Below are 56193 nucleotides of genomic sequence, written 5' to 3' on the forward strand. Positions count from 1 at the left end.
TCACCCATAGAGTGCAAGTGGCTACGTTCCTGCAAATTGAGCATTTGCCCGCCTACGAGAATAGGGCGCTTAGCATAGCGGGCTGCTTGCAGGGCACGAAGGATTGAGTCAGGTTCGATGGCGATATCATCGTCCATATAGAGGATATAGGGGGATTTTTTTGCCCCTGCCGCGCCGTCGCCGAGGGCTTCGTACATAATGCGGGAATATCCGCCTGATCCGCCGAGGTTTCCCTGGCGGAATTCGAAGAAGCGGTCACCGAAGTGCTCCACCGCATCCTGATAGCCTGGTTCATCCGCTGGGTGCTTGGTACCTTGGTCGGGCATGATGACCGCATCGATCACACCATCAACCTCTGCATCACTAGCCAAAGCCTGTAGAGCTGCGACAGCGTCGGTGGGGCGGTTAAAAGTAGGAATACCGACAGTGACGCGGGCTTCGAAGGGGCCAACAGTGGTGCCGTCGGGGAGAATTTGGGCGCGTGGCGCATGCGGAGCGTACCAGCCTGCCTCATTAATGGTGACGTCGGTATCGGTAGTGATATCCCACCATAGCCAACCGCCAACTTCGAAGGGCGCGAGAGAGAGTTCGAATTCCGCGACATCATCGGTTACGAGCTTATTGCTGATGCTCAGCCGGGTTCCGTCGGGCTTTGAGCGGTAGATATTAATTCGGGCAGTGCCGGTGATATCCACTTTCAAAATGACGGTGTCGAGCTGTGACCATCGGCGCCAGTACGAGGCGGGGAAGGCGTTGAAATAAGTGAGGAAGCTAAGTTCGCTGGCGGCTGGAATAGTCAGTGAGCTGCGATCATGCCATCGAGGCTTCTCGAGATTATCCTCGTGTTCTAAGATATAAAGCTTGCGCACATCGCTAGGCTCCCCGATGTGGGGAAGCAGGAAGCGTTGCAGCTGGTTGTCCTTCATTGCTCAAAAACCTTTCGTTTCCGCCCCAGGGTGGTGCTCTAGGGGTATAGTTCCGCCACTTAAGGGTAGTCGCTTCGCCCCAGCCTCGCGGAGATAGCCACGCTCAGTTGCGCTAATCAGCTCACGAATGCGCGGAGAAATCGCCTGAAATGGTCAGTTCGGGCTCGCGATTTAGCACCAATAAACGCTGAAGGGTCAGCGCTTTTACTTATATCTATACTGGGACACGTTATAAGCAGCTATTGGGTACATACCTTCAAAATATTATTCCTCGGAGTGTTTTTCGGGGCGCGAAGACAGACGAGAAATTCCCAGTAGGCGTGCGATCAAGGCGCTAATGATGAGCCCTAGGATAATACCGCCAATAATATCGCTCATCCAGTGCACCCCGGTATAGAGCCTTGATATATACACGGCAATCGCCACGATATAAGTCCACCACGTCTTTTTCCAGCCCCATATTATTGTGGCCATACTCGCGCAGGCAGTGATTGCCGTAGCGTGTCCGGAAGGGAAGGCAAAGCTAGTGACTTCCACAAGGTGGCCGGCGATATCGGGGCGGGGTCGGGCAATAATCATCTTGATACCTTCTGCACTCAGACTGGCGAGCGCGACCGAAATAGGCAAGGCAAATATGACCCGAAGCGGACTTTTTAGCCTCGGCAAGCAGGACCAGAGTACCGCCATAATAAATAGAGAGATCGTGAGATATACCGGCCGCAGTGCGGTAGTAAAAGCGATAACGGCGGGGGTTAGTGGAGAATCGTTCAGCGCTAAAAAGCAGTTGTTGATGACGATATCCACACTATTTTCCTTGTACAGCTATAGAGAGCTAACAGGGTGCGGATTTTCGCGCACCCTGTCGGGGATTTTTTATGTACTTCTTAGGTACCTCTGTGGACTTTTATGCGCGCAGTGCCGGGCTGATCACATTATCAAATAGAGTTAGCGCCGAGGCAATAGCCATATGCATATCCAGGTACTGGTAGGTTCCCAGGCGTCCCCCGAAATAGACCTTATTCTCGGCGGTCTCTCGGGCGACGTGTTCGCGGTACTTTAACAGCATCTCGCGGTCTGCAGGGGTATTGATTGGATAATAAGGCTCGTCCCCGGCTTCCGCAAAGCGTGAATACTCGCGCATAATGACGGTTTTATCCTGAGGATACTGGTTGTCGCGCTCGGGATGGAAGTGGCGGAATTCGTGGATTCGGGTAAAGGGGAACTCAGCATCGTTGTAGTTCATGACGGGAGTTCCCTGGAAATCACCAGTTTCGAGAACTTCGGTCTCGAAATCAAGCGTGCGCCACCCTAGGGCTCCTTCGCGATAATCGAAATAACGATCAACGGGACCGGTATAGACCACGAGCGCCTTCGGGGAGGCGGCGCGCACCTCATCGCGAACCTCAAACCAATCAGTATTTAGACGCACGTCGATATTGGGGTGATCGGCCATTCGTTCTAGCCATGCGGCGTATCCGTCTGTAGGGAGGCCCTCGTAGGTATCGTTGAAATAACGGTTGTTGAAGTTATAGCGCACCGGCAGCCGGGTGATATTACCGGCTGGGAGATCCTTGGGATCCGTTTGCCACTGCTTCGCGGTGTAATCGCGAATAAAAGCTTCGTAGAGGGGACGGCCGATCAGAGAGATAGCCTTTTCTTCTAGGTTTTTAGCATCTTCGCTCTTGATCTCGGCAGCCTGCTCAGCGATGAGGGCGCGAGCTTCGTCTGGAGAGAAGTACTTTCCGAAGAACTGGCTAATAAGCCCGAGCCCCATGGGAAATTGGTAGGCCTGGCCTTTGTGCATGGCGAAGACGCGGTGCTGATAATTAGTGAAACTGGTGAATTGATTGACGTATTCCCAGACTCGCTTATTGGAGGTGTGGAAGAGATGGGCTCCGTATTTGTGGATTTCAATGCCGGTCTCTGGTTCGGCCTCGGAATAGGCGTTGCCGCCAATATGATCGCGGCGCTCAATAATGAGTACCTTCTTATTCAATTGGCTGGCTGCGCGCTCCGCTACGGTCAAACCGAAGAGTCCGGATCCAACAACGATTACATCAAAGTCAGTCATAGCTAAAACCCTAGCCATATAAGGTGCGTTTCGCTCTGCAGGACACACCGAGATATTCACTGATCCGACACGCCGGGAAAATAATTCTTATGCCCTTTACATGCACTTTCTTATTCACATGAGCAACATGCATCCCTTTTACCCCATAAATACACTACAGTTAAGCCCGATAGGTGGCACGACTGTGCCCATTTATCAATCACAATAAAGTTGGGAGATTAACGTGAAACAACGCCGCCGCCTTGGCATTACCTCGGCGCCCCCGATCACCGCAGCAGTGTTAGCAATGACCCTCATTGCTGGAACCGCTATTGGCGTGGGCACCACCTCAATACTGAAAACCGAATCTGATGGCATCGAACCCATCACTGCAACCACCAGCACCGAGAACTTCAACCTCGGCCAAAACGTGCTGGTCAACGATGCAGCCCTCGCCACTCAAAGTGACGAGGAGGGGCCCGTCGAACGCACGGTAAAACAATTTAACCGCGAGGAAGAATTCTCCATCTTCGCTATGACCTGGGCGGGAGAGAAAGATATCGCCGCCTTCGTCCGCAGCCAGCGCGCCGACGGTACCTGGACCGAATGGTTTGAATCCGAGGCCGTTGACGCTCGCGAAGTAGCTGACTACGAACGCCAAGGCACCGAACCCATCTATGTGGAACCGACTAAGTCTGTGCAGGTCTCCATCCTCGGTGTCGATCTCTTTAATCCTGAGGAAGCTGCAAAGCTCGACGCTGTCTTTATTGATGGTGGCGAATCCCCTATCGTCGATACCCAGATCACCTTGGCTAATGACGCGGTTGGCTTGCCGCGCGTGATTTCCCGTAAGGGCTGGGGCGCCGACGAATCGATTCGTTGCAAATCGCCAGAATACGCTGATGGGGTATCAGCGGTTGTCGTGCACCACACAGCTGGTTCCAATAACTACACCGAAGCCCAAGCTCCAGGCATCGTGCGTGGCATTTACCAGTATCATGCCCAGCAACTCGGCTGGTGCGATATCGGATACCACGCGCTCGCCGATAAATACGGAAACCTCTACGAAGGTCGCTACGGCGGACTAAACAAAGCCGTCATTGGTACCCACGCAGGCGGCTTTAACCAAAATACCTGGGCCATTTCAATGCTCGGCAACTACCAAACTGCTCAGCCCACTGCCGCAATGCTGAAATCAGTCGGCGAATTGGCTGGCTGGCGCGCTAAAGTTGCGGGTTTTAATCCGTCTGGCAATAATACCCACTATTCCGAGGGCACCAGCTATACCCAATACCCCTATGGTACCGCTGTGCAATTGCCCAATATCTTCGCCCACCGCGACGTTGGCCTCACCGAATGCCCCGGCGACTATGTATACAACAAGATGGGCACCATCCGTCAGATCGCTCAAGCTAAATATGATCTGCTTACTTCCAACGCTGTTCGACCTAACCCACAGCCAAAGAACACCATTCCACCGGTTGTTCCGCAAACACCGAACCGACCAATCCAACCGAGCCAACCAAGTGCAACCGGTAGCTCGTCCGAAGGAGCGGACCTTTTCACCAAGCTCTTAAGTTCCAATAATGGTGATGCAACTACGATTATTGTCTCGGCAGCCTCGCTCATCGTGCTCGGCATCGGTGTCGCTGGCGCTCTTGGTGTACTGCCTGAAGGCGGTATTGAGAGGATTGGCAATATCGAGGTAGTCAAAGGCTTGAAGCTGGAGAAGATCCCGGCGCTCATTAGTGCTTCAACTCAGCTGTCCTCCGACTCGGAGTTGAGTCGACTGTGGAACCAGCTCTCCCCAATCTTGGGCAAACTGCGCTCTGGTGCGATTACCTACAGTGGCGCCGATGGTCGCGATGTGACCTATCAGCTCTTCGACAACGGGATCATCGTCGATTCCGAGACCACTGGACCCCAGGCGCTGTGGGGTGTCATTGGTGACACCTGGGCTGCTCAGGGCTTCGACTTCGGGCCGCTAGGACTTCCCATTAATATGGAGCACCCCGATGACGGTAAGATCCGCGTCGATTTCGAACACGGCTATATCACTTTCGATCCTGCCACTGGAGCTGTTGATGCCCAGGCTTATGAGCCTGCTCCCGTAGCTCCTTAATAATCTTGGCGCGGGGATATTCTCCCAGATCCCCGCGCCATTTGCCGCCCCAAGCCACCACAGAAAGTGGTGGCTTTTCGCATTCGGGGCACGTCGAGAAAGAAAAACTGGTGCTGTATCTTTTCTCCCCGTAAAGGTAAGCGCTCACCTATATTACCGCCAGCCACAAAGACCGTAACGACAACGAGAGAGTATTAATCACCCTCGAGAGAAAGCACACTCCCTTCGACCTCTCTGAAAACCACGTCTGAAGGGCCGCCCGCAGTTTCGCCTTCTCTCTGGCGGTGGGGTATCGAGCGTTAATTTTACTCGCCAAAAACCCTCTCGAGAATCCGCGCGACACCGTCATCGTCATTGCTCGCGGTAACTTCATCAGCGCAAGCCCGCAGCTCTTGTTGGGCATTAGCCATGGCCACTCCGTGGCCCGCCCACTCGATCATTTCGCGATCATTGCGCATATCGCCAAAGGCGAGGACATCTTTAGCGGCGATTCCCATATCATCACAGAGCTCTTTCAAGGTCTGGGCTTTGGTAATATTCGGTGCGGATACTTCAAGTAAACCTTCATTAATGGAATAAGTGATGTGAACCAGATCGGTCGGGATCGCCGGGCGAATCAGGTCAAAAAGCTCCGGCGCTGTTAAGGCTTCATAACGCAGGAGTAGTTTCACTGCTGGTTCAGCAAGTGCGGAATCCAGATCCACGACGCTGTGTTCCGTAGAATCCCACGCGTGGGCATAATCCTCGGTCACCACATAACAGCCCTGGTTAATATCTAATACGGAGGTGCCACAGCGCTCTACAGCTACCCCAACGGGAAGGACTTCTCGCGCTTTACTCACCACAGCACGCAATACCTCCGCCTGAATACTGTGGTTTTTTATAATACGATCGCGAGCCGAATCATAGACAACAGCTCCGTTAGCGCAGATGCACACAGGTTTGAAGGGTAGTTGATTTACCAGTGGAATTACCCAGCGGGCAGGCCTACCAGTAGCTATGACAAAGTGATACCTGCCATTTGTGCACTCAAGTGCACGGTAGAGCCGAGGGCTAATCCGCTCGGCGCTGTTAATGAGCGTCCCATCCACATCGCTGGCGACCAACTTATATGTCATATCGTCTATCCTAGCGATCCCTTTCCGAGATGCGGACCGGCGATTTAGGAATCTTTCCACTTAAAGTAGATGACCTTGAGCTTCTCGAAGAAGGAAAGTTCCTTGGCTACAAGGAATTTTAATTCGCGTCTCTTTTCGCGGCGGTGCCGACGAGCCGCGCGACGCTCCCGCTTCGCAGCTTTCTTAGCCTCCTTTTCGGCGCGCTTGAGGCGTCGTTTTTCGCGGATCGCTCGAGTTTTAGCGGCAGCCTCTTCGCTGGTAGGAGCACCCCCACCGAGTGAGGCGGGTCGCCAATTCTCACCGCCTGGGAACGGTCCGTTGAACTCCTCGTATGCTGCGCGCACCTCGTCAAGAAGATTGCTAATCGCTTGCTCGAGGCGGCGGGTATCTTCATGGATATCGCCAGTTCTCACGACTGGTTCGCCCACCTTTAGCCACACAGGAAAATGGTTCCTACCTAAACGTTTAGGGAGGTCCTTGGCCCAGATCCGTTGAGAGCCCCACAGTGCCATGGGAATGAGCGGACAATCGGCTCGATTAGCAATCCTGGCCGCGCCCGTTTTAAACTCCTGTAATTCGAAGCTCGGAGACGTGGTTCCCTCGGGAAAAATTCCCACAAGGTTACCGTCCCTGAGACTCGCCACAGCTCGATCGAGAGCACTTCGGCCAGCGAAGCGATCTACCTCGATATGTTTCATTCGTGCTAAGAGCCGCCGCGCTCCTGGAATATCAAACAGCTCTTTCTTAGCCATAAAGCGCACCAATCGGCGGCCTCTGGAATAAGCGGAGCTACCCACGAATATGAAATCGTAATAGCCCATATGGTTACACGCCATGAGCGCCGGGCCCTGGGTTGGGATATTCTCAGCCCCAAAAATAGTGACCGTAATTCCTTGGGCCTTCAATAGGGCCTTCACCCCCACGATGATGCGATTATAAAAACTCTCGCGGCTATCGGGATGGAGGGGAACGTCCTCGACTGAATCCTCTACGAGGAAAATATCTTCAACGCGGTGAAAACCTGGGCGGCTCATGGCTTATAACCTCAGTTCTTAGTTTTTCGGTTCCAAGATATCCTTGCCCACAAAGGGCCTTAAGGCCTCAGGAACAACCACGGAACCATCAGCTTGCTGATTATTTTCCAAGATGGCAACCAACCACCGGGTTGTCGCTAGCGTGCCATTGAGCGTCGCGGCGATCTGTGGCTTGCCATTCTCGTCTCGATAGCGGGTGTGCAAGCGGCGGGCTTGGAAGGTCGTGCAGTTCGAGGTTGAGGTGAGTTCTCGGTACGTATGTTGGGTGGGCACCCACGCCTCGGTGTCGTATTTACGCGCCGCGGAGGACCCGAGGTCACCCCCAGCGACATCGATAATTCTATAAGGGACTTCGACGGCGGAGAGCATATCGCGCTCCATATCTAACAAAGCCTGGTGCTGGGCTGCGGCCTCCTCTGGTTTGCAATATACGAACATTTCCAATTTATCGAATTGGTGAACGCGCAAAATACCGCGTGTATCTTTGCCATAGGAGCCAGCCTCCCGGCGAAAGCACGACGACCAGCCGGCATATTTCTTCGGCCCCTGCGTGAGGTCAATAATTTCGTCTTGGTGATAACCAGCTAGCGCTACTTCGGAGGTGCCCACTAAATAGAGGTCGTCCCGTTCGAGGTAGTAAATCTCGTCGGAATGTTCCCCGAGAAAACCGGTACCGCGCATGACATCGGGGCGCACTAAAACTGGCGGGATCATTAATTCAAAGCCAGCGGCACGAGCCTTCTGGGCAGCTAATGTGAGCATACCTAGTTGCAAGAAGGCCCCATCACCAGTGAGGTAATAGAAACGGGCACCACCAACTTTAGTCCCACGTTTAACATCAAGAAGCCCTAAGGATTCGCCCAAGTCGAGGTGATCTTTAGGTTCGAAATCAAACGTTGTGGGTTCGCCTACATGCTCCAGCACGATAAAGTCGTCTTCGCCACCGGCCGGGGCACCCTCAACGATATTGCCCAATTGCATCTGCAAGGAGTTCACTGTCTCCTCTGCTGCCTTCTGGGCCTCCTCCGCTTCTTTAACCTTAGCTTTGAGCTGGTTGGAGCCAGCTAAAAGCTGAGGGCGCTCGCTAGGATCGGCTTGTCCGATCTTCCGCCCAAAGGTTTTTTGCTCGCTGCGCAGCTCGTCAGCTCTTTGGATTGCTTGTCGCCGGGCTTCGTCGGCTTCGATGAGAGCATCGACAAGCTCAGGTGACGCGCCGCGGGTGCGCTGGGATGCGCGGACGATATCAGGATTTTCGCGGAGGAATTTTAGATCAATCACGATCTTTAGCCTACCGCTAATCCTTGTAATACTTAAAGAATACGGGCCGAGAAAACGTAGTACGCTGGGGTCAACATAGCGATACGAGTACCTGAGGTTGAGATGGAGATAGAGTTTAGATCCGCCACGGCAACGCGGATTATATTAGTAGCCGCCCTCTCGGCATCATGTGCCATGGGTGCCTATCAATATCAGCGAGCCCAATTAAGTTCTCCACTCGTCACCCCCGTCGACATGACCACCAAGGTACCGGCCGCATCTACCGCTTCTTTTACCACCGCCGATGTCGGCTCGTGCGTGACGTGGACTGTTATCGACGGCACCGTTAGTAATTTTGAACAGGCAGATTGTGCCAGTCTGCACCGTTTTGAAGTCTCCTCCCGCGAAGATCTTGGCACCTACCCCAGCAGTGAATTTGGCCCTAGTGCGGCTATGCCTAACCAGACGCGGCAAGCGCAATTGCGAGAAGAACTATGCTTAGCGCCTACAATGCGCTACCTTGATGCGAAATTCGACCCCTTGGGCAAGTATTCCATCGCCTCAATCCTGCCACCCCAAGAGTCGTGGGATTTGGGCGATCGTACACTCTTGTGTGGGATTCAGGCCACGAATGAACTCGGCGAGGTCATTGAAACCAAAGGCAGAGTCCAAGATCAAGATCAGGCCCGCATCTCACCCGTAGGAACGTGCCTAGCTCTCGACGCCTCTAATTCCACGAAGCAGGTTGCCTGTGGAAAGCCGCATCAGATGGAGATCACCGCCGTTATTGATCTGCTCCCGGTTTTTCCGCAGTCGATCCCGTCGACCGAGGAGCAAGATAATCATCTCAGTCGTGTATGCACCCAAGCGGCCCGTGATTATCTCGGAGGCGATGATCCTCTGTATTTCTCCACCCTTAAGCCTTTTTGGACGACGATTGCCCCCAGCTCTTGGGATACTGGCTCCCACAGTGTGAATTGCTCGCTCGTCTTCCCCGTTGATAATCGCTTTGCGGTGCTCGAGGGCAGCGCCAAGGGCGACTTCACTATCAACGGGAACCCCCCTGAGCAGCGCCCCGAACGCGCCCCCATTATTAATCCCGAGGCTCTTGATGGTGTGGCTCCACCGCCACCACGCTAATCACTAGACTTGATATATGGTTGAGATTTCTGAAGCAGACTTTGCGGATCTAGTTGATGCAGCACTGGCTACAATTCCCCCCGAATTTCGGGATCATATGAGAAATATAGCCATATTGATTGAAGATCTGCACCCTTCAGGACCTGGAGTGCTCGGGCTGTATACGGGTATCCCACTTCCGGAGCGTCAATTTGGTAACGCCGGATACTTACCCGATACCATCACGATTTACCGTGAGGCATTAAAGCGTTTTTGTACCTCTAGGGAACAATTAGCAGAACAGGTGCGCATTACGGTGATTCACGAAGTGGGTCATTATTTTGGCTTCGACGATGAGGAGCTACACGCTCGCGGTTATTAGGGTCGCTCCTAGGGTACTGGTTGATCGGCAAAATACTTGCACGTCCAGGTACCGAAAGCGCCGCGGGGTTCGATGATACTCAAGGAGCCATTGGCGATATAGCTCTCGCGAACATAATCACCGTCAAGTGTTGTCGCATGCAGCCCAAGGATGCGGATAGCCGCCCCATGGATAACCATTAAGCTATCTTGGTTGGTGTCGTGGCAGCGTTGAGCAACCGCTTCTAGGATGGGGGTCGCTCGATTGAGATAATCCTGGGCGGTCTCTCCACCCGGCATTCCCGCATGTAGATCGCCCTCATTCCACCGCTTCAACGTCGCAATATAAGCATCGTGGGCTCGATCATCACTGCGCCCCTCGAGATCACCCGCTCCCAGTTCGTGGATGCCTGGCAGCACCGTCATAGTCATTTTTGGCTGGGCGATCTGAGGCACCTCACCCTCGTCCCCACAATATGCGGCCACCGCGAGGAGCATGGACTGCTGGGCCCGTAAAGCCTGGGAGCTCGCAGCGTAGCCTACGTTATCGCTAAGCGTGCGCAGCCTGCGTCCGGATTCGCGTACTTGGTGTCTGCCTATAACCGATAATTCCGCACCAGGTAGCTGAGTATCAAAAATTCCGCGAGCATTAGAATGCGTCCGGCCATGGCGCATCACAATAATTCGACCACTCATAGATTCCCCTCTTGTCTTACTCAGTTCATGGGTGCTGATCCACGAACATAGTCTAGCCCACTGGTGTGCCTTTCAATAAGGACTGAATCCACGACTGAGCACTCTGATAACGCGGCTCTTGGTCAACGCGGTCTATGGGGGCATCAATACGCGGCCATGAACCTAGAAAGATAAGATCAGTGGCGCGGCGGTACAGTGCCGCGAGGGCCTCTTGGATATCCGGGTCAGATATATGCCCATGAAGATCCACGTAGAAGCGGTAGCTACCCAATCCCTGATGCAGGGGGCGGGATTCAATACGGGTTAAGTCCACACCCCGTACCGCACATTCATTTAAAGCCCCTACCAGAGATCCCGGGGTATTCGGCAGCGTAAACGCTAAACCTGTACGATCGTGACCGGTCCGTGGGGTGGGGACTCCAGGGAGACCGACGAGAACAAATCGGGTCATGGCATGGGCCTGATCTGCCACGTGAGTGGCCTTAATCTCTAATTCGTAGATCTCGGCCGAGAGGGCTGGTGCGACTGCAATATCTGCCTCACCTCTAGCTACTGCTTGTGCGGCAGCAGCATTCGAGGATGCGGGGAGAAATTCGTGCTCACCAATATGATCTTTTATCCACACCTTCGTTTGCTGGTATGCCACCGGATGCGTGCTTAATATTGGGCGCTTGCCATAGCTGTGGTGAGGGCGAGTCATGAGGGCGAAAGAGATTTCTAGGTCGTACTCATAATAAATTTGCACCCCCCTCGTTAGCGCGTCAAAGGTGGCTGTAATGGGCCCATCAACCGAGTTTTCCAAGGCTACACATGCATAATCGGCCTGGCGATCAAGCACAGCGGAGATAGCCTCGCTGGGAGAGTCAGTAGGGAGGGAATTGCTTTGAACCCCAGAAAAATGCGCACGTCGAAATTCGGCGAGAGCCATCTCAGTGAAGGTCCCCGCTGGTCCAAGATAGGACATTGTCACTGGCTGGTTCACCGCGTACTCCCATATATGCTCATGATGCTCGATGCTACCGCAGCCTAGGCGGACTCGGTACGCTAATCCTATGGTTGTTTCTGCAGTCTCTCAGCTGGCAAGCCAGCTACAGGCACTCACCCCTAAGGATCATGGGTTTTCCTATTTTGACCCCCACGCCCGCGCGCATGCTCACGGGCGGCTAAGTGGTTGGATTATTCCTGCCAAAGACTTAAGCGATATAGCGGGCATGCCCACTACTTTGGGCAATATCAACCGCACCTATATGGCCACAGAAACGGATGCCTTCCTCGCCTCTATCCTCAGCCAAGGGGCTATCATCCCTGGCAAATCTCTCACGCCGGAAATGGGACTATCTGCCTATACCGAGCCGGTGGGGCAGGCGCGCCCCGATAACCCACTCTTGCCCGGTCACACGCCTGGCGGTTCCTCGGGCGGAGCGGCTGTTATGGTGGCTCGCGGGCTGGTACGAGCGGCCCATGCCTCTGACGGGGGCGGTTCGATTCGCGTTCCTGCAGCGGCGACGGGGTTGATAGGGTTTAAGCCAGCACATTCCACCGCGGGAGCAAATCCCGTGGTGCAAGGTTTCCTCACACGCACGCTTGCTGACGCCGCCTATGTGCATGCAATCAGGCCTGTGGCCCCACCTCCCCTGCGCATTGGGGTGCTCACCCAACCGCTCCACGCCGAGACCCCCGTGGCCGATATGATGCTTGAAGCAGTCGATAGCGCTGCGACGCAGCTAAGTCAGAAGGGTCATAAGATCTCGGTGCTTGCTCGGCCTTATGGCGATTCCCCTTTTGAGGCCTTTAGCACTATTTTGGCCTTGCGTGCTCGGCGTATTCCAGGCGCAGCCTCTCCATTGGTGGAGTGGCTGCGCGAGCGTGGAGCACGACTATCACAGGCCTCCAGACGGCAAGCGGTTGCGGAGTTTATGTCGGTGAAGGATCAAATCCTCCGCGCTTGGGAAGTTGATGTGGTGCTCAGTCCCACCTTGGCATTTTTGCCCCCAGTCCACGGCTATTTTTCCTCTTATTCCCCCGAGGAGGATTTTTATCGGCAGACCCAGTGGACTCCTTGGGCGACAACCTACAATATGGCGGGTCTCGCGGCTTTATCCTTGCCCCACCTGTCGCCCTTGAGTTCTATCCATCTCGGAGCATTACGAATCAGTGCGGCAGAACTTTTTGGCCTCGCCATGCAATTATCAACACCTGGAGGTTCCACATGAGCATATCTGCAACTCAGTCTGAGCAGCGTCCGTGGGAGCCTGGTCTAGGGGCAGAGATTGTGGTGGTGCTCCTTGCTACCTTTGGTACTTCGGGGCTGAGAGCACTGTTGAATTTGGCCCGCTCGTTACTCGACACCAAACCGCTGAATGCGCAGCAGGTCGCAATTGTTCCCTCGAGGGCACCATTGCCACTGATCGATATCGGTTTTCAGCTCACCTCCATCGCTCTGGTTTTTTCCTGGGGCTTCTTGTGCCTCTACCTCCTTAAGATTCGGCTATGGCCAGTAGCACACCTCGTCCATTCCGCACGTTTAGGGGTGGGCCTGGCCGCGCTTATTGGGATTCCGGGACTGCTTTTCTATCTAGGTGCCCTGCATCTAGGCCTGAGTAAGCAGGTTATACCGGTTCCAGCTGATAGCCCGTGGTGGCATATCGGATTAAGTGTGGGATTCGCTGCCGCAAACGCTTTTAGCGAGGAAGTAGTAGTGGTGCTGTGGTTGATGACGCGCCTGAAAAGCGCTGGGGTCTCGCAGGTAAAAGCGATAGCTTCTTCGGCTCTACTCCGCGGCTCTCATCACCTCTACCAGGGCATATCCGCTGGGGTGGGCAATATTATTATGGGGATAGTATTTGGGTATGTCTACCACAAAACGAATAGAGTGTGGCCGCTCATCTTCGCGCATTTCTTTATTGATCTCGTGGCATTTGTTGGATCTGTATATCTGAACCTTAAATAGTTTCAAGGCCTCAGCTGTTACTACTACTGTTAAAGCTATGACTAACCAGGGCAACCATTTCGAGTATCTGCGTGATGCTCAGGGCAGGATCGTCACTGATCGTTTCGGTCGCCCCGTTCGAGCGCGTCCTAGGATGCAGCCCCCACCACAGCGCCCGATCCAGCGACCTTCACGTACCGACCCGATAAGACCACGCCAAGAATTACCCGTTCAGCGTCCAGCTATAATTCCACAGCCGTCTCGTCGCTTAGCCCCGCGGCGCTCTCCGGCACGACGATTCTTCAAATCGTTGAGTCTGATTCTGGCCACCATTGTGGTGTTTTCCTTGGTGTCAGTGCTGTGGCTGGATATGAAGATCAATCGCACTCCTTTCGCCTCCGCGGCGCCCATCGCGTCTACGTCGGGAACGAATTGGCTATTGGTGGGTTCAGACTCTCGAGCTGGGCTTAGTGAAGAAGAAGCGAACCGTTTAGGTACGGGTGGTGATATTGGTTCCCGGCGCACAGATACCATTATGGTCATGCATATTCCGCTGCGTGGACAAGCCACCTTGGTCTCTATTCCGCGTGATTCCTATGTCAATATTCCAGGTTACGGGATGGATAAAATCAACGCCGCATTTACCTATGGATCCGCGCCGCTCCTTACCCAAACAGTGGAGGAATCAACAGGCTTAAGTATCGATCATTATGCGGAGATCGGAATGGGTGGCTTAGCCCATGTGGTGGATGCACTGGGGGGCATTGAGGTATGCCCCGATCAGCCCATTGAAGATCCGCTCGCGCAACTCAATATAGGGGCAGGTTGCCAACTTGTCGACGGTCCTACGGCCCTTGGTTATGTGCGCACCCGCCAAACAGCGATGGGTGATCTCGACCGCGTGCAGCGGCAGCGGGAATTCTTCTCGGCATTAGTTAATAAAACCACCGACTTAAGTATCATTTTCAACCCCTACCGTCTGATACGCACAATTCTTACAACCGTTGATAGTTTCACGGCGGGTTCGGGTGATCATCTATGGCATCTGCTCCGCGTGGCTTTTGCTATGCGCTCTGGGGTGCGAACTGAGACGGTACCAGTTGGTGGCTTCGCTGAATATGATGTGGGTAGCGTGGTGCTGTGGGATGAAGCGGGAGCAACGGCATTATTTGATTCTATGCGTTAACAAAAAAGTGGGCCTATATAGGCCCACTTTTTTCCTATTTAGACGCGAGTTGTGCGCTTTCGGGTGCGCTCTTCCCAGAAGTCTGCGTTTTTAATGCCAATAGCTGCGGGGTCAAATTGGGGATCCACTCCAGCTTTCTTCTGTCGTTGATAATCACGCAGTGCCTTGTGGGCTGGTATCTGCAGGATCAGAATAGCGATAATATTCAACCACGCTGTCATTCCCACTCCGATATCTCCAAGAGCCCATGCGGTACCTGGAGTAGTCATGCCACCAACAAGGACCGATATAATAATCAACGCACGCAGTGCCCACACCATGGTGCGACGGATGACGGGAGAGCCAATCCAGCGATTGAAGTAGGCGATATTGGTTTCAGCCATATAGTAGTAGGCCAGTACCGTGGTGAAGGCAAAGAGCATAATAGCCACGGCAACGAAACTTGGTCCAACGCCACCGGCGAAGCTGTTAAGACCAGCTTGAACAAATCCTGGACCTACCGGAATACCCTCGGCTAAGGATCCACTATAGATAACTGTTCCTTCATCGGAGCCGCCTTCAAAGACTTTGTACATATCGGTCGAGATGATAATAAAGGCAGTTGCCGAACAGACAAAGAGCGTATCAATATAGACGGCGAAAGCCTGAACGAAACCTTGCTTAGCGGGGTGGGATACTTCGGCCGCCGCTGCAGACTGGGGGCCGGTACCCTGTCCTGCTTCGTTGGAGTAGATTCCGCGTTTGACACCCCACATAATCGCTACGCCGAGCATACCCGCGAAGGTGGCGTCGAGACCGAAAGCAGATCGAATAATGACCATAAAGACATCATCGATTTGATCGTAATTGGCAAAGAGGATCGCAAGCGCAACGATGATGTAGATAACAGCCATAAACGGGACGACGAAGGAGGCGAAATTAGCTATGCGCTTGACGCCCCCGAAGACAATGATAGCCAAGGCTACAGCGAGGATAATCGAGGTGATCGTCACATCGGTACCCCATGCATTCTCGACCGCGGCGGCTACTCCGTTGGCTTGGATACCTGGGAGGAAATAGGAGGTAGCGAGCACCATGGACACAGCGAAAATAATGGCATAGATCTTCATAAAGGGCGCAGCTTTGGTTCCGCGATAGGCCTTTTCAATATAGTAGGCTGGCCCACCACGGTATTCGCCGGTATCGCGGTCTTGTTCTTTGTAAATCTGCGCGAGGGTACATTCTATAAAGGACGTGGCGGAGCCGAGCAGTGCGACGGTCCACATCCAAAAGACAGCACCCGGGCCACCAAAGGCGATGGCAGTGGCTACACCTGCAATATTACCTACGCCCACGCGACCTGCGAGTGAGATCATCAATGATTGGAATGAGGAAATACCGTTTTCGGATTTTTCTCCATCGCGTAATTGCTTAAGCATATCGGGAATACACCGGATCTGGAGAAAACCGGTGGCGATGGTGAAATAAACACCGGCGCCGAGGCATAAGAAGATAAGTGCCGGTGACCAAATAACCGACGTTAGAAAATTAATGAACGCTTCCATTTAGGGGTCCCTTCATATTGTTGACTCCACACTAGAAGGAAAGCTGTGATAACAATCACTTAAAATGAGGTTTGTTCCCAATTCTGCACGAGCCAGACCGCAATTGCCACTATGAAATTATGGGCACGGTTTTAAGTCGCGAATAAGAAAGTCTCAGAAACTAGGAGAAATCTGCAGCTAAGCGGCAGATTTACTAAACCAATACCTCTCGGTTACTACCCGCTTTTCCTACCCCCACCTACTGCCCCCTCTTTCGATCAACCTATAGAAAATAGATCCAAGCTCCCACTCGAAAGAGCGGGAGCAAGTGAATCTAGCGCAACGTGACTTGACGAGATTTAATATTCTCCAACTGACGGCGCTCATCAGCGCTCAGCGGAGCATCATTATCAATCTCGGCGCTAATCTTGGCATCCAAAGCCTCCAGATCTGCCGCATAGCTAGCAGACTCCCGATGCGGATCGAGATCCCACACCGGCACCACAATGCCATGAGTACGGAATGCGCCAGCGAATTTGGTCTCTGCACCCAATTTCAGCTCGCCACGCGCAGCAATACGAGCAAGAGCGTACAACACCTGATCCTCAGCCTCAGGGCGCACCCACCGAATGTGGGCCTTCGTCCCTGGATTAATCCACCACGCGGTGCCCGAAATCTTGGCCTCTACCTTAGCGCTCGGCAGAACACTCTCGTTAGCAGCCTCAATAGCCTGCAGATGCTGAGGGTCGGACTGGGCCGCCTCGGGGAGCCACCAATTGAAATTGTCATGCTCGTCAAAGACGATGTCTTGGGTGGGATCGAGGATCTCAGTCAAAGCCGGCTCAGTACCATCCGCATGGCCATTCTCCAAGGTTGCACCAGGGTGCGCGGACACAACCCACGCCAGCGCATAAGCAAGATCACGATTCGGGTTACGCGAAGGGGTGCGATGTTGGAGGGCTACCAGCGCCTCCCCATCCTCGCGCACAATTGCAGCCGCGCCACCAGGTAAAACTGTGCACAATAGCACCTTGCGGTCGGTTCCGGTAACAGAGATGGGAGCGAAAGCGGAAGGGACAAATTCCTGAACGGCGATAAGATCAGTTTCGTCCTTCACATCTCCGAAGGGACGAGGATCGCGCTCGAACTTAGCACGTTCTGCGGCGCGGGCCTGTAATTTCGCCTGCCGACGGCTCAATCCATCGGTTCGTTGGTTGTCATTCTTTTTCTTCTTAGCCATGCAGATCAATCTACCGCAGTCATCGCACGCGGGGGAAAATCAGTGGCTATGATCGTCACTTTATGGTCTCGACACCATATGAGATCTTCCACCTCATTGACCGTGAAGACATAGCTGGGCGGAACAATATAATCGGGTCGCAATTTAGCCCCGAGGATCGAAAGCCCCAAACCTTTAGGTTGAGACAATCCGAGTCTCGAGCTATCAAACCAACGTTCCCATTCGTGGCGTAAATAATAAGTGTCAAGATCAGGCACCCGAGCCCGTATACGGCGCAGAGCGGCGTGCGAAAAAGAAATGATATGGATACGATCGCACTGATCAAGGCCACGCTGCTGAAGGAGATCAACGAGATAGATATCGACTTTACGACGCGCGCATAACGGCTGTTTCGTCTCGATAAACAAGTGCTTATCAGTAGCGAGAACCAGATCGATGAGCTCCTCAAGCAGCATAATGCGCTGCGGCGGATATGGCGCGGTTGAGATATTGAGCTTGCTTAGCTCCTGGTAGGTCGAGCTTTCCACACGCAGCGGGCTGCCCGCCGTTCTGAGCATCGTAGGATCGTGGGTTAATACCAGACGGTTATCGAGAGTGAGCCGGACATCGCATTCCACACCAAAAAGACCAGGAAGCTCGAGTGCCTTTTGAAAAGCCAGGCGCGACATCTCCGGATACTGGCCGCTAAAACCGCGGTGGGCGACAATTTTTGGCGTGATATGTGCGCTCATTATTCCTAGCCTACAACGGAGAAAGCCCCACCCCAAGATAAGGGGCGGGGCTTTTTTAGCAGCATTAGTCTTGGAAGAACTTCTCCTGGATAGCGCGCAGCGTATCAGCAGAATGCTTGAAACGCTCGGCTTCATGGTCGTTCAGCTCCAGCTCAACAACGCGGCGAATACCCTTGCGATGGATGATCGCTGGGGTGCCGATATAGATATTTTCTTCGCCATACTCACCGTTGAGTAGCGCCGAAACAGGCAAGGCCACATCTTGGTTACGCAAAACAGCCTTTGCTATGCGGGCAAGACCCATGCCGATACCATAGGAGGTGGATCCCTTAGCATCAATAATCGTATAAGCGGCATCGCGGGTTTCTTCGAAGATCTTCTCTAGCTCCTCCTCCAGCCCCGGAGTCTTCTCCAGCTGCTTACGCATAGAGACACCTGCAACGGTAGCGGAGGAAAGAACAGGCAGCTCAGTGTCACCGTGCTCACCAATAATATAGGAGTGAATAGAGGTCGGAGCCACTTCATAGCGCTCACCGAGCATATAGCGGAAGCGAGCGGAGTCTAGCACAGTGCCGGAACCGATAACGCGGTGCCAGTCAAGACCGGAGTAGCGCCATGCAGCATAGGTGAGAATATCCACTGGGTTGGAGGCGATCAAGAATATGCCATCGAAGCCTGCACCCATCACGGAATCGACGATGGACTTCATGATCTTCATATTTTTATCCACAAGCTGCAGTCGAGTCTCGCCTGGCTTCTGGGGTGCGCCTGCGCAGATGACAACCATGGCTGCATCTTCGCAGTCAGCGTAGGTACCACGGGTGACCTTGGTGCGTGAAGGAGCCCACACCACGCCGTGGTTGAGGTCCATGACGTTGCCCTCAAGCTTCTTCTCATCAATATCAATGATGGCGAGGTGATCACAGGTACCCTGGTTGACGAGGGCATATGCAAAGGCGACTCCGACGTCGCCGGCACCAATGAGAACTACTTTATTTCCAACCGTTTGCTTCATAACGCAATGCGCCTTTCCCTTGAACCTTGAACTCTGGATAGAGTATGAGAAAATATTCGCGGTGCACCTCGTCTAAGCAGGCACTTTAGGCGCGGCGCCCCAGTATGTTGAATATGCTTTTAATTATGCCCGATAAGTTCCGATTTAGCCCGTTTTGCGGGAAATTTGTGGGGAATATCGCACCACGTTTCTCCTGTCCGATATCTAACGAGACATCTGTGACGGGTACATATTATAGGTTGCCCATCTGTGCTTGAGTGCTCGGCTGCAGAATACCTATTTCTGCCTGAGGTGGTCTCATTGGTATATGGGTGCGAACGCCAGCCCCCACCCATATATCGGACTACTTCTTCTTTGCACGTCCTGCTTTAACGACTCGTTTTGTCGTTTTCGCAGGCTTCTTCGTGGTCTTTTTAGTCCCAGAGCGCTTCTTTGGCTGAGCACCGCCATCAGCTAAGTCTTTGGCGCGGCGTTCGGAGATTAACTCATTCGCTCGCGCATCGGTCAGCGCTTGCGGATCGTCGCCGCGTCTTAAGGATGCATTCGTTTCCCCGTCGGTAACATACGGGCCAAAGCGGCCATCTCGGACAGTCATCGGCTTCTCTGAGACGTCGTTATTGCCCAGTTCCTTAATGATCGACTGCGAGGCAGCTCGACCGCGGCGCTTCGGCTCCGCATAAATCTTCACCGCTTGATCGAGCGTGATACTAAAGATTTGATCCTCACTTGAGAGCGAACGGGAATCCGTCCCCTTCTTCAGGTACGGGCCGTAGCGTCCATTTTGAGCAGTAATCACCTGATTATCTTCGGGATCGATACCCACTTCGCGCGGCAGAGAGATAAGTTTAAGAGCCTCTTCCAGGCCCACCGTGCTGGCCTCCATCGAAGAAAACAGCGAGGCGGTTTTAGGTTTGAGGGTCTCTTCAATAATCTGATTAATACGCTTCTCTTTAGCCGCCAAAGCAGTCTTGGTTTCCCAATTCTTCTGCCGCTTACCTTCGGCGGCGCGCTGCGCATCTTCGGCGGCGCGCTCCTCGGCGACGATTTCTTCTGCCTTGGCGGCTGCTTTCTCCTTCTCATCCTCACCCATGATCTCGGTGACATAGGGACCAAAACGTCCTTCCTTCACCACGATCGTGCGACCGTTATCGGGATTGCTACCCAATTCTCGTCCCGACTGAGGGGTAGCAAATAATTTCTCTGCAAATTCCAGCGTCAATTCATCTGGGGTGGTGCTATCCGAGAGATTGGCGCGCTGGTATTCCGGCTCACCGTCTTTTATCCCCACCTGTCGTTCGAGGTAGGGGCCGTACCTGCCCACGCGCACATATACTGGACGCCCTTCGGCATCATCGAAAAGCGGCAGAGAATTAACGGAGCGAGCATCGATTTGTTCTAAGTTATCTCCTACCAATGCTTTGAGCCCACCTTGGCGCGCAATGGAATCTGCCATCGCATCCGAAGCCTCGGCGTCGCCAAAATAAAAACCGCTCAGCCACTCACTGCCAATCTGGGTGCCAGTTGCGATATCGTCAAGCTCATCCTCCATCGAGGATGTGAAATCATAATCCACCAATGCCCCGAAGGATTGCTCCAAGAGCCCAACCACGGCGAAGGCAACCCACGAAGGCACCAGCGCATTGCCGCGGGAATACACATAGCCACGATCCTGAATGGTCTTGATAATGCTGGCGTAGGTAGACGGGCGACCGATACCGAGCTCTTCCATCTTCTTAACAAGGGATGCTTCCGTATAGCGCGCCGGCGGGTTTGTTGTGTGACCATCAGCAGCCAGTTGATCCGCCTGCACGGGGTCACCCTCGCTCAAACGTGGCAAATATTTCTCAGCATTATCTGCAAGATCGCGACCATCTGACAGTTTGGTGGACTCGACATAGGCGCGGAGGAAACCTTGGAAAGTAATCGTGCGCCCGGTAGCGGAGAATTCAACGGCTGTGCCATCATGGGCGTTACCGCCAAGGGTGACCTTCATCGAGGTGCCTTTGGCATCTGCCATTTGGGACGCGACGGTACGCTGCCAAATCAGCTCGTATAGGCGAAATTCTTCGGCATCCAGGCTTGACGCCAATTGACCTGGAGTAGCAAAACTCTCACCGGCGGGGCGGATGGCCTCGTGCGCCTCCTGAGAATTTTTCACCTTACGGTCATAGGTGCGCGGGCTGGGAGAAACATAATTCTCACCATAGAGCGCCAGAGCCTGCTCGCGAGCTGCCTGTAAGCCTTGCGCAGACAGTGCGGTGCTATCAGTACGCATATAGGTAATATGGCCGTTTTCATAGAGCCGCTGTGCGATACGCATGGTGCGCTCAGAAGTATAATGTAATTTTCGTCCAGCCTCTTGCTGCAAAGTGGAGGTCATAAACGGAGCATAGGGCTTACGTGTATAGGGTTTTTCCTCAACTCGAACAACAGCCATCTCAGTGCCCGTGAGGTCCTCGACGAGCTGTTCCGCACGTACCTGGTCGATCACATGTGCCTGCGATGTCAACTGTCCGCGGTCATTAAAATCGCGACCGGTTGCCACGCGCTGTCCGTCGACACTGGTGAGGCGGGCTTCAAAAGCACTCGGATTACCGTCGTTGAGGTTTTTGCCTGAATCAAATTCCCCTTTGATATCCCAGTAATCAGCGGAGATGAAGGCCATGCGCTCACGCTCACGCTCGACAATGACGCGCGTAGCCACTGACTGCACCCGCCCAGCCGAAAGCCTGGGCATGACTTTTTTCCACAGCACAGGAGATACCTCGTAGCCGTAGAGACGGTCGAGGATACGTCGGGTTTCTTGGGCATCGACCAGATTATTATCTAAATCGCGGGTATTTTCAGCGGCCTGCAGAATCGCTGGTTTTGTGATCTCGTTAAAAACCATGCGGCGCACGGGCACGGTAGGTTTGAGAGTTTCCAATAGGTGCCAAGCAATGGCTTCACCCTCGCGGTCGGGGTCGGTCGCAAGGAGAAGTTCGTCGACTTCCTTGAGTTTCTTTCTTAAGTCTGCGACCTTCTTTTTCTTATCGGCGCTGACCACATACAGCGGCTTGAAACCAGCATCAACATTAACACCAAGCCGTGCCCATGATTCTTTTTTATATTTGGCAGGAATATCAGCAGCACCCCGTGGTAAATCACGGATATGACCGACTGAGGCCTCCACAATATAATCATCACCAAGATATGGCGCGATCTTTTTCGCTTTCGTCTGGGACTCGACGATCACAAGTCGCTTTATTCCGCTGCTCTTGGCCATAAGACGAAGAAACCTCAATTTCTAATCAAACAAGTTTAACTGCTTACCCTATCAAGCATGTGCGCACTAAGGGTATATCACACGAAGGGAGAACGTTAAGCACACGGGTATTCATGCGAAAAAGCCGCCGATCCCTTTTCCTTAGCATTCATTCCACCATAGTGATGAGGAGAAAGCGGGAGACAAGGTTCCAGCGGCTTGAAGCTAGCTACCTAGTGGTAGCTATGAAGTTAGATCGCGCGAACGGAAAGAGCCTGTGGGCCCTTGGCGCCGTCGCCGATTTCAAACTCGACTTGTTGGTTTTCTTCGAGGGAACGGAAACCGTTTCCTTCAATTTCAGAGTAGTGAACGAAGACATCAGCAGAACCATCTTCTTGAGAGATGAAGCCGAAGCCCTTCTCAGCGTTGAACCACTTTACAGTGCCCTTAGCCATGTGTATATCCTTATTTCTTTAAAACTATATTGAACACCGCATCCCTCAGATACATGTGAGACGCAAGCATTTAGCAAGCGATCACCCGTAAGAGAACTAACAGACCCTGGTGTAAAAGAGCCCCGCGGTTGCCCCAGAATGAGGAAACCGTGTGAAACTAGCAAGCTAGAATCAGATACGTATGCTTGAACGAGAGTAGGTCAAGGAAACTCTTCATAGAAGAATCTCCAGTTTTTATGCCCAATGGCTCTAAGAAACAACATCCGCCCCGTAAGGACGTGAGGAAGGTTCACTACCGTTTTGCAAAAAATCATTAAAAACTTTAACGAAGACCTATCCCTAGTGTGTCACAGATCTAAGCCCATGCCAAGAGCTACCCCCAGGAGCGCTCATGAATCAGCCCGCCGGCTCCCCTAATGATCACCCTCGTGTCGGCGCCGAACTAGCTGCCATTCTTGCCGACGTACTGGAAGCGCCGAGTGCTTGCCACACCGAATATATACCCCCCCAGACTGCCCGCTACGGCTCGTGGCCCGACTGGGCTTACCCACCCCTTGTGGAGTATTTCTCCGAGCTTGGCATCACTCGCCCTTATGAGCATCAAATACTTGCGGCCGAGAGTATTTACCACGGTAAACACACCGTGATTGCGACGTCGACTAGCTCTGGAAAATCTCTCGGATATCTACTGCCATCTCTCAGCGTTTTGGCAGATGATAAAACGGCAACAGCCCTTTATCTCACACCCACAAAAGCCTTAGGCTCCGACCAATTACGCTCTCTTATGAAGCTTACGAGTAGCACTCCAGGCTTCGAATCGATCATTCCCGCGCCCTATGACGGTGACACTCCCATTGACGCTCGCGCGGATATTCGGGCTCGATCTCGCTTCATTTTTTCTACCCCCGATATGCTCCATAGTGGCATTCTGAGCAACCACCATAAGTGGCGTCATTTTTTGAGCAACCTTCGCTTTCTCATCATCGATGAAAGTCACGTGTATCGCGGGATCTTTGGAGCCCATATCGCCCTAACCTTACGGCGTCTGCTGCGCATAGCGCACCACTATCAAGCGCTCCCCACCGTGGTCCTTGCTTCCGCTACCCAAGCACAACCCGAACTCAGCGCAGCGGCACTGATCGGAGCCCCCGTACAGGCGATCAGCTCCGATACCGCACCTCATGGCGCACGCACCATACTATTATGGGAGCCAGGGATCAGCGACGAGGCAGGGAAAAATAAACGCCCTGCGCTGGGCGATTCTGCCTTGATGATGGCCACGCTTATCAAAGAGGGAGCCAGAACCTTAGGCTTCGTCCGTTCACGCGGCCAAGCTGAACGCTTAGCACTGCGAGGAAAAGAATTGCTTGCCAGCTGGGGTCGCTTTGATTTAACCGAGCGACTAAGTTCTTACCGCGCTGGCTACCTAGCTGAGGATCGTCGCGCATTAGAAGCCGCCCTCAGTAGTGGGGATCTTTTAGGTGTTGCCAGCACGAATGCCTTGGAATTAGGTATCGATATTGGCGGGATTGATGCGGTTATTACTACTGGGTTTCCCCGAACTATCTCAAGCTTCTGGCAACAAGCTGGACGCGCAGGGCGTCGCGGGCAATCGAGCTTAGTGATCTTTGTTGCCTACGATGACCCACTCGATACCTATCTGGTTAGGCACCCCGACAAGCTCCTATCCGCCCCCGTGGAACGCACCGTTTTTGATCCCTCCAATCCCTATATCCTCAGTGATCATCTACTCTGTGCCGCTAGCGAAAAACCCCTTGATGAACACGATATTGATTATTTCCAGGCGGGTGCAATCCTGCCGGCTCTAATCCACAAGGGTCTCTTACGCACACGCCCCTCCGGCTATTTTTTGGCTGCACAACCAGGGTCAGAAAGCCCCCATCAGAGGGTTTCCCTGCGCTCGACTGGCAGTCAGATCATGATCGTTGCAGATTCTCAGCTCTTGGGTACCGTGGGCTCAGCCCAGGCACCACGACAACTGCACCCAGGTGCCGTTTATGTTCACCAGGGCGAATACTACGTGGTGGATTCGCTTGATCTCGAGCGTCGGCTTGCTATCGTGCACCCGGAGAATCCGGATTACTATACGGTGGCCCGCAACCACACCGATATTATGATCACCGCTGAACCCCAGCAGCTCCAGCAGTTACACCCTGGGGTTTGGTTAAGCAGTGTGGAGGTCGAGGTAGTCAATCAAGTCACGGGCTATTCCACCTATAGTTTCGATAGGCAATTGATTAGTTCCCAGTCCCTTGATCTACCCTGCCAGCGTTTAATGACTAAAGCCTGTGCCTATACGGTAGATCCACTCGTGCTACGCGACCTGGGTATCAACAATATTCCTGGTACTCTTCACGCTGCCGAGCATGCTGCAATCGGGATGCTCCCGCTTATTGCCACCTGCGATCGCTCTGATATTGGTGGTGTGTCTATAGCACTGCACCCAGATACCGAGTTGCCCACGGTCTTCGTCTATGATGGAGCTCCCGGCGGGGCCGGTTTTGCCGACCAAGGCTATGAGCACTTCGCCCAGTGGATTCACGCCACCTACGAGACTGTGCGAGACTGCGCCTGTGATCAGGGCTGTCCGTCCTGTGTCCAGTCGCCCAAGTGTGGCAATGGTAATGACCCTCTCGATAAGGAGGGGGCCATGATCCTTTTGGAATTTTTAAGCCAAGTGGCTCATTCACACCCGCCCGGCGCGAGCGCGGGCTAACTGAGTACCCATTCGGACTTGAATATAAATATCACCATCGATCTCCCGACATCCACGTGGCTCGGCCTCGTGAAGCTGGACGATCTCCACCGCGCGGGGGCACCCAGGGTGCCCGGTGGCAAGCTCATAGGCCCCTGCGACCGCCGCGAGGTCGGCAGCATTGCGTGCCTGATGAGCCTCAACCATGATGGTGAATACGTGGGCTAAGATCCCCACGATGACAACGATCATTACGATCATTCCGGCACTCACGATGGTGGTGGAGCCTTCTTCATCATTCATAGCTACTTCCTTCAAGGGCGAAAATAGCCTGAGCCCGCATCGTACCGAAGAGACTAGGCACTTCAGCGGTGGCCGTAGCCAGTGTGCCGGAGGTAGTGATATGCACGTGCCCTCGAGCTGGTTGATAGTCCACCCCGATCACATAGCTACGAGCGGCAGCGCCAGCGATATCAATAGCGCTGAGATAGCTAGCTGCCGATAGGATTGCCCCCACTGCCACACCCAGTACCGTCATGAGGCTAGCTATCCCTATCGCCGTTTCAATCGTGGTGGATCCGTCTTCGGCGCCGAGGACGCGTCTAAGCGGGGACTTGATTGAGCGCATTGCCGATAATGGACTCGATACCCTCAGCAACGGCGCCAGAACTCGCCACCATATAGAGAGCGCCAGCTAAGGCAGCCGCGGCGAGAGCGCCCATGGCATATTCGATCGTAGTCATACCTTCGTCATCGGATAGCTGGAGAAAGAAGTTGGAAGACATAAGGATTGGTCCTTTTCTTGTGTTTAGAAGGGGAGGATGGTTTGTCCCAGACTCAGTACTAGGGGCACGAGGCCTAGCAGTATAAAGGCTGGGAGGAAACATAGGGACAAGGGCACGGCAATGGCCACTCCAGCTCGCTGAGCCCGCGCCTCTGCGCGATTGTCTATCTCGGCTGTGAGTCTGGCGCTGAGGCACTCTAGCTCAGGAGCTAGGCTGGCACCCGAATGCGCTGAATTTTTCAATGCGGAACCGATGTCGTCGAGTTCAGCCCACGCCCGCTCGGGGGCGACACCCAGATCGAGAAGATCTGCCGCACGCAGCCATTGCAAAGATCCACCGCTAGCACCTAAGGCCCTGGCAGCGGAACTGTGACTCAAGCCGGTACGAATTAGTGCTGCAAATAATTCCACATCTTGAGCCTGTGCACGCGCGTGCATATGCGTGCGACGATTTCCACGGCGGAAATATTTAGGCCCATCTCTAGGGTTGACGCCACTCATACCATTACTACCAAGGCGCGTTATGGACACAGGGTAGGGGTGGATGGCAAGTCCAATAAGTGCCAGGACTAATGCCAAAAGGATCCAACTCATTCTGCACCTCCTGTCATAATGCGATGAGTGAAGAAAATTCCCAGAGCTTGTGCAGTAATGCCAAGGAAAAAGACGAGCTGTCCTAAGCTATTGCTCACGTAAAAGGCGAGAGTATTAATGCCCATGGCACCACCCATGGCCACTCCAATGACGGGCAGGAAAGCGAGCATCCACCCAGAAAGTACGGGTCCTTGCATTGCGGCGTGGGCTCGCTCTGCGGATTGGTGCCTATCCTCGAGCATCTTTCGGATACGCGCGGTTATCTCGGTCAGTGCGATACCGTGGTGCAGCGATAAGGTCCACGCGGTGGCGAGAGTGATCAGAGCTGGATTCTGCGAGTCGGCTAACTCTTTGATCCCCTGATTAATATCCATGGCAGCTCTGGATGCTGCTAGTTCCAAGGTCATACGGAGCTGCTCGTCGCTAGGCTCCGCGGCACCCGCTGCCAGTGCTGCCGCTGGAGTAGCGCCTGCGGATAATTCCGCGGCGATAGTGCCCAGGACGTGGATAGTGGATTGTTCTGTCTGTTTGCGCAGAAATCTTAGGCGATAATCGTGGATTACCCATCCGAGGCTGAGGCTTATGATGACTAGAGCCGCCATGACTAGAAAATATCCTCGCGCGATGCTCATAGCCGCGCCCACTCCCCCGACAACAGCGAAGCATTTTGGGTGTATCAAAAAAGAAGTGTAGGAGCCCTGAGACGAGGCGATGCGCTCGATAGGTCGCATGAGGGGAAGAGAAAAGGCAATGAGTATTAGCCCTAGAGAGCTCACAGTGGTAGTCATCGCGGTTGCCACCCCGCTACACTCATAAGCTCTTCGGGAATCATGGCTCTCCTGTGGTCCCATAAAATATCTACCTGCGGCGGATGGGAATGAATCTGAGCAATCTGCGAGAGGATACGAAGACGGCCTTGGCGCGCAGTACACAAGATAACTGGTTGGGCGGCGGCGAGCTGGGAGTGCAATGCGCTGGTGTCAAGGCCACCCATTGCAGCTAACGCCTCCAGGCGAGCCGGCACTTCCTGGCTGGTATTGGCATGTAGGGTGCCGGCTGATCCCTCGTGCCCGGTATTTAGAGCGCTGAGCAAGTCGATTACTTCCTTGCCCCTAATTTCCCCGATCACTATACGATCGGGGCGCATTCTTAGAGCTTGTTGCAAGAGAGTGCACATACCAATTTCACCCCTGCCCTCGGTATTCTTCGCACGGGTGATGAGATGAACGGTATGAGGGTGGCGGGGTTTTAGCTCTGCAGTATCCTCGATGCAGATGATGCGTTCAGCCTGAGGAACCTGCTCTAAAAGGGCACCCAGGAGAGTAGTTTTGCCACTGCCCGTGCCACCAACGACAAGGAAGGACCGTCGGGCCACGATTAGGGCGTCGAAGACGCGGCGCATTTGAGGTGGGAAACTGCCGCTTTCTTCTAGGTGTCTGAGATTTGCGGTGGCACTGTTTAAAACCCGGATGGAGATGAGTGGACTTGTTTCCGCGGGTGGGGACAAAATGGCGTGGATACGCACATGAGTTCCATCCTCTCGGGCGATTTTTCCGTCCCCATAACTTTGGGCTCCGTCAAGGCGGCGACCGGCGACATGGAGAAGGCGGGTGGCAAGCCGACGTATATCGTCGTGGGTTGAAAAACTCACCGTGGCTTTTTCAAATCCAGCCCCGCGATCGAACCACACCTGATCGAGATCATTAACCACGATATCGGTGATCCCCCTCAGTGCGAGGAGAGGTTCGAGCACCCCCAGTCCCACGGTATCGTAACGCAGTTGGCGCATAATGGTGAGAACATCCACATCACTCACAACCCCCGAGGACTCTGCTCGGATGAGAGTAGCGATCTCCTGGGGAGTCAATCCTTGAGGGTGCTGGGCTATCTGGCGTTGGATAGTGGGGATGAGATCAGCGGCGACGTTGGAATTCATAGGTCGTCCCCCTGGGCTATCCGCATGGCTGCACGTCGGATCCCCCGCGGCAATTTCTGAAATGTTCCAGCGAAACCGGAGGTTTCCTGGCGTTTATTCATGCCAGGGTCCATGGGTACCTCTGCACTAAATGCCGGTTGAATCAGACGCTCCATTTCTTTTCGCGTCAGAGCTGACCACCCGCGGTGATTGATCACAGGGTGCGCCCGCACCGGAAAATTTCTTAACTCTTTGAGCAATTCACAGGCAGCAGCGAGCACGCGTACCTGTGGAGTCATGACTACAACGCAGTGGTCACTGCGCTCAAGTACTGCGTCAAAATAGGGGGCAGACCATGGGGTATCTATGACAATGGAATAATTGCTACGGACAATGTCAAGGACATTATTAAGCTGATTTTCTTTCTGTTGTGACCGCCCGACTCCACGTTGAGTGCTGATCACTCCCAGGCCTGATTCTGTATGAGGTAATGCTTGGTAGAGAGTAGGAGCTGGAGTGCTGCCATCGTCGAGGTTGATATCGGGCCATCGAATCCCGGCAGTATCTTCGAGCCCTAGAACGAGATCGAGTCCAGCCGAGAAGGGGTCGGCGTCGACAAGTAGCGCAGGATCATGATCGTGGAGGGCAAGCGCGAGAGCTGCAGCCACACTACTGGTGCCCACACCCCCAGCGGCCCCCGTAACGGCCCAGATGGGGTGAAATTTGGAGCGTGATTCTGCACTGCGAATATGCCCGAGATAGGTGAGAAGTTCTTGGGCTTGCGCTGGCAAAACATAGGCATCACGGATGGGGGTGCGGGCGACGAACTTCCAGTCTATATGCGCAATATCGGCACAGACTAGGTAAATCGGAACGGTGGGAGCTACCTGAATCACGTGCGCGGCGATGGTGGGATCGACAAGGATGCAGTGCGCCTTTTTAGCCCAGCGTATAATCGAACGCGGGTCGGTGGTATCGATAGTTTTTAATCCGGTTGCAGCTGCGACGGCGATAGCTTCAGGATGCACGACGGGATCCGCGACGGCTACGAGGATGGACGTGGAGTTCATATCCTCAGTGTGGGCGTGTTATGCAGCGGGCTCAACGGGTACGACGTCAGGCGAAGTAAATCTGTGGATAACGGATAATCAGCTGTCCGTAGAGTATAAAGCGGCAGCTCGCGCAAGGGGGGTAATGAGCGCGAGCTGCCTACCCGGCCATTAAAGGGGGGTTCGCTGGCCGGGGTGTGCCGGCCGCACTGTATATCGGGGCCTGGCTATTGCTATTATGACATATAATCCCAGTCCTGCCAATACTTAAGTGCCCAGCTTATTGCGCCCTTTGGCAGGTAGAATTGAGGGGTGAGATTGGCGTCCAAGCTACAGTTAAGAAATCATGAGAGTTCCCGATTCGTCCCCCAGTGCGGCAATCCCCAATGCCTTGGAGCAGGATGCGATGCACACCACCATAGGGGCTTTCTTCGATCTCGATAAAACCATCATCGCCACCTCTTCGGCCCACGCTTATGGTAAGGAATTTCTCTCCTCAGGTTTAATTTCGGTGCCGAAGGCGGCGCGCCTTTCTCTCCAAAAAGTACTTTATTTATGGGATGGTCTCTCCCGCGACCAACTACACCGCACTCGCAACCAGCTAGCCTCCATGATTAGCGGCTGGGAGGTGGGCGAGGTCGAGCGCATTGTTGAGGAGTCTTTTCATACGGTCTTGTGCCCCACGATCTATGCCGAGGCACGGGAGCTCATTCGATGGCACCGCAATCAGGGTCACCGTGTTGTCATCATTTCGGCAAGTGCGGATATCCTGGTGCGACCAATTGCCCACGAACTGGGAATCGACGATATTATTGCCACTCAATTAGCTCAAGAGAACGGGTGTTTTACCGGTGAGATTCTCTTTTTCTGTCAAGGCGAAGCCAAAGCCGACGCTCTTCACAGATGTGCTGAGCAATTCAGGCTGGATCTTTCTCAGTCCTTCGCATATTCAGATTCCTCCACCGATGTACCCATGTTGGAAAAAGTGGCTCATCCTGTAGCTGTCAACCCTGATAGGGCTTTACTAGCCACGGCACGTGATCGAGGGTGGACAATCCAGTATTTCTATCACCCCATCCCTTTAATCCCTCGCCCTTCCTTTAAGGAGCTTACGGTAGGGACCGGAGTGATTGCCGGGCTTGCGGCGGCTACTATAGGCGTGCGCTGGTGGTTAGGCAGACACAATTAGCCCTCGGCTACCATCCGAGCGATACCTTCTGCCTCAGCGGCCCCGGCCAGGCACGCCTGAAAATAAAATTCTGGCCACTGTGAACTATGCGCTGATATCAGATCGTGATACTCCCGCTTATGCCGGGAAAAATACACCTCAGGTACCCCTAGTCCAATGGGATCGAAGCCAGTCACCATGGCCGCGAGACGCGCGGCGATCGCCGCTATGAGATCGCTGCGTGCTCCGAAAAGCTGCGGGGCTGCGATCGCAAGAAAAGTGTGAGCCGGTACCAGTCCCATATGTGCGTGAGGATCGCGCAGCGCGCGCAGATGGGAAAGGGCTGGACCTGGCGCTCCGACGGGGCGACCACTGCCGCCCACAAGCGTATCAAGCCGCGCGAGAACCTGAGCCGGAGCCCTCTTGAAGAGGGCTGCCGTTTGTTCGCGTTGCTTTGGCCCCAGCATGCTAAAAGCACTCAATGCTTCCTCTATAGTGCACGCGTCGGAGCGAAGCTGATACATGAGCTTAGCGCCTCGAACTGCGGATTCGCTGGTGGTGACATTATTTTGGCGAAGATTAACCGGCCTGCGGTACACCCGCCGTAGTGCTTCTAGGGCTTGAGTGTAGGTGGGAAAATCTGCGACGGCGTCCATGAGGGTTATCAGTGTAGTCGGGGGTTGACCGAGCTTGAAAAAAATCTGACTCTACTCAGAAAAGTCCCGCTTATTCGGGGGGTTTCTTTCACACAGGTAGTCAAACTGTTAGGATTATGGGAAAGGTCAGCGTATTGCTTCATCCCAGTTTGGTCTGCACCGGAATGCCTGTCATTCCAGCGCTGTCTTAAATAAATGTGAAAGAGAAGAAAGAGGATAGGCACACGTGAAGAAAGAAAACGGGCTATTTACTGAAGGCCCTGAAACCTTCGAGCCACAGGTAAGCTCCATTCCCCTGGCGGCAGCTGATAGCGATATCGAAGGATCCTTCGGCAACTTGGTCAGTAATGCCACCGAACAAGTTTCGTCATTAGTGCGCTCCGAGATTGAGCTAGCCAAGACGGAGATTACTCACGAGGCCAAAAAAATTGCCTTCGGAGGTGGCCTTTTCGGCGTGGCCGGAGTTATCGCTCTGTATAGCTCCTTCTTCTTTTTCTTCTTCCTCGCGGAGCTGCTAAATATCTGGCTCGACCGCTGGGCATCTTTCCTCATTGTCTTCCTCGGCATGATTATCGTGGCCGCTATCTTGGCCCTTATCGGTTGGAAGAAGGTCAAGAGTCTCAAAAAGCCCAAGAAAACTATCGAGAGCGTGGGCGAGCTCAAGAATATAGTTCCGAAGAAGCAGTCACCGGCCGTTGAGCGTCGGCATTCCGGACTTTATAGTTAGCCCTTCGCACGGATCTTTTCAGCCCTCCTAATAGAGTTAGGAGGGCTGATAAATTTTTTACTCATAGAAAGACTTTCTTCAAGGATGCGCGCAGCAAGTCCCAGCACGGTGGCTCTTCACGGCCCGTTTACCCATCACGATCTTTATACGCGTGGGACGCGGCTCCATGCGGCCTGCGCTGGAGAGGCTAGCTCACCTCTAATTATCTTGATCCATGATTCTTTTAGCTGCTGGATCGACTTCGCTGAGGTGATACCCCTCCTTCATGAAGCGGGATTTCATGTTGCCGCTCTCGACCTGCGCGGCTACGGAATGTCAGATAAGCCGCCTCACGGCCATGACCTGAGAACCCTGTGCGGGGATCTTAATGGTGCCATCCAAACCTTAGGCCATAACTCCGCCCATCTGGTGGGAGTGGGTATCGGCGCCACCCTAGCTTGGGCACTTGCCACCTATGAGCCCAAAAGGGTCGAATCGATTAGCAGCTGCGGTTTTATCCATCCCACCGATATGCGGCGCTCCGTTATCCGCTACCCCTGGCTTTTTTTAAACCTCATCGCCTTTAAAGTCTTTCTCGCCCTTCCCTCAGGAGTGCTTAAGAGATTGTCTTTCTTGCTGCCTCGAATCACAGCCCATGATCTGAAGCGCACAACCGTGAAGGAATTTCACTCTTCTCCTGGTTTTATGCGCAATCTGACGCGCCGCTCGACCGCGCTCGCCATCAGTAATACCTTGCCGGCCGTGGTGAGGTCGTCACGTTTATCAGTAGTATCTACTCCGCTCGCGTGGGCGGACCGCACTATTACATGCCCTGTTCTCTTCCTGCCGGGGGAAAAACCCTCACGCCAGCAGCGGGTACTAGAAAGAGCGGCCCGAGAGCGCACCCTCGGTGCTATCCGCACGGTTCGGATCCCCCACACCAAGTACCGCCCACATATAGAAAACCCTGATGATTTTGTAAATACCGTAGTGAGATTTATTCGCGGACTGAGCTAACGTAAAACGCATTCTCCTGTACCTACTGGGGTACTAAGTACGCTGAGATCGCCAACAGCCTCGCGCACTTCCCGAGCACTGAGAACGTAGCCAATATCGGATTCGTCTGAGCTAGCGCCAAAGATCACCCCGATAACCTCGCCGCGCGTATTAATCATCGGCCCTCCGGAATAACCTTGGCGAATGGATCCTCGCACCGTATAGGCTTCGCGTTCCACGCGCTGGTCAGCATAGATATCGAATCCCGTTATAGTTAAGCGATTATTTACGCGCGCAGGCGCTGCCTCGAAGGGGCCGGACTCAGGAAAGCCCATGGAGATGGCATCGTCGCCACTTAAAGCGCTCTCTTCAGCCCATTTCAACGGCTCAATATTCATATCTGGGGATTCTAGAACCGCGATATCGAGTTGGGGGTTATAGTAGACCACCGTGGCTGGGTACGTACCCACAAGCGTATCGAGATTGACGCTATTAGCACCTGCAACAACATGGGCATTCGTGATCACGTGATTACTATCGACTACGAAACCCGAGCCCATGAGCCGTCGAGCGCAGGAATCGGCGGTGGAAGAAAGATGGACCACGCTGGGGCGCAGGGCCTCCACAAGAGCAGTATCTTCCACCAGAAGAGCTGGGGCCTCCACCGTGACGTTATCGGGATTGAGAAAGGGCGATACTAAAGGTGGCAGGCCCGATTCCGAGAGCATGGCGGACACTTTAGAAGGCAGCATGGCCAATTGCTGCGGGGCCCGGTGGTCCACCGCGCTCAAAATCTTGGAGTTACGTACCTGGTGGGCTATATTGCCGGGCAATGCCGTCACCAGAGGAATGGCGACCAACCAGGTAACGATTAAGACAGTGAAGGCTTGAAAGATGGCGCCAATCCCTGAATCAAGCCTTAAAGAGCTGCGCCAACGCATATGGGATCGCAATCGTGTTCCCAGTACCCCACCGGTGAGATTACCAATACCTACCAGCATGGCCATTGTTGCTAGGGCGAGGAGAAAGCGCAAAGCCACATGGTCGGTTAATTGCATGGCAAAGGGGGCCAGTGCTACTCCGCAGATGAGGCCAGCGACAACCCCGACGGTCGAGAGGATGGAGGCGAATGCTCCTTGACGCCAGCCAGTGTAGAGAGCAATGATGAGCACCACTACGATCGTGGCGTCGGCATAGAAACCCGGTGCGGGGTCAGCTAAGTAGTTCATGCTTCCTTATACTGCTGAGATATTTCGCTGTTTCTTGAGGCCCGCAGGGCGGCCTTGAGATCCAAGGTATGGGAGTGATCCCACGGCCGCTCCCACCCTGCACGATGGATAACGAGGTGCAGGATCTGGGCTGTGAACCCCCATATTATATAGTCACGAATGCGAAATGCCGGCCCTCGCCACTTTTCACCGGCTAAGTGGAGGCGGTTGCAGGGATCAATCAGTTCCTTGAAGGGCACCATAAAAACCTCATCGACTTCGACGGGGCTTGCCACTGTGACGTCTGGAGGCGTGGGGGCGTAGGCAAGAATAGTATGAACGGGGGCACCCGTTGCCCCAATAAAGGTGCGGCCGATATCAGCCAAGGGTGTGACCGCTGCAGCGTCAAGCCCCACCTCCTCACGAGCCTCTCTTAATGCAGCGGCCAGAGCATGGGAATCCTCCGGATCGATGCGTCCACCCGGAAATGCGATCTGCCCCGAGTGCTGGCGCATGGTGGGGGAACGATGAGTTAATAAAACTGCCGCGTCATCAGGGAGCCGGGAGCCAGTCTCTGCTCCTGTCACCAGCATGAGCACGGAGGCGGCCTTGCTATCGTCTATCGGGGCACGTTGGGCCACATCTTCGTGAAACTGTTGGCGCAGCTGCCCGCTGCGGGCAGCTGTAGTCACCGGTGCCAACCATCTAGGGCCAGGCCAAGATTCGAATTTGGGCGCCTGATATTCGTCCACCATTCCCCTATTCATACGATTATTCATACGATGTTAAGCAACTTTTTCTCTCTCAACCTCTTTGACGACGGCAGAGATAGCCGAGTCAAGATCTTGCTGAGAATCAAAGACCTGCGGAAATATCGCTATGCGCTGAGTCCCTGAAAATACCAGCGTAATCGGAACTACCTTGGGAAGGCCTAATTCAGCGGCAAATACGCCCTGGGTATCGCTGAGCGTGGGAAGCTCTAGACCCAATTCGTCGATAAATTTCGCTCCCGCTGCTGAGTTGGGATCTGCGTGGACACTCATCACACGCCACTGCGGGTGTTGGTGAGCGAGAGTGTCGAAATAAGGTAATTCCTTGCGGCATGGGGCACACCAGAAGGCCCAGATATTGACCACGGTAATCTGGTCGGAGTTTTCCTGGCCCACCTGTCCATGAAGGCAGGGGAGTTCAATGCCACCTACCTGTGCTGGCGGGCACATGGGTTTACTGGACTGCGGCCTATGAGCTGGGGTATCAGGGGGTGCACTAGTCAGCTGCCAGCCAAGGAAGCCCAAGGCCACAGTAAAGATGAGGGCCGAAAACGCCAGAGCACTACGCACCTTTACGCCTCCATTTCTGCGCGTAGGGCTAGAAGATGCTCTTTTTCACTGGGGATGGCTTTAACCAAGTCTTCGGCTACAGCGGGGTTCATCTCCCCCTCACCAGAGCTGGGACAAAGTTTTATAAGATAACAGGCGCCACATGCTGGCCTACGGCTATGGCAGATTCTGCGACCGTGGAAGATGATGCGGTGGCTAAAAAGCGTCCATTCCGGCTCCGGTATATAGCCGGCTATTTCTGCCTCGACTTTCTCGGGGCGGGTCTCGGCCGTGAGCTTAAACCGGCGCACTAGACGTCCGAAGTGGGTGTCTACGGTTAAGCCAGGGAGACCGAAAGCATTGCCACGTACGACATGGGCTGTCTTACGCCCTACGCCGGGAAGCGTCACTAGATCGGCTAAATCCCGGGGTACTTCGCCCTCAAACTCAGAGACGAGCACCTGGCCTATTTCTTTAAGATGGCGCGCTTTGACCGTGTAAAAACCAGTGGGTCTAATGATCTCTTGGAGTTCCACCTCGGCCGCTTGAGCATAATCGATAGCATGAGGGTAGCGCCGAAAGAGTGCAGGGGTTACTGCGTTAACCCGTTTATCCGTGCACTGAGCGGACAAGACAGTAGCTATGAGTAATTCGAGCGGGGTGTCGAAATCTAATTCGCAGTAAGCATCGGGGTAGCCGCGCGCGAGTTCCCTATGAAGCGCTCGAGCGCGCCGTTTTTTCGCCAGCGGGGTAGTTTTCATATGCTCTAGCCTAATTGAGAGCGTTCCCTATAAAGTCGAGGACCACCACCCAAACCTATTTTAAGGCTTTCTTATCTTCTATTCAGGAGTCATCGGGGGCACCCAAGAGCGATTGGCGCGCAGCTCCTTGTGGAACTTCGTGAGTTCCAGGCCGCGAGTATTTTCTATGGACTACTAGAAAATGTGCTTTTAGCTCGCAAAAGGGAAAACGATATAAGAAATGACCGCTGCCCCCCGCTAACTACCCCCACAACACAGGGCGAGTTAAGTTTCCCGTTTCCGAGGTGTGATAGTGACGTATTCCATAGTAGGATAACTAATGATACCCATAGAATTCAACGATTAGGCCAGCTTCATTTGTCAGCAATCTCCCTGCGGAGTTTCCTAGCAACGCACCTAAGGTTGTCCAGACTCACACGAACTAAAGAGGAGTACGTTTCAGGTGGAAGGCGTTCAAGACATCCTGTCCCGAGCCGGAATTTTCCAAGGAGTAGACCCAGTGGCGGTGGCCAACTTGATTGGGGACCTTGAATCCGTCCGGTTCCCCCGCGGTACTACCATCTTTGAGGAAGGCGAGCCTGGAGACCGGCTCTATATCATCACTGCCGGCAAGGTGAAGCTAGCTCGGCACGCCCCAGATGGTCGCGAGAATCTTCTTACGATTATGGGACCATCCGATATGTTCGGAGAGCTTTCTATCTTCGATCCCGGCCCTCGTACCTCCTCAGCAGTATGCGTGACCGAGGTCCACGCGGCAACGATGAATTCCGAGGTACTTCGCCAGTGGATCGCAGACCACCCCGAAATCTCGGAGCAGCTCCTGCGCGTTCTTGCCCGCCGCTTGCGTCGCACCAACTCGGCCCTTGCGGATCTCATCTTCACTGACGTACCGGGGCGTGTGGCCAAGACTTTATTGCAGTTGGCTAATCGCTTTGGCACCCAAGAAGGTGGCGCACTGCGCGTTAACCATGATCTCACCCAAGAAGAGATTGCCCAGCTTGTGGGAGCCTCCCGCGAAACAGTCAATAAGGCGCTCGCCACCTTCGCCCACCGCGGGTGGATTCGTCTCGAGGGCAAGTCGGTGCTGATTGTCGATACTGAGCATTTAGCTAAACGTTCTCGGTAGAAAAATCCCAACCTCTTGTGAGGTTGGGATTTTTCTAGATATTCGGATGATACTCCCCGGTGCGCTCAAGATATCGCAGTGCTACCCGCGTCGTTTGCTCTGCCGCCCCACGTAAAACAGGATCGACTTTGTCATAGATTTCATCGACGAGCTGTTTTAGGCCGATATCGTGACCGTTTTTATCTAAAGCTTCGCGGATCTGATCAAGTCGCTGTTCCCGGCGGCTAAGATACCAAGCGGCATATTTGGAAAGATCCTCTCCATCAGGCCCATGACCGGGGAGGAGATGGACACCCTTCCCACGATCTTCTAATAAGTGTAGGGTCTTAAAATAATCACCGAGATCTCCGTCAGTTTCAGAGATCATCGTGGTGTGGCGGCCCGCGATAGTGTCGCCGGTAATGACACCTTCTAAGGTGGACTCATGCGGGGTACCTGACCAAATAAAGAAGCTCACGGAATCACCGGTATGACCTGGGGTATGCACCACTTCAATATGTGGGCTCAATCCATCTAAAGTGATGATCTCACCATCTACAAGCGCCTCGCCGTGATGACAATAAGCCTTTTCAAAGGCTCTTACCGGAGCACCAGTGAGCTGCCGAAAACGATGCGCCCCATCGGCGTGATCGTGGTGACGGTGCGTAAGTAAAATGAGACCCACTTTATGCGCCTTGGTATTAAGAACATTAAGGTGACCCTCATCCTCAGGGCCAGGATCGATCACAATACTTACCGGATCATCTTCAGCGCGGATAACCCACGAATTGGTTCCCTCTAAAGAGGCATAACCGGGATTCATACACAGCACGACGGCTGCAGACGGGGTAACGGGCCGCAATTGGCTATAAGCAGGATGCTTCATGGTTTCTTAGCTTAGCCGATCGCTGGGGATGGTAAGGAGAAATATAGCCAATTTGTCTGCTAGTCGAGCTCGAGATAGAGCTCTACTTCCACTGGCGAATTAAGTGGTAGGTCTGATACCCCGACGGCGGAGCGTGCGTGGATACCTTGATCACCAAAAATATCGCCGATCATATGCGAGGCACCGTTAATGACCAACGCCTGATCGGCAAATCCCGGCGCGGAGGAAACAAATCCCACCACTTTAAAGACACGGCGAATACGGTCGATTCCAACTAGAGCGTCGGCGGCTGAGAGAGCATTTAAAGCACTAGTCCGCGCCAATTCATAGGCTTCGTCAACGCTAAGGTCAGCTCCGACCTTTCCAGTTCTTGGTAAGACCCCATCGACCATTGGAAGTTGTCCGGCGGTCCACACCTGATTACCTACCTGAACCGCCGGCACATAGGAGGCTAGCGGGGGAACTACCGCTGGTAGGATTAATCCGAGCTCCGCGAGTTTTTCGCTGACCCGCATCGGCTAAACGACCTCGCGCTTCAGATAGGCGACTACATTTTCTGGATTCATCCCTGGCACGACGGTGACCAGCTCCCAGCCGTCTTCACCCCAGCTGTCGAGGATTTGCTTGGTGGCGTGTACTAATAGCGGTACGGTTGCGTATTCCCATTTCTTCATAACTTCCACCTTAAACTAGCTGAGACTAGATAGCTCGCGTAAAACTGAGAAAAACTGAAGGGCTCACTGCAATGAGTGCGCCCTTTTGCAACTTGATGATTTTAAATACCGTGGAGTTCGCCGCCATTGGCAATATAATCAGCCCATGAGGTGATGTCGGGGTTCTTGCGCAAAAGTGCGCGGCGCTGTCGTTCAGTCAAGCCTCCCCATACCCCGAATTCCACGCGGTTATCGAGGGCATCCACACGGCATTGGAGGAGCACTGGACACTGCCTACAGATCGCCGCAGCACGGCGTTGTGCTGCTCCACGGACAAAGAGGGCGTCAGGATCTTCATTCCGGCAATTTGCGTGCATTACCCAATCGCCACGGTCGATAGAACCGAGTCCACTGGGGTCCAGGAGCGCATTGTTCTGTGGGTTCGCCAGAGATGTTGTCATCTTGGTTGTCCTCCTGAGGGAAACTTATTGAGAAACTGGTCAAATTGACCGGCATTTCGGTCTATACTGATCCGTTGGTCATGTGTAAGTCTATTCACACAACCTAGTGAATGTCGAACGAGTCACACATTAAGGGGGTCTGATTATTCCCACTTTCACACCGTCCTCGGTAATGTAGGGGATGTGTCCCTCTGGAAATCTGTGAACCAATTCATTGGCGCCACGCTCGCAGCTGGTGTGGTGGGAGCCGTTGCGCTCTCCCCTCTCGCTGCTATGAGCGCCCTCGCCATCCAGCGCACCAACGACGTCATGCAGTCGAATATTCAGGATCTCAACTCAACTGAGACCCCAGGGGTGACCACAATGCTCGACAAAGATGGTCATCCCTTCGCATGGTTTTATGCCCAGCGTCGCTTCGAAGTTCCACCTGACCGTATTGCCCAGTCCATGAAGGACGCGATCGTGGCCATCGAAGATCGCCGCTTCTACGAACATAATGGCGTCGATATCCAGGGAAATTTCCGCGCGGTGGTGCGAAATCTCCTCGCTGGTGGGGTGGAACAGGGAGCCTCAACTATTGACCAGCAGTATGTAAAAAACTATCTGCTCTATGTTCGCGCCTCTACTAGTGACGAAAAAGCTGCTGCTGTCGAGACTTCGATCCCCAGAAAATTGCGCGAGATGCGCATGGCTTCTGGAATTGAAAAAGTTTTGAATAAAGACGAGATTCTCTCCCGTTACCTCAACGTTATCCCCTTCGGTAACGAGGCCTTTGGAATCGAGGCTGCGGCTCAAACCTATTTCGGAATCCCTGCCGCAGAGCTCACCATCCCACAATCGGCCATGCTCGCCGGTATGGTGCAGTCCACAAGCTACCTTAACCCCTATACCAATGCTGAGGCCACGATCGCCCGCCGTAATACCGTTCTCGACGCAATGGTCGATGTGGGCACAATTTCTACTGCAGAAGCTGATGCCTTTAAAGCTGAACCCCTGGGAATTTTAGAGGTTCCCCGCGGCCTGCCTAATGGCTGCATCACTACTGGAGATCGCGGTTTCTTCTGCGATGAAGTTCTCAACTACCTGAGCGATAAGGGGCTTAGCCTCGATGATCTACACAAGGGCTCGTATACCATCGAAACGACCCTAGATCCAGTGGCCCAAAATATTGCCCACGAAGCCGTTGTTCAACACGTCAACCCGCGTGAGCCTGGAGTCTCCGAAGTTCTTAATCTGGTCGAGCCCGGCAAGGAGTCAAGGCGCATCCTCGCGATGACCTCCTCCCGCGATTATGGTCTCGATCTCGAAGCTGGTCAGACTGTTCTCAATCAGCCCGCCACCTTAGTAGGTAGCGGCGCCGGGTCGGTCTTTAAACTCTTCACCGCCGCCGTCGCTCTCGAACAGGGCTATGGCCTCGATACCCAGCTCGACGTTCCCCCACGTATAGAGGTGTCCGGCATGGGCGAAGGGGGAGCAAAGAACTGTCCACCAGGCAAATACTGTGTGGAAAATGCCGGCGTCTATGCCCCCACCATGAGCCTGCGCGATACCTTAGCGCAGTCGCCCAATACCACCTTTGTGAGCCTTATCGAGGATGTGGGCGTGCCTGAGGTAGTGGACATGGCCGTAAAATTAGGTCTCCGTTCATATACCCAGCCCCAGACCTTCGATGCTGATAACTCCATCGCTGATTATATGAAAGATCATAATCTAGGATCATTCACGCTTGGGCCGGTGGCAGTAAACCCTCTTGAACTGTCAAATGTGGCAGCCACGCTCGCCTCCGAAGGAGTGTGGTGTGAACCCACACCGGTTAATCGTGTACTCGATCGCTTCGGGCGCGAGGTATTTATTGATAAACCCGCGTGTGACGAAGCCCTTGCCCCCGAAGTGGCCAAGGCCTTAAGCGCTGGCTTAAGTCTTGATGCTACGAAGGGCACGGCAGCTGATGCTGCGCGGGGCGCAGGCTGGAATGCTCCTATTGCGGCCAAAACAGGAACGACCGAGTCCCATCAATCGGCGGCTTTTCTAGGATATAACGACCGCTTTGCTGCAGCTCCTTATATCTACAACGATGGCACCACGATTACACCATTGTGCACCGTACCAGTGCGTCAGTGCCCCGACGGCAATCTCTTTGGCGGTTCTGAACCTGCACGCACCTGGTTTGCGGCAGCTTCTCGCCTCAATGCCTTCGAGGGAGGGTTACCGGAATATAATCCGCGGTTCAATGCTGGTACCTCAGCCACCTTCGGTCAGGAATATATTGGTCGCAAATACGGCGATGTTAAAAGAGAACTGGTGGCCAGGAAATTCAACGTATTACAACAGATCGTGGCCGGCAACGGTGCCGAGAAGGGAACGATCGTCCGCGCCAGTGCCGATCTCCCACTCAAGAAAGGGAGTACTATCATTCTCTTCGTTTCGGATGGTTCTGCCCCTCCCCCACCACCAGCGGTTAATCAGACTCAACCGCAACCAAGAACCGCCTTTAATGAAGAAGATCAATTTCGTTCGGACGTGGAGGAATTAACCAACCAGATTCGCGATCTTCTGCAATCGCCATAAAAAGTGGGGCCGTTATCGGCCCCACTCCTTGTTACTGCAACGCAGCTCGGACCGCGGTGGATAAGCGTTTGCCGTCCGCAGTGCCGGCGGCTCGTTCGGTAACGACCTTCATAATCTGACCCATGCTCTTCATATTGATCTCAAGTCCTTCGCCGTGTAGCTCTTCGATGGTTTGGGCTACTAGGGCTTGGATTTCATCATCAGAAAGCTGCTGCGGGAGGTACTCGTTGAGGACAGCGGCCTCAAGGAGCTCCTGATCGGCCAATTCTTGACGCCCATTGGCGGCATAGACTTCAGCAGACTCCTTCCGTTTTTTAATTTCACGTGCTATTACCTTGAGAATTTCTTGGTCTTTCAATTCGTGCTTTGTGCCAGAGGTTTCTTCAACCTGTATGGCAGCGAGCAGCATTCTGAGAGCTCCGGTGCGCTCTTTTTCTCGCGCCTTCATAGCAACTTTGATATCGTCTCGAATTTTTAGCTTCAGTTCACTCATAGTGTCTCCATTCTACTCGGATCGCATCCTCATAGAGCTACCTGTGCGCTGAAGCAGGTAAGGTCTAAAGGATGAACAAGGATTTCACATCTTCATGCCCGCGTTGGGCATCTCAGCTTCTGAAAATCGGTAGTCTGGGAGCTATAGCTGGTACCGCAGCACTCTGGTGGGGCTATAAAGAGTGTGAACGCTTCGAACTCGAAGAAGTCGAGGTACCACTCCTTTCGCCCGGCACCCTTAGATCACGTGAAGCTTTTAGCATTTTGCACATCTCGGATATTCATATGGTGCCAGGGCAAAAGAAGAAGCAGGAGTGGATTGCAGATCTGGCGCGACTCAAGCCCGATCTAGTGGTCAACACTGGCGATAATCTCTCCGATCTCCATGCAATCCCGAGCCTGCTTGCCGCTATTCAACCTTTGTTCGCTTTTCCCGGACTCTTCGTCTTTGGATCCAATGATTACTTTGGACCCAAGCCAGTCAATCCTTTTCTTTATCTGGTTGGCAGGAAGCGAAAAGTATCACGTGTAGAACTACCGTGGAAAGATATGCGCGCAGTATTTTTAGAGCATGGTTGGCGAGATGCCACACACCAAAGGCACGAATTTAAGGTTAGCGGCCTCAAAGTAGCGGCCACTGGGGTCGACGACCCTCACCACGATTTAGACGACTATGGGAGCATCGCGGGAGCGCCTAATCCTCAGGCCGATATGAGTCTTGCCTTAGTGCATTGTCCCGAGCCGCGGGTACTCGCCCGTTTTGCTGCTGACGGTTACCAGCTTTCCCTTTCTGGGCACACTCACGGCGGACAAATTTGCTTGCCTGGATCTATGAGCTTGGTAACTAATTGCGGTATTGATCGAGCGCGGGCCAAAGGTTTGCACCAGTTTAAACACATGGCGATGTATGTGTCCAAGGGGCTAGGAACTAGCAAATTTGCCCCTATACGTCTCTTCTGTCGCCCCTCAGCTACTCTGCTAAAAATTACCGAAAAGTCGAGCTAGGTTACCGTTTCTATCTTCTAAAATAGGGCGCTTGAAATGTCGCTATAAGAGGACTAACATCTGTTGATGGTTGTTCGGTAGTTATCGACACGCCACCGGGATATAGCGCAGCTTGGTAGCGCACTTCGTTCGGGACGAAGGGGTCGCAAGTTCAAATCTTGTTATCCCGACGATTAAACCCCCTTGCTGTACAAGGGGGTTTAGTTTTTATGTATCTTTGGCAGAATTACGTTGTCATCTCTCAACTGCAACGGCCCCGATATCGACCGGGCGAACTACGGATGGAATACGTATCCTCTTCACTCGGTGACGCTCCTAGATTGCCGCGAATGGTACTTCCCGCACCTATTGAAACTCATATTAAGATGCGACAGCGATCAACGAGGCTCATCACAGTTCAACCTTTTAGCGATCCGCCACCAGGGCTACTCTCAAGCGGGAAGAGAATCTATCAGGGGCGTTTCTCAGAAGAATCTTTAATCCTTATCCATAGATAGACAAAACCCCTGCTAGCAAACCCACACTTATTCGTTCAATGGGGTTAGCTAGCAGGGGTTTAATTGCCTACTGCTTGCTACTTAGGTCACCTAAGTTCAGTGGCTTCCTATAGGGCAGCTTCCAAGCGAGCATTTACTTCGTCCCAGTTATATACATTCCATGCGGCCTTAACGTAGTCGGCCTTTACATTCTTGTACTGCAGATAGAAGGAGTGCTCCCACATATCAAGAAGTAATAAAGGAGCAGCTTGGTGCGGGTAATTATTCTGGTGATCCTCAATCTGTTCCACAATCAGGCGGCCACCGATGCGGTCATAAGCAAGCACAGCCCAGCCAGAGCCCTGGATGCCAAGAGCCACAGCAGCAAAATGAGCCTTGAATTTATCGAAAGAACCAAAGTCGCGGTCGATGAGCTCAGCAACTTTACCACTAGGAGTGCCACCACCATTGGGGGACAGGTTCTTCCAGAAGAGGCAGTGGTTAGTGTGGCCGCCGAGGTGGAAGGCAAGATCCTTCGACAGGCCGGTTACTACAGAATCAATGGTGCCATTCTCGCGAGCGGCCTCCATCTTCTCCAGCGCCGCATTGGCACCTGCTACGTAACCAGCATGGTGCTTGGAGTGGTGCAATTCCATAATCTCGGCGCTGATATGAGGCTCGAGAGCGTCGTAGGCGTAATCGAGTTCGGGAAGGGTGTACTGTGCCATGTGAAATGGGATCCTTTCATAGGGGATTGTTTTTTCAGTGTGAGCTTCGCAACTCTTATGCTCAATGATAGGCAAAAATTAAATTTGCGCAATAGCTTAATAAGTTATCTCCGCATAACCTGCACTTCTAAGGGTGGACTTATCCTCGGCTCCGTGCCCCTATCTGCCCCCTGCACGTCGCTTGTTCAATTACCGCTAGGATTAACCTCAATCAGGTGCCGCTGCCAACAGCTCGGGTACCCTCCATCGAAGCTTTCGCCAAATATGAAGTTACAAGGAGTATCACTATGGGTTTTCTTTTTTCTAAGCCACAGTCCCTCGTCGCAGAAGAGACGGCCTTAAAGGGTGGCAATCACCCCGTTCTACCGAATCCCAAACAACACTATGTTCTGCATACCCCAATTACGGGCACATGGCAGGATACTCAAGAGGTTGTCTATGTGGCACTGGGGTGCTTCTGGGGTGCAGAAAAATTATTTTGGGAAACCCCTGGCGTGGTATCAACCGCGGTAGGCTACGCCGGCGGTGTGAGCACTCACCCCACTTACCGGGAGGTATGCACAGGGAGAACGAACCACACCGAGGTGGTCCAGGTGGTTTTCGATCCCGCTGTTATTAGTTTCGATGACATCATTGTGAAAGCGATGGAAGCCCACGACCCCACGCAAGGATTCCGCCAGGGCAATGATGTGGGAACCCAGTATCGTTCTGCTATTTATACGCGCACCCCTGAACAGGCAGCACGGGCCCGCGAGATTGTCGAAGCCTATGCTGTGCGATTAAAAGCAGCTGGATATGGGGATGTTACTACTGAAATCAAGCCGCTAACGAGCACTCCAGCGGCTACTTTCTTCTTCGCCGAGGACGAGCACCAGCAATACCTCGCGAAGAATCCTTCCGGCTATTGCCCCCATCACTCGACTGGGGTGGCCTGCTCGCTTGAGTCCTAAATGGTCTTAACTTTCAAGTTCCCCTAAACGTAGCCCAGGAATACTCGGCGCGCCGCGGTGGAGGAATTCACGCACTGCGGCGGTGGCTCGACAATCGTCGCCGTTATAACTCAGCAGTGCGGCCTTAGCAGTATCAGAAGCGGGCGCTAAGGCAGCGACTCCTATAGCCTCAAGGTAAAGGTTGACTGAACCCTCCCCATCAAGATCTGGTACCTGCCAGTGGTAGCCAGTTATTGGTGCCACCACTTTGAGTCCGAGCCCTGCGGTTCCCTCAAATTGGGCTCGGATGAGGGCAAAGATGTCGATCCACTCGTGGGAATCGATAAAAGCCTCAACTTCCGCTGGGCTAGGGAGCCCGGGGATTTCCTTATGATAAGCGGGATAGAAGCGTGCAGCACTGGAGCGCAGCCAGTGATTTTCACCGTGTTGGGAATAGCAGAATACCCCAACACTTAAGCCTTGCGAATGAGCGTGCTCACGCCTGCCTTGTAACCATTGCCAGAAATGAGCAAAATTTTTGGCCTCTGCTACCCCTCCGAGGTCTTCCCACGTGACAAAGGGGCGGTATTCATCACCGTCGAACGCACCCCAGAGATATGCTCCCTGATCGAGGTACGCTTCGACGTCGATGTCTATCTCAACGTCGAAACGCGGTGCAGATGTGACAGGCACTTTTTTCATCAGAGCTTCACCGCGCTGCCAGCACTGAGCGATTTGCCCATCCACGCTTGTTGGCTGGGCGTTAATGAGTCCGGTGACCGTGGTGATACCTGCTTCTTTAAAGCGGCGTCCTTTATCGCCAGAGAACACTAGTGAGATATCGTCTCGGTGCGTTAATTCTGTATGGCATAGCCGCCAGAAACGACATCCGCCACATTCCTTAACGCGATGCGCCGATTGTGGTATCGGTTGGGCGAGAGCGTGGTCGAGGCCTTGCTGGAACAGCTCGGTATTCACAATAAAACCTAAGGTGCGGTTCTGACCGATGATGATACCGCGGGCGATATCGAGTCCGAGATCATCAAGAGCCCGTGCAGCCAGCGCTAATTGGTAGGAGTCCGTTGAATGCGGCTTTAATTTATACGCTTGTGTATGGGGAAGACCCAACCCAATTCGGCGGGTGTCAATTGTTTTGACGAGTTTATTATGTGCCTTGCGAGCAACGCGGTGATTACTCACAATCAATGGCATATAGGCATCGCCATGGCGCACGAGGGCATCGACTTCCACTCCAAATTCCCTGCCCGCCACTACGGTGGTGAGATAGGCACCGGTGATGAGGGTAGCCTGAGAGGCGAGGGCCTCGAGGGTTGAAAACCAGCGGGTCTCTTCATCGGCTACGAGGTCGATGCGGGTGAAGTATTTATTATCAGCAATCTGAGGGCGGGTAGGCAGTAGCGCGAGTACGTCGGCTCTGGCATAGTCCAGACGCTGTGCTCGCGCCTTCGCAGCCGCGGTGGCTTCCCAATCGGGGTGGGAGGTTTTTTGGCGTCGCCGATAGCGGCAACCCACTAGATCATGGGGGCGCCAGAGGGGCTTATTCGCTACAATCTCCACAATTAAACTAGCCTAAGGCAGGAAGCAAGGTAGTGTGGAATCGACAAGAATTTTTAAGAATCACTGAGGATTTAAAGGATTACCGATGGGCTTATTCAGATCCCTGTTCAAAAAACGTGCACAGCGCAAGGCTGAACTCAAGGTAGCCAAGGCGCGCGCTCGCGCCGAGGTCAAGACCTCTGCGAAGATGAAGAAGCGTCTCCACAAGCGTCTTGCGCGCGAGGAGAAGAACCTGCTCAAAATGGAGCAGAAGACCTTAAAAAAGCGCGATAAGCATCATGAGAAGATGGCGAAGCTCAAGCTCGACCAGCTTAAAGAGGGACGCTTCAATGCCAAGAAGGTACTCCGCTACGCCACCGCATTGCGGGCGCTTGCCCCCTTTGCTTTGCCGGTTATCTACCGTGGGATCGTAGCATTGCGGGACAAGAGTTCCGAGAATCGCGCTCGCCAACTGGGTGTAAAAGTCGAAGATCTCGCGGAATTCTCCGGGCACGGTGCTGAACTACGTGCGAAGATTGCTCAAGTTCGTAAAGCTGCTGAGCAGTTCAAGATCCCGGCAGGCTTGCAGCACGATATTAACGAGCGCTTGGATGAGCTCAATGCGGCAGTTCATAATGCCGAGTTGATGACTCCCGAGCCGCGCTCACGAGCCCACCGCTCTATTGAAAACGATATTGACAAAGTCAATAAAGAACTTTTAAAGAATATCGTTTAGCACCACGTCGAGCTTCAAATCCCCTTAACTTATCGGTCACATACCGCCGAGTTGAGGGGAATTTTATTTTACTATCAATACTACTTCCTAGTTTTCTCCACCATCGTGCAGGGTCTTTAGTGGGAGTATTGATAAACTGTTAAATTTTAGGGATTTTAAGAGGCTATGGTGAGCGCTATTTCTTATATATGTGCGGGTTAATCTTTTACTGCTGATAGCCGCCAGATTATAGAGCATGTGTCAATGATCGAAACCGTAGGTTCTCGAATACCACCCGCATGATTAAGTTCGGCTAGAGTTGGCGTAGAGAGATATAACATGTGATAGTTAAATATTTAAGGCCTACAGTTAATACCTTCATTGGGTAGTTCATTGTCTTCTTAATGGCAAGGGCATACTGGTAATTGTGGTCATTAAAAATATTTATTCTAATGCTCTAGACAGCTTTCTATGAAGGAGAAATCATGGCGCGCCGAGAGATTACTCAAATAACTGACGACTTCGATGGCTCGATTCTTAGCGAAAATGAAGTGCATGTCATTCGCTTCAGCGTGGACGGATCTAGCTACGTAATGGACGTGTCTAAGAAGAACCGCGAGCTCTTTGAGCAATGTATTGCAGACTTCATTCCTAAAGCACGCAAAGATAGTTCCCCCGCTGGCGCAACAGCGAAATACGACGCCAAGAAGGTTCGCGAGTGGGCTCAGGCCCGCGGCCTGCACGTTGCTGAGCGGGGCAAGATCTCCCAGGAGATCATCTCCGATTATCTCGCAGCCCACGGGGGAGTTTAAGCTCTTTTCTGTGAGCACACCATATGCAGAACTTCTTTATCTCCGATCCCCACTTCGGTCACAGTCTCGTCTCTGAGCTACGAGGCTTTGCCAGCCCCCACCTGCACGACGAGCAACTGATCACCGCATGGATTACCGCACTTCCCGCGAATCGCGAGATAAATATGTGGATTTTGGGCGATCATTCCTGTGGCCCCATGTCTGCGGAAGATAGAGCCCTCGAAACTCTAGCTCACTTCCGCAATACCATGCTGCACAAAAAGCAAACACTCGTCCATCTTCACGGTGTGCTCGGCAATCACGATAGCGCTCATCCTATGCGCCCGCACTCAATCCGAGAACAACGACGGTTTACCAACGTCTACGACAGCATTCACACCAGCAATCTCGTGAGCATCGCGAAGCAGCCAGTACTGCTGTCTCACTTCCCCTACGATGCTGATAGCCGAGAGTCCGATCGGCTCAATCAGTGGCGACTAAAGGATCTAGGCACACCCCTTATCCACGGCCATACACATGCCACCGAGCAGCTAAGCTACTCAGCTCAAGGAACTCTCCAAATATGCGTGTGCGTAGAAGCCTGCCCCGACTTCGCACCCATATCCCAGACAGATATCGCGCGAATTATACGCCCCTCATAGCACGCCTTGTTCACGAGCAGCTGCTACTGCAGAGGTGCGAGAACGCACTCCTAATTTGTCATAGATATGCACAAGATGGCTCTTGACCGTGGCCTCCGAGAGCAAGAGGATTTGCCCAATATCGCGGTTAGAGGATCCAGAAGCTACTAATTTCAGCACTTCCAGTTCGCGTGGAGTCAGCGATGTGCGAGGAGTACGTACTCGTGTCATCAGGCGATTGGCCACCGTTGGCGAAAGAGTGGAATCCCCCTCTGCTGCGGAACGTACGGCGGCGATTAATTCCTCAGGCGGGGCATCTTTTAAGAGGTAGCCTAAGGCTCCCGCTTCAATGGCACCTAAGATATCGGCGTCGGTATCATAATTAGTTACTACCAATACGTGTGGCGGGTTCTTCATTGTGCGTTTGATTTCTGCGGCCGCATCGGCGCCCGTTGCCAGCCGAGTACCTTCCACACCAGCTCCGAAGCGTAAATCCATCAGAATCACATCGATACCGCCAGCCTGCGCGGCAGCAATGGCAGCCTCCGCTGTGGCCACCTCACCGATCACTTCGATATCGTCGGCTCCTTCTAAGACGGCTCGCAGACCGAGGCGCACTATTTCGTGATCGTCGGCAAGGAGAACGCGAATCATATTGAAGCCTTTCGAAGAAGAAGACAGGTAACCTTTAGTATAGAAGATTTAAAAATCTTAGCCTAGCTCACCGGTATCCCCACGCTGACCGCCGTTCCGCGGCCAGGTGCCGACTCCACGCTCACCGAACCTCCGAGCTCCTTAGCGCGCTGGCGCATCGCATTGACTCCAATATGACCGAGTCCCACAGGCCTATCAGCCAGCTCATTGGGATCAAATCCGCTGCCATCATCGACAATATCAAGGCGCACTTCCTCCTCGGAATAGCTTAATGTCACCGCGCATCGCGTGGCGTGAGCATGCTTGGCCACATTGCCCATTGCCCCCTGCGCGATCCGCAAGAGTGCCGCCTCCACCTTCATGGGTAATTGCCGCTCCTCACCATCAATATGGATAGAAAATTCTGGTCCCACAAACGCTTCCGCCACTCGGTTAAGTGCCCCTTCAAGAGATGTTTTACTCAGTGCAGCCGGCTGAAGGGCAGCGATCATAGCCCTAGCCTCTTGGAGGTTATCGGCAGCGGTCTGCCGCGCCAAGCGCATATATTCTAAGGGCTTTAATTGCTCGTGCTGGCTGATCGACGAACGCTTGACCTCTCGCTCCGCCACATTTAAGAGCATTTGAATACTCGAAAGTCCCTGTGCCAACGTGTCGTGAATTTCGTGCGCAATGCGTTGACGCTCCTCCGCGATACCCGCCGCCCGTTCCGTTTCGGCCAACTGATTACGGGTAGCCATGAGCTCAGCGATAAGAGCTTCACGCTCCCGAGCACCGCGCCAGAGAGCTTGAAAAGCCAAATGAATGCCTATGACCACTAGCGCTGAAACCGCCGGGCCCATCACAGCTCCGAAGGTGAGATTGGCACGATAACTCAAAATTGCCACCGCTGTTGCCCCAATAACGGCAATGATGCCCCGGTAATCAGGCAGCACCCGTAGGTAGAGGAAGAAAAGCGGAAAAACCAGATATACACTGACGGGAATGACCGGCAGCATCACTACCCAGATGAGTGTAAGGAAGCTAACCCAAAACAGTTTCCACCTTAATCGGTCATGAGCACGTGTGACGGATAGTGCATAAGCAAAGCCAAAAGCCGTGCACAGTAGCACCGCGATAACTGCCTCATCTCGATGAAGTCTCGCCGCGCCGACAAGGGCCACGGCGAGCAAGAGTGCGGTGATCACGGTCATGGCACGTCGATAGGCGGCAGCACCTGGTTGAGAATCGTAGGTGGCCACATCTCCGATAGGGATATTAGTGAGATCCCCTGTTTTTTTCGCAGGTATCGGGGCGGGCTCTAAGCTAGGCTTCATGAACTTGACTTTACCTGGCCCAAAAATGCTCGCAACGCTGCTTGCTCCGGCATTATTCATCACAGCCTGTACCGCACAACCGGCTAGGGAACCCCAGTTATCAACTCAAGCAGCCGAGATGCCGAATGAGATGCCTGGTGAGTTTCCTAGCGACGGTCTCGCCCCCGATGCTCACCCTGAGGTACCTCGAGAAGCTCAGGACCCCTGCCCCTATCTCGATACTGAATGGTTAGCACGAACCAATGGACAAAAGGTCACCTCGATGGGGGTGGATTCACGATTTATCACCCCAGCATGTGTGTATTGGTCCTACCCACCTGAACCTCAGGCAAGTATTGTGGTGCGGCATATGCCCACCGTAGACCAAGCCATTGAGGTGGTTGACATCGCCGCACCGATCGCCGACACCGAGCCCGTGGATACTACCGATGGATGGTCGGGTGGACGTGGAGGAGGCCCCGAAGGAGCCGTCTACGCAGTACAAAAAGGAAGCATCGCCCTTGTAGTGAGAACCAATCAGCCGCAATCAGTGAAGGCGGAACTCATAGCTGAGGAGGTCATCCGCCAACTCGCACTCTAAACCGCGACGTCGTTATACGGGAGCTGGCTCGAGATCCATGGGAAGACAACATTCATGAGCAGGAAAAATACCGCGATAAGCAACGCCAGCACTATAAAGAATTTGAACCACCGAGGCCCAGGCAACAATTCCCACAATAACGCGTACATTAATTACCGTCCTTCCAGAATTGGCGGGATATAGGAGCCATCCTTCGGATGGGAATCTGCGAGCATAGCGTGTACAATCATGCGCTCAGCATTGGAAAATTGCGGGTGGCAGGTGGTGAGAGTGAGAACCGGCTCCATGTCTGACGTGGCTTCTTGCCCAATGATCCCAGGGCGAGCGCCGATAGTGGATACGTCTGAAGGAACAGTAATGAAGCGACCGCGAAGATCTTGGTAATCGCCCTGTGCTAGGCGGTCGACTTGCTCCGGGTTCAAGCAGTGTGCGGCCTCCTGCCGACGCTGATCCGGATCGGCTGCCATGGGGGCGACGCGATAGGTATTCCACGCATCAGCTGTCTCAATAACAATGGCATCGCAACTGCGCAGGGCCCCAAGATCGTTAAACGGCGCACCCTTACCCACTCGGTGTCCCGCAACCGCAAAATTGCCTGGTTGACCCGGCATCTGAGTATCTGCATAATGGCCGGGACCCGCAAGAAGTGAGGCATCATCGGTGCCTTCGATGATGGCAAAGGAAAAATCCGAGCCGAAACTGGGGATATGCATTTTAGCGAAGGCGGTACCCAGTTCGGGGCGGAGCTTTTGCCTCGGATTGACCCTCTCGGCCGCTGAGTTCCAGGTATCGTTTAACTCAGTATTAGCCTCAGCCTGGAGTTTAGCTGATTCGATATTGGTCCAAAACGATTCATAAACGGCGAAGAGGAGAATCAAGATACCGACCGTCAGAAAGAGCTCACCGATAACCCCAAGAGCCGTTAGCCGTGGGTGATGCCGCTGTGCATGAGTCATCCTCTAGCCTCGTTTTCCAATCAGAGCCCCATATCAAGCACTCATTCTAACAGTGTGACACGATTGCCCACTACGCTGGCATAGGATAGGCTCACGGTTTTTAAGCTTTACTATAAGGATAACCAATTGCTTGAGATATTCATCTACCCTGTTTCCGCTGTGATGAAATTTTGGCATTATTTCCTCCACACGGTCGTCGGTTTCACCGACTCCCAAGCCTGGGTATTCTCAATTTTTGGGTTGATTGTAGTGGTACGTGCTCTCATCGCCCCCACTCAGTGGTTCATCCTTAAATCAGGTCGTATTAGTACGATTATGCGCCCGCGTATCGTCGCCTTGCACGCCGAATACGAGGATGAAGTGGACCCCGCCAAACTCAAAGAAATGGCACGGCGCGAAAGGGAAATCCAGAAGGAGCTAGGATATACGAACGCCGCTGGTTGCATCCCACCGCTTATTCAGATTCCCTTCTTCATTGGCCTTTACCAGGTACTCCTCAGAATGGCGCGACCCAAGGAGGGGCTGGACTCCCAGCTTCATCAGCCCATTGGATGGCTAACGAGTAATGATGTTTCCAGTTTTTTGAGTGCCCGCTACGGAGATGTGGCGCTGCCTGCTTATATATCGATGTCTCCAGAACAATTACAAAGACTAGAGACAACATACGAGGCGGTGATCCAATTCAACGTGCCACTCATCTTAGTCGCCGGTATCATTACCTCCATCAACCTCACGATTTCCACTGTGCGCAACCGCTTTGCCATGGATCATGAGTCACGGGTGGCTGAGGTTTTACTAAAGTGGATGGCCTGGGCTATTCCGCTGGTTCCGCTGCTACTCTTGCAGGCAGGGGTCACGGGCCCGATCCCGGCCGCTATCGCTATGTACTGGGGTGCTAATAACCTATGGACCCTCGTTCAAAATGCCACCATCTACCTCATCCTCTATCGGGTCATGCCTTATGGAGAAGACGTTAAGCAGCATCAGTACACTAAGAGGGAAGAACGTTTAGAACGACAGCGTATCCGCCGCCGGATGCGCTGGAGAAGAAGATTAGCATTAGTTGGCTTCATCGTGGCACCGTGGAAATACACCAGACACGCTGAGGCTCTCAGCCAAGCGAATAATTATTTCCGCGAACAAAAAGCTGCGCGCAAAGAGAGGAAGCTGAAGCGGAAAGAACTGAAGACCAAACGCATCCAGGCACGCCGGGAAGCTAGATTGCGTAATCAGCAGGAGGAGCACTAAGTAACTGCACTGCTACCTCACGGGCACGATATAAAGGCTCCGTACTGCGACTAATCCGCGCGGCCTGCAATCCGCCGTCGAGAAGCAGAAGTAACTGCTGGGCTTGGCTATTGCTGGGATAGCCGTTCATGGAGTTGAGAAGACTCGTCAGCGTTTGCTCGCGCCACTGGAAGTGATCTCGTACCGCCTCAATGATGCCGTGCTCGGCCTCAGTATCAGGACGCGGAAATTCGGTGGCAGCGTTATGAAAATGAGAACCTCGGAACTCATTCGCCTCTGCTCCATCGATGGCTTGATCAAAGAAGGTAAGTATTTTGCGGTCGAGGAGGTCATAAACCGCTAGATAGGAAGTCATCTCTTCGCGATAATCATTATCGAGGGATTTTAGATATGCGATCACGAGATTATCTTTGGATCCGAATAGTGAGTAAAGCGAGGCTTTAGCCACATCTGCTTCACGCAGCACACGGTCGATACCGATAACCCTGATGCCTTCAGTGGTAAAAAGTGATCGGGCGCTCTCGAGGAGGCGTTGCCGCGGGGTGGGGCGCTGACTGCGTCGATCCTTCGCAGTCGATGAGACCTGCTTCTTCCCTGCAGCCATGACACTCCTTCTGTGACGATCTGGATTCTTTCAATGAACAGACTAGTCTATTAAGTATAGAAAGCCTATTTCTTTCGCGCAGCAAAAAGCGGCACTCCCAGTAAGGGAGTGCCGCTTATTTTGCAGAACTTTATTTGTTCTTCATGATTAACTGCAGGATGCTGAGCAGGATAACAGCACCCAGAAGGCAGGTTACAAAGCTAAAGATGAGGCCGCCACCGGATACATCGAAGTTGAACAGCTGCAAGATCCAACCACCTAGGAGGCCGCCAACGACACCAACAACGATATTGAGGCCAACACCTTGGCTAGCATCAGTACCCTTTATTTTCGAAGCGATCCAGCCAGCTAGTCCGCCAATGATGATCCAGCCGAAGAAACCGAGGCCAAGCATGAATAAATCTCCTTATAGGTTATATATGATCGTAAATTCGGAGCAAAGCGCAGATATCTCTTAGCTTTTTCTTATAATCTCCTCTTACCACTATAGCGGGGAATCTGCAGAAAAACGACAACGATCCGATAACGAAAACCTAGGAGCTCGCCGGGCGCACAACGACCATGGGGCAGGGCGAACTTTGCAAAAGCGCCCGAGAGGTAGAGCCCAGTAACATGCCCCGGAAACCACCGCGCCCATGTGAGCCTACGACGAGCAATTGCGCATTCTCGGCTGAGTCAACCAACGCCCTTACTGGGCGATCGCGAGTAATGACCATCTCCACAGCCACATCGGGATATGTGCTTAAGAATAGCTCCAGATCTGACTGTACTTCTTGGATCTGGCGTTCCTCGACCGTCGCCCACTCGCGCTGCGCCGCAGCCAAACCAGCGAGTGAGGCCTGGACCTGCATATCCATCCACGTATGCACGGCGATAATGCGCGTTCCCCGGGCTGCAGCTTCACGGAAGGCGAATTCAACGGCTTTTTGAGAGACATCTGAACCATCGACGCCC

General features: G+C 53.4%; 59 protein-coding genes and 1 tRNA gene (2 of these 60 cut by a window edge). 20 read left to right on the forward strand and 40 right to left on the reverse strand.

Annotated elements, in window-relative coordinates; genetic code table 11:
- From N7326_RS06725 to glf, 3 genes are all read right to left on the reverse strand, one after another.
- Positions 1–926, reverse strand: the 5' portion of a protein-coding gene (locus N7326_RS06725; protein WP_259078569.1) for a glycosyltransferase. The gene continues 1018 nt to the left of window position 1, outside the view; the window shows 926 of its 1944 coding nt (coding positions 1–926); its start codon is at positions 924–926; the stop codon falls past the left edge of the window.
- A 264-nt stretch (positions 927–1190) separates the two neighbouring features.
- A complete protein-coding gene (locus N7326_RS06730; protein ID WP_259158475.1) occupies positions 1191–1730 on the reverse strand; it encodes a phosphatase PAP2 family protein in 540 nt (179 codons plus the stop codon).
- A 100-nt stretch (positions 1731–1830) separates the two neighbouring features.
- A complete protein-coding gene (gene glf, locus N7326_RS06735; RefSeq protein ID WP_259158477.1) occupies positions 1831–2997 on the reverse strand; it encodes a UDP-galactopyranose mutase in 1167 nt (388 codons plus the stop codon).
- 223 nt (positions 2998–3220) lie between these two features.
- Here glf and N7326_RS06740 point away from each other — a divergent pair, with 223 nt between their 5' ends.
- The gene (locus tag N7326_RS06740) at positions 3221–5098 is read left to right on the forward strand and encodes an N-acetylmuramoyl-L-alanine amidase (RefSeq protein ID WP_259158480.1); all 1878 of its coding nucleotides are present in this window, start codon (positions 3221–3223) and stop codon (positions 5096–5098) included.
- Between the two features lie 305 nt (positions 5099–5403).
- Here the strand turns inward: N7326_RS06740 and N7326_RS06745 are convergent, their stop codons facing one another.
- Genes N7326_RS06745 through serS form a run of 3 tightly spaced genes read right to left on the reverse strand, consistent with a single transcriptional unit; the run spans position 5404 to position 8528 of the window.
- Positions 5404–6216, reverse strand: coding sequence for an HAD family hydrolase (locus tag N7326_RS06745; protein ID WP_263088334.1), 813 nt, complete (start codon positions 6214–6216; stop codon positions 5404–5406).
- A gap of 44 nt (positions 6217–6260) precedes the next feature.
- Positions 6261–7250 (reverse strand): lysophospholipid acyltransferase family protein, encoded by a 990-nt coding sequence (locus tag N7326_RS06750; protein WP_259078561.1) that lies wholly within the window; start codon positions 7248–7250, stop codon positions 6261–6263.
- Positions 7251–7268: 18 nt separating this feature from the next.
- Positions 7269–8528, reverse strand: a complete 1260-nt coding sequence (gene serS / locus N7326_RS06755; protein ID WP_259078560.1) for a serine--tRNA ligase — start codon at positions 8526–8528, stop codon at positions 7269–7271.
- Positions 8529–8630: 102 nt separating this feature from the next.
- Between serS and N7326_RS06760 the strand changes: the two genes are divergently transcribed.
- Both N7326_RS06760 and N7326_RS06765 read left to right on the forward strand, forming a co-directional pair.
- The gene (locus N7326_RS06760) at positions 8631–9647 is read left to right on the forward strand and encodes a septum formation family protein (RefSeq protein ID WP_259078558.1); all 1017 of its coding nucleotides are present in this window, start codon (positions 8631–8633) and stop codon (positions 9645–9647) included.
- A gap of 16 nt (positions 9648–9663) precedes the next feature.
- On the forward strand, positions 9664–10008 hold the full coding sequence (locus N7326_RS06765) for a metallopeptidase family protein (protein ID WP_259078557.1): 345 nt from the start codon (positions 9664–9666) through the stop codon (positions 10006–10008).
- A gap of 8 nt (positions 10009–10016) precedes the next feature.
- Here the strand turns inward: N7326_RS06765 and N7326_RS06770 are convergent, their stop codons facing one another.
- Positions 10017–10682 (reverse strand): histidine phosphatase family protein, encoded by a 666-nt coding sequence (locus tag N7326_RS06770; protein WP_259158483.1) that lies wholly within the window; start codon positions 10680–10682, stop codon positions 10017–10019.
- A gap of 52 nt (positions 10683–10734) precedes the next feature.
- Positions 10735–11652, reverse strand: a complete 918-nt coding sequence (gene pheA / locus N7326_RS06775) for a prephenate dehydratase (protein WP_411512293.1) — start codon at positions 11650–11652, stop codon at positions 10735–10737.
- An 82-nt stretch (positions 11653–11734) separates the two neighbouring features.
- On the opposite strand from pheA, the gene N7326_RS06780 reads away from it, so the two are divergent.
- Genes N7326_RS06780 through N7326_RS06790 form a run of 3 tightly spaced genes read left to right on the forward strand, consistent with a single transcriptional unit; the run spans position 11735 to position 14797 of the window.
- On the forward strand, positions 11735–12895 hold the full coding sequence (locus tag N7326_RS06780; protein WP_263088336.1) for an amidase: 1161 nt from the start codon (positions 11735–11737) through the stop codon (positions 12893–12895).
- Complete coding sequence (locus N7326_RS06785) at positions 12892–13632, forward strand: CPBP family intramembrane glutamic endopeptidase (protein WP_263088337.1); 741 nt, start codon at positions 12892–12894, stop codon at positions 13630–13632. Before N7326_RS06780 ends, N7326_RS06785 begins: the two co-directional genes overlap by 4 nt.
- Before the next feature lie 37 nt (positions 13633–13669).
- Complete coding sequence (locus N7326_RS06790; protein ID WP_263088338.1) at positions 13670–14797, forward strand: LCP family protein; 1128 nt, start codon at positions 13670–13672, stop codon at positions 14795–14797.
- A gap of 38 nt (positions 14798–14835) precedes the next feature.
- Here the strand turns inward: N7326_RS06790 and N7326_RS06795 are convergent, their stop codons facing one another.
- The 6 genes from N7326_RS06795 to N7326_RS06820 all read right to left on the reverse strand — a co-directional run bounded on the left by N7326_RS06795 (position 14836) and on the right by N7326_RS06820 (position 23005).
- Positions 14836–16341 (reverse strand): alanine/glycine:cation symporter family protein, encoded by a 1506-nt coding sequence (locus N7326_RS06795; protein ID WP_259158490.1) that lies wholly within the window; start codon positions 16339–16341, stop codon positions 14836–14838.
- 313 nt (positions 16342–16654) lie between these two features.
- A complete protein-coding gene (locus N7326_RS06800) occupies positions 16655–17560 on the reverse strand; it encodes a DUF5926 family protein (RefSeq protein ID WP_259078542.1) in 906 nt (301 codons plus the stop codon).
- A 5-nt stretch (positions 17561–17565) separates the two neighbouring features.
- Positions 17566–18291: a glycerophosphodiester phosphodiesterase family protein gene (locus tag N7326_RS06805; protein ID WP_259078541.1), complete on the reverse strand. Its 726-nt coding sequence runs from the start codon at positions 18289–18291 to the stop codon at positions 17566–17568.
- 64 nt (positions 18292–18355) lie between these two features.
- Positions 18356–19306 carry an L-lactate dehydrogenase gene (locus tag N7326_RS06810; RefSeq protein WP_259078539.1) on the reverse strand — a complete coding sequence of 317 codons (951 nt, stop codon included), beginning with the start codon at positions 19304–19306 and terminating at the stop codon, positions 18356–18358.
- Positions 19307–19649: 343 nt separating this feature from the next.
- Complete coding sequence (gene topA, locus N7326_RS06815) at positions 19650–22571, reverse strand: type I DNA topoisomerase (RefSeq protein ID WP_259158491.1); 2922 nt, start codon at positions 22569–22571, stop codon at positions 19650–19652.
- Between the two features lie 230 nt (positions 22572–22801).
- The gene (locus tag N7326_RS06820) at positions 22802–23005 is read right to left on the reverse strand and encodes a cold-shock protein (RefSeq protein ID WP_259078531.1); all 204 of its coding nucleotides are present in this window, start codon (positions 23003–23005) and stop codon (positions 22802–22804) included.
- Between the two features lie 391 nt (positions 23006–23396).
- Here N7326_RS06820 and N7326_RS06825 point away from each other — a divergent pair, with 391 nt between their 5' ends.
- Entirely contained in the window at positions 23397–25742 is a 2346-nt protein-coding gene (locus N7326_RS06825; protein WP_263088339.1) for a DEAD/DEAH box helicase, read from the forward strand.
- On the opposite strand, the gene N7326_RS06830 is transcribed toward N7326_RS06825, so the two are convergent.
- The 7 genes from N7326_RS06830 to ssd form a co-directional block, all read right to left on the reverse strand.
- The gene (locus N7326_RS06830; RefSeq protein WP_259078528.1) at positions 25713–26024 is read right to left on the reverse strand and encodes an Rv3654c family TadE-like protein; all 312 of its coding nucleotides are present in this window, start codon (positions 26022–26024) and stop codon (positions 25713–25715) included. The genes N7326_RS06825 and N7326_RS06830 overlap by 30 nt on opposite strands.
- On the reverse strand, positions 26017–26349 hold the full coding sequence (locus N7326_RS06835; RefSeq protein WP_259078526.1) for a hypothetical protein: 333 nt from the start codon (positions 26347–26349) through the stop codon (positions 26017–26019). The genes N7326_RS06830 and N7326_RS06835 overlap by 8 nt, the downstream gene beginning before the upstream one ends.
- Positions 26324–26506, reverse strand: coding sequence for a DUF4244 domain-containing protein (locus tag N7326_RS06840; RefSeq protein ID WP_259078524.1), 183 nt, complete (start codon positions 26504–26506; stop codon positions 26324–26326). Before N7326_RS06840 ends, N7326_RS06835 begins: the two co-directional genes overlap by 26 nt.
- A 23-nt stretch (positions 26507–26529) precedes the next feature.
- On the reverse strand, positions 26530–27099 hold the full coding sequence (locus tag N7326_RS06845; protein WP_259078522.1) for a type II secretion system F family protein: 570 nt from the start codon (positions 27097–27099) through the stop codon (positions 26530–26532).
- Positions 27096–27731, reverse strand: coding sequence for a type II secretion system F family protein (locus N7326_RS06850; protein ID WP_259158492.1), 636 nt, complete (start codon positions 27729–27731; stop codon positions 27096–27098). The genes N7326_RS06845 and N7326_RS06850 overlap by 4 nt, the downstream gene beginning before the upstream one ends.
- A gap of 152 nt (positions 27732–27883) precedes the next feature.
- A complete protein-coding gene (locus tag N7326_RS06855; protein WP_259078519.1) occupies positions 27884–29035 on the reverse strand; it encodes a TadA family conjugal transfer-associated ATPase in 1152 nt (383 codons plus the stop codon).
- The gene (gene ssd, locus N7326_RS06860) at positions 29032–30084 is read right to left on the reverse strand and encodes a septum site-determining protein Ssd (protein WP_259158494.1); all 1053 of its coding nucleotides are present in this window, start codon (positions 30082–30084) and stop codon (positions 29032–29034) included. Before ssd ends, N7326_RS06855 begins: the two co-directional genes overlap by 4 nt.
- Before the next feature lie 325 nt (positions 30085–30409).
- Here ssd and N7326_RS06865 point away from each other — a divergent pair, with 325 nt between their 5' ends.
- Positions 30410–31252, forward strand: a complete 843-nt coding sequence (locus tag N7326_RS06865; RefSeq protein ID WP_263088340.1) for an HAD family hydrolase — start codon at positions 30410–30412, stop codon at positions 31250–31252.
- Here N7326_RS06865 and N7326_RS06870 read toward each other — a convergent pair.
- Positions 31249–31887, reverse strand: coding sequence for a hypothetical protein (locus N7326_RS06870; RefSeq protein ID WP_259078514.1), 639 nt, complete (start codon positions 31885–31887; stop codon positions 31249–31251). The genes N7326_RS06865 and N7326_RS06870 overlap by 4 nt on opposite strands.
- Positions 31888–32113: 226 nt before the next feature.
- Between N7326_RS06870 and N7326_RS06875 the strand changes: the two genes are divergently transcribed.
- Together N7326_RS06875 and N7326_RS06880 are read left to right on the forward strand one after the other, a co-directional pair.
- Complete coding sequence (locus tag N7326_RS06875) at positions 32114–32614, forward strand: phage holin family protein (protein ID WP_259158496.1); 501 nt, start codon at positions 32114–32116, stop codon at positions 32612–32614.
- A gap of 84 nt (positions 32615–32698) precedes the next feature.
- A complete protein-coding gene (locus N7326_RS06880; RefSeq protein WP_259078511.1) occupies positions 32699–33610 on the forward strand; it encodes an alpha/beta fold hydrolase in 912 nt (303 codons plus the stop codon).
- Here N7326_RS06880 and N7326_RS06885 read toward each other — a convergent pair.
- The 4 genes from N7326_RS06885 to nth are packed head-to-tail and all read right to left on the reverse strand — an operon-like array spanning position 33607 to position 36877.
- Positions 33607–34818, reverse strand: coding sequence for a MarP family serine protease (locus N7326_RS06885; protein WP_259078509.1), 1212 nt, complete (start codon positions 34816–34818; stop codon positions 33607–33609). The genes N7326_RS06880 and N7326_RS06885 overlap by 4 nt on opposite strands.
- Positions 34815–35576 (reverse strand): NUDIX hydrolase, encoded by a 762-nt coding sequence (locus tag N7326_RS06890; protein ID WP_259158499.1) that lies wholly within the window; start codon positions 35574–35576, stop codon positions 34815–34817. The genes N7326_RS06885 and N7326_RS06890 overlap by 4 nt, the downstream gene beginning before the upstream one ends.
- A 6-nt stretch (positions 35577–35582) precedes the next feature.
- Positions 35583–36137 (reverse strand): TlpA family protein disulfide reductase, encoded by a 555-nt coding sequence (locus N7326_RS06895; RefSeq protein WP_259078506.1) that lies wholly within the window; start codon positions 36135–36137, stop codon positions 35583–35585.
- A 2-nt stretch (positions 36138–36139) separates the two neighbouring features.
- Positions 36140–36877 carry an endonuclease III gene (nth, locus tag N7326_RS06900; protein WP_259158500.1) on the reverse strand — a complete coding sequence of 246 codons (738 nt, stop codon included), beginning with the start codon at positions 36875–36877 and terminating at the stop codon, positions 36140–36142.
- A 442-nt stretch (positions 36878–37319) separates the two neighbouring features.
- Between nth and glxR the strand changes: the two genes are divergently transcribed.
- Entirely contained in the window at positions 37320–38003 is a 684-nt protein-coding gene (gene glxR / locus N7326_RS06905) for a CRP-like cAMP-activated global transcriptional regulator GlxR (RefSeq protein ID WP_259078503.1), read from the forward strand.
- A 34-nt stretch (positions 38004–38037) separates the two neighbouring features.
- On the opposite strand, the gene N7326_RS06910 is transcribed toward glxR, so the two are convergent.
- The 4 genes from N7326_RS06910 to N7326_RS06925 all read right to left on the reverse strand — a co-directional run bounded on the left by N7326_RS06910 (position 38038) and on the right by N7326_RS06925 (position 39982).
- Positions 38038–38868 (reverse strand): MBL fold metallo-hydrolase, encoded by an 831-nt coding sequence (locus tag N7326_RS06910; protein ID WP_259078502.1) that lies wholly within the window; start codon positions 38866–38868, stop codon positions 38038–38040.
- A gap of 59 nt (positions 38869–38927) precedes the next feature.
- On the reverse strand, positions 38928–39383 hold the full coding sequence (locus N7326_RS06915; RefSeq protein WP_263088341.1) for a RidA family protein: 456 nt from the start codon (positions 39381–39383) through the stop codon (positions 38928–38930).
- 3 nt (positions 39384–39386) lie between these two features.
- On the reverse strand, positions 39387–39542 hold the full coding sequence (locus N7326_RS06920; RefSeq protein WP_259078499.1) for a DUF4177 domain-containing protein: 156 nt from the start codon (positions 39540–39542) through the stop codon (positions 39387–39389).
- A 101-nt stretch (positions 39543–39643) separates the two neighbouring features.
- Positions 39644–39982: a WhiB family transcriptional regulator gene (locus tag N7326_RS06925; protein WP_259078497.1), complete on the reverse strand. Its 339-nt coding sequence runs from the start codon at positions 39980–39982 to the stop codon at positions 39644–39646.
- A gap of 183 nt (positions 39983–40165) precedes the next feature.
- On the opposite strand from N7326_RS06925, the gene N7326_RS06930 reads away from it, so the two are divergent.
- Positions 40166–42550 (forward strand): transglycosylase domain-containing protein, encoded by a 2385-nt coding sequence (locus N7326_RS06930; RefSeq protein WP_263088342.1) that lies wholly within the window; start codon positions 40166–40168, stop codon positions 42548–42550.
- A gap of 31 nt (positions 42551–42581) precedes the next feature.
- On the opposite strand, the gene N7326_RS06935 is transcribed toward N7326_RS06930, so the two are convergent.
- Positions 42582–43043 carry a GatB/YqeY domain-containing protein gene (locus N7326_RS06935; RefSeq protein ID WP_259158503.1) on the reverse strand — a complete coding sequence of 154 codons (462 nt, stop codon included), beginning with the start codon at positions 43041–43043 and terminating at the stop codon, positions 42582–42584.
- A 71-nt stretch (positions 43044–43114) separates the two neighbouring features.
- Here N7326_RS06935 and N7326_RS06940 point away from each other — a divergent pair, with 71 nt between their 5' ends.
- Positions 43115–44047 (forward strand): metallophosphoesterase, encoded by a 933-nt coding sequence (locus N7326_RS06940; protein ID WP_263088343.1) that lies wholly within the window; start codon positions 43115–43117, stop codon positions 44045–44047.
- Positions 44048–44143: 96 nt separating this feature from the next.
- Positions 44144–44217, forward strand: a tRNA-Pro gene (locus N7326_RS06945).
- Between the two features lie 434 nt (positions 44218–44651).
- Here the strand turns inward: N7326_RS06945 and N7326_RS06950 are convergent.
- On the reverse strand, positions 44652–45251 hold the full coding sequence (locus N7326_RS06950) for a superoxide dismutase (RefSeq protein ID WP_263088344.1): 600 nt from the start codon (positions 45249–45251) through the stop codon (positions 44652–44654).
- Positions 45252–45538: 287 nt separating this feature from the next.
- Between N7326_RS06950 and msrA the strand changes: the two genes are divergently transcribed.
- A complete protein-coding gene (gene msrA / locus N7326_RS06955; RefSeq protein ID WP_259289531.1) occupies positions 45539–46201 on the forward strand; it encodes a peptide-methionine (S)-S-oxide reductase MsrA in 663 nt (220 codons plus the stop codon).
- Between the two features lie 6 nt (positions 46202–46207).
- Here msrA and N7326_RS06960 read toward each other — a convergent pair whose 3' ends face one another.
- A complete protein-coding gene (locus tag N7326_RS06960; RefSeq protein WP_263088345.1) occupies positions 46208–47758 on the reverse strand; it encodes a TM0106 family RecB-like putative nuclease in 1551 nt (516 codons plus the stop codon).
- A gap of 85 nt (positions 47759–47843) precedes the next feature.
- Between N7326_RS06960 and N7326_RS06965 the strand changes: the two genes are divergently transcribed.
- The 3 genes from N7326_RS06965 to N7326_RS06975 all read left to right on the forward strand — a co-directional run bounded on the left by N7326_RS06965 (position 47844) and on the right by N7326_RS06975 (position 49905).
- Complete coding sequence (locus tag N7326_RS06965; protein WP_259078487.1) at positions 47844–48473, forward strand: DUF6474 family protein; 630 nt, start codon at positions 47844–47846, stop codon at positions 48471–48473.
- 464 nt (positions 48474–48937) lie between these two features.
- Positions 48938–49264 carry a histone-like nucleoid-structuring protein Lsr2 gene (locus tag N7326_RS06970; RefSeq protein WP_259078486.1) on the forward strand — a complete coding sequence of 109 codons (327 nt, stop codon included), beginning with the start codon at positions 48938–48940 and terminating at the stop codon, positions 49262–49264.
- 23 nt (positions 49265–49287) lie between these two features.
- Entirely contained in the window at positions 49288–49905 is a 618-nt protein-coding gene (locus N7326_RS06975) for a serine/threonine protein phosphatase (protein ID WP_259158792.1), read from the forward strand.
- On the opposite strand, the gene N7326_RS06980 is transcribed toward N7326_RS06975, so the two are convergent.
- Together N7326_RS06980 and N7326_RS06985 are read right to left on the reverse strand one after the other, a co-directional pair.
- Complete coding sequence (locus tag N7326_RS06980) at positions 49900–50538, reverse strand: LuxR C-terminal-related transcriptional regulator (protein WP_259078483.1); 639 nt, start codon at positions 50536–50538, stop codon at positions 49900–49902. The two genes, N7326_RS06975 and N7326_RS06980, sit on opposite strands and share 6 nt — an antisense overlap.
- A gap of 62 nt (positions 50539–50600) precedes the next feature.
- A complete protein-coding gene (locus tag N7326_RS06985) occupies positions 50601–51911 on the reverse strand; it encodes a sensor histidine kinase (RefSeq protein ID WP_396125073.1) in 1311 nt (436 codons plus the stop codon).
- Here N7326_RS06985 and N7326_RS06990 point away from each other — a divergent pair.
- Complete coding sequence (locus N7326_RS06990; RefSeq protein WP_411512294.1) at positions 51877–52431, forward strand: DUF2020 domain-containing protein; 555 nt, start codon at positions 51877–51879, stop codon at positions 52429–52431. The genes N7326_RS06985 and N7326_RS06990 overlap by 35 nt on opposite strands.
- Here the strand turns inward: N7326_RS06990 and N7326_RS06995 are convergent.
- Together N7326_RS06995 and N7326_RS07000 are read right to left on the reverse strand one after the other, a co-directional pair.
- Positions 52428–52580 (reverse strand): hypothetical protein, encoded by a 153-nt coding sequence (locus tag N7326_RS06995; RefSeq protein WP_259078480.1) that lies wholly within the window; start codon positions 52578–52580, stop codon positions 52428–52430. The two genes, N7326_RS06990 and N7326_RS06995, sit on opposite strands and share 4 nt — an antisense overlap.
- A 3-nt stretch (positions 52581–52583) precedes the next feature.
- Positions 52584–53387 carry a class E sortase gene (locus N7326_RS07000; protein ID WP_259078479.1) on the reverse strand — a complete coding sequence of 268 codons (804 nt, stop codon included), beginning with the start codon at positions 53385–53387 and terminating at the stop codon, positions 52584–52586.
- 126 nt (positions 53388–53513) lie between these two features.
- Here N7326_RS07000 and yidC point away from each other — a divergent pair, with 126 nt between their 5' ends.
- Complete coding sequence (gene yidC, locus N7326_RS07005) at positions 53514–54635, forward strand: membrane protein insertase YidC (RefSeq protein ID WP_259158794.1); 1122 nt, start codon at positions 53514–53516, stop codon at positions 54633–54635.
- Here yidC and N7326_RS07010 read toward each other — a convergent pair.
- The 3 genes from N7326_RS07010 to N7326_RS07020 all read right to left on the reverse strand — a co-directional run.
- Positions 54604–55239, reverse strand: a complete 636-nt coding sequence (locus N7326_RS07010) for a TetR/AcrR family transcriptional regulator (protein WP_259078477.1) — start codon at positions 55237–55239, stop codon at positions 54604–54606. The genes yidC and N7326_RS07010 overlap by 32 nt on opposite strands.
- 130 nt (positions 55240–55369) lie before the next feature.
- Entirely contained in the window at positions 55370–55633 is a 264-nt protein-coding gene (locus tag N7326_RS07015; RefSeq protein ID WP_259078475.1) for a GlsB/YeaQ/YmgE family stress response membrane protein, read from the reverse strand.
- A gap of 139 nt (positions 55634–55772) precedes the next feature.
- Positions 55773–56193: the 3' end of a universal stress protein gene (locus tag N7326_RS07020; protein WP_263088347.1), read on the reverse strand. The gene runs 476 nt beyond the window's last position; 421 of the gene's 897 nt are visible here — the last part of the coding sequence; the start codon falls outside the window, past its right edge; its stop codon occupies positions 55773–55775.

The organism is Corynebacterium sp. ES2794-CONJ1, from assembly GCF_025660615.1.
In the GTDB taxonomy this organism is placed as follows: domain Bacteria; phylum Actinomycetota; class Actinomycetes; order Mycobacteriales; family Mycobacteriaceae; genus Corynebacterium.

Bases quoted from the DNA above. Each gene is read 5' to 3' on its own strand.
- N7326_RS06980 (WP_259078483.1), bottom strand. From the start codon at position 50,538: ATGATTCGCGTTCTCCTTGCCGACGATCACGAAATAGTGCGCCTCGGT.
- N7326_RS06890 (WP_259158499.1), bottom strand. From the start codon at position 35,576: ATGAATAATCGTATGAATAGGGGAATGGTGGACGAATATCAGGCGCCC.
- N7326_RS06925 (WP_259078497.1), bottom strand. From the start codon at position 39,982: ATGACAACATCTCTGGCGAACCCACAGAACAATGCGCTCCTGGACCCC.
- N7326_RS06990 (WP_411512294.1), top strand. From the start codon at position 51,877: ATGCTCGCAACGCTGCTTGCTCCGGCATTATTCATCACAGCCTGTACC.
- N7326_RS06885 (WP_259078509.1), bottom strand. From the start codon at position 34,818: ATGAACTACTTAGCTGACCCCGCACCGGGTTTCTATGCCGACGCCACG.
- glf (WP_259158477.1), bottom strand. From the start codon at position 2,997: ATGACTGACTTTGATGTAATCGTTGTTGGATCCGGACTCTTCGGTTTG.
- N7326_RS07010 (WP_259078477.1), bottom strand. From the start codon at position 55,239: ATGGCTGCAGGGAAGAAGCAGGTCTCATCGACTGCGAAGGATCGACGC.
- nth (WP_259158500.1), bottom strand. From the start codon at position 36,877: ATGAAAACTACCCCGCTGGCGAAAAAACGGCGCGCTCGAGCGCTTCAT.
- N7326_RS06745 (WP_263088334.1), bottom strand. From the start codon at position 6,216: ATGACATATAAGTTGGTCGCCAGCGATGTGGATGGGACGCTCATTAAC.
- N7326_RS06765 (WP_259078557.1), top strand. From the start codon at position 9,664: ATGGTTGAGATTTCTGAAGCAGACTTTGCGGATCTAGTTGATGCAGCA.
- ssd (WP_259158494.1), bottom strand. From the start codon at position 30,084: ATGAACTCCACGTCCATCCTCGTAGCCGTCGCGGATCCCGTCGTGCAT.
- N7326_RS06935 (WP_259158503.1), bottom strand. From the start codon at position 43,043: ATGAGTGAACTGAAGCTAAAAATTCGAGACGATATCAAAGTTGCTATG.
- N7326_RS06920 (WP_259078499.1), bottom strand. From the start codon at position 39,542: ATGAAGAAATGGGAATACGCAACCGTACCGCTATTAGTACACGCCACC.
- N7326_RS06780 (WP_263088336.1), top strand. From the start codon at position 11,735: ATGGTTGTTTCTGCAGTCTCTCAGCTGGCAAGCCAGCTACAGGCACTC.
- N7326_RS06820 (WP_259078531.1), bottom strand. From the start codon at position 23,005: ATGGCTAAGGGCACTGTAAAGTGGTTCAACGCTGAGAAGGGCTTCGGC.
- N7326_RS07000 (WP_259078479.1), bottom strand. From the start codon at position 53,387: ATGACTCATGCACAGCGGCATCACCCACGGCTAACGGCTCTTGGGGTT.
- N7326_RS06770 (WP_259158483.1), bottom strand. From the start codon at position 10,682: ATGAGTGGTCGAATTATTGTGATGCGCCATGGCCGGACGCATTCTAAT.
- N7326_RS06750 (WP_259078561.1), bottom strand. From the start codon at position 7,250: ATGAGCCGCCCAGGTTTTCACCGCGTTGAAGATATTTTCCTCGTAGAG.
- N7326_RS06950 (WP_263088344.1), bottom strand. From the start codon at position 45,251: ATGGCACAGTACACCCTTCCCGAACTCGATTACGCCTACGACGCTCTC.
- N7326_RS06985 (WP_396125073.1), bottom strand. From the start codon at position 51,911: ATGAATAATGCCGGAGCAAGCAGCGTTGCGAGCATTTTTGGGCCAGGT.
- N7326_RS06915 (WP_263088341.1), bottom strand. From the start codon at position 39,383: ATGCGGGTCAGCGAAAAACTCGCGGAGCTCGGATTAATCCTACCAGCG.
- N7326_RS06840 (WP_259078524.1), bottom strand. From the start codon at position 26,506: ATGTCTTCCAACTTCTTTCTCCAGCTATCCGATGACGAAGGTATGACT.
- N7326_RS06805 (WP_259078541.1), bottom strand. From the start codon at position 18,291: ATGAGCGCACATATCACGCCAAAAATTGTCGCCCACCGCGGTTTTAGC.
- N7326_RS06795 (WP_259158490.1), bottom strand. From the start codon at position 16,341: ATGGAAGCGTTCATTAATTTTCTAACGTCGGTTATTTGGTCACCGGCA.
- N7326_RS06800 (WP_259078542.1), bottom strand. From the start codon at position 17,560: ATGGCTAAGAAGAAAAAGAATGACAACCAACGAACCGATGGATTGAGC.
- N7326_RS06880 (WP_259078511.1), top strand. From the start codon at position 32,699: ATGCGCGCAGCAAGTCCCAGCACGGTGGCTCTTCACGGCCCGTTTACC.
- N7326_RS06965 (WP_259078487.1), top strand. From the start codon at position 47,844: ATGGGCTTATTCAGATCCCTGTTCAAAAAACGTGCACAGCGCAAGGCT.
- N7326_RS06975 (WP_259158792.1), top strand. From the start codon at position 49,288: ATGCAGAACTTCTTTATCTCCGATCCCCACTTCGGTCACAGTCTCGTC.
- N7326_RS06825 (WP_263088339.1), top strand. From the start codon at position 23,397: ATGAATCAGCCCGCCGGCTCCCCTAATGATCACCCTCGTGTCGGCGCC.
- N7326_RS06940 (WP_263088343.1), top strand. From the start codon at position 43,115: ATGAACAAGGATTTCACATCTTCATGCCCGCGTTGGGCATCTCAGCTT.
- topA (WP_259158491.1), bottom strand. From the start codon at position 22,571: ATGGCCAAGAGCAGCGGAATAAAGCGACTTGTGATCGTCGAGTCCCAG.
- N7326_RS06785 (WP_263088337.1), top strand. From the start codon at position 12,892: ATGAGCATATCTGCAACTCAGTCTGAGCAGCGTCCGTGGGAGCCTGGT.
- N7326_RS06865 (WP_263088340.1), top strand. From the start codon at position 30,410: ATGAGAGTTCCCGATTCGTCCCCCAGTGCGGCAATCCCCAATGCCTTG.
- N7326_RS06790 (WP_263088338.1), top strand. From the start codon at position 13,670: ATGACTAACCAGGGCAACCATTTCGAGTATCTGCGTGATGCTCAGGGC.
- N7326_RS06830 (WP_259078528.1), bottom strand. From the start codon at position 26,024: ATGAATGATGAAGAAGGCTCCACCACCATCGTGAGTGCCGGAATGATC.
- N7326_RS06760 (WP_259078558.1), top strand. From the start codon at position 8,631: ATGGAGATAGAGTTTAGATCCGCCACGGCAACGCGGATTATATTAGTA.
- N7326_RS06845 (WP_259078522.1), bottom strand. From the start codon at position 27,099: ATGAGTTGGATCCTTTTGGCATTAGTCCTGGCACTTATTGGACTTGCC.
- N7326_RS06995 (WP_259078480.1), bottom strand. From the start codon at position 52,580: ATGTACGCGTTATTGTGGGAATTGTTGCCTGGGCCTCGGTGGTTCAAA.
- N7326_RS06850 (WP_259158492.1), bottom strand. From the start codon at position 27,731: ATGAGCATCGCGCGAGGATATTTTCTAGTCATGGCGGCTCTAGTCATC.
- msrA (WP_259289531.1), top strand. From the start codon at position 45,539: ATGGGTTTTCTTTTTTCTAAGCCACAGTCCCTCGTCGCAGAAGAGACG.
- N7326_RS06810 (WP_259078539.1), bottom strand. From the start codon at position 19,306: ATGAAGCAAACGGTTGGAAATAAAGTAGTTCTCATTGGTGCCGGCGAC.
- N7326_RS07015 (WP_259078475.1), bottom strand. From the start codon at position 55,633: ATGCTTGGCCTCGGTTTCTTCGGCTGGATCATCATTGGCGGACTAGCT.
- N7326_RS06870 (WP_259078514.1), bottom strand. From the start codon at position 31,887: ATGGACGCCGTCGCAGATTTTCCCACCTACACTCAAGCCCTAGAAGCA.
- N7326_RS06835 (WP_259078526.1), bottom strand. From the start codon at position 26,349: ATGCGCTCAATCAAGTCCCCGCTTAGACGCGTCCTCGGCGCCGAAGAC.
- N7326_RS06910 (WP_259078502.1), bottom strand. From the start codon at position 38,868: ATGAAGCATCCTGCTTATAGCCAATTGCGGCCCGTTACCCCGTCTGCA.
- N7326_RS06855 (WP_259078519.1), bottom strand. From the start codon at position 29,035: ATGAATTCCAACGTCGCCGCTGATCTCATCCCCACTATCCAACGCCAG.
- N7326_RS06970 (WP_259078486.1), top strand. From the start codon at position 48,938: ATGGCGCGCCGAGAGATTACTCAAATAACTGACGACTTCGATGGCTCG.